Consider the following 55,873-nt stretch of genomic DNA (forward strand, 5'->3'; position numbering starts at 1 on the left):
TCGACAGCGGCTTGTTCTTGATGAACGTGATCGCGATGATCGCGATCACCGCGAGCGGGATGGCGATGATGAAGGCGTCCGCGATGCCGTGACCGTAGGCACCCTCGACGATCGCGCGGATCGTGTCGGGCAGCTGGCCGACCTTCGGCACGTCACCCGAGGCGAGGTGCTGCAGGGCGTCGATCTCGTCCTGCGTCGACGGCACGAAATCCTTCAGCGAGTCGGTCATGTAGCCGGCGACGCTCGTCGAGAGCAGCGAGCCCATGACGGTGACGCCGATGGTGCCGGCGATCGTGCGGAAGAAGTTCACGTTCGACGAGGCCGCACCCAGCTGCTGCGGGGCGGTGTCGTTCTGCACGATGAGGGTGAGGTTCTGCATGACCATGCCGAGACCGGCGCCGAGCACGAACATGTAGGCGGCGACGAGCGGGAACGGGGTGTCGTAACGCAGCGTCGACATCAGGCTCACGCCGATCGTGGTCAGCACCGAACCCGTGAGCATCCAGCCCTTCCACTTGCCGAAGCGGCTGACGAGCTGGCCGATGATGATCGACGCGCCCATCTGGCCGATGATCATCGGGATCGTCATGAGACCCGACTCGGTCGGCGTGGCGCCACGGGCCAGCTGGAAGTACTGGGCGAGGAACACTGAGGTCGCGAACATCGAGACGCCGATCGCGATCGACGCGATGACCGACAGCGTGAAGGTGCGGTTGCGGAACAGCGACATCGGAACGATCGGTTCCTTGACGAAGAACTCGACGGTGATGAACGCGGCGATCGCGACGCCGGCGATGACGGCGAGCATGATGCTGGTCGACGAGTCCCACTCGAACTGGCTGCCGCCCATCGAGACCCAGATGAGGAGGGTCGAGACGCCGACCGCGAGCAGCACGATGCCGAAGTAGTCGATCGAGACCTTGGTGTCGCGCTGCGGCTTGGGCAGGTGCAGGGTGAACTGCAGCAGCACGAGCGCGAGGAGCGCGAAGGGAACGCCGACGAAGAAGTTCGAGCGCCAGCCCCACACGTCGGTGAGGAATCCGCCGAGCAGCGGGCCGCCGATGGTGCCGAGGGCCATGATGCCGCCGACGACGCCCATGTACTTGCCGCGCTCACGCGGCGAGATGATGAGCGCGACCGCGATCATCACGAGCGACATGAGGCCGCCGACGCCGATGCCCTGCACGACGCGGACGGCTATGAGCATGTTCGTGTCGGTCGAGAAGCCGGCGATCACGGTGCCGACAGTGAAGAGGATGAGCGAGATCTGCACGAGGATCTTGCGGTCGACGAGGTCGGCGAGCTTGCCCCAGATCGGGGTGGAGACGGCGGTGGCGAGCAGGCTCGCGGTGATGACCCAGGTGTACTGGGACTGCGTGCCGCCGAGGTCGGCGATGATGACCGGCATCGAGGTCGACACCACGGTGCCCGAGAGCACGGCGACGAACATGCCGACGACGAGTCCGGAGATCGCGGTGAAGACCTCGCGCGGCGAGCGCACGGTGTCGTGCGCGGGTGAAGTGATGGTTGTCACAGGGGAACGCTCCAGCGTAGAAAGTTGATAAGTGTCAACCATACGCCAGTAGTTGCCAAAATGCAACTGTTGATGCGATGCAACCACCTTCGTTCGCGCTACCCCATCGCAACGCCGGAGGCCAGGGCATTCACGTCGCGCTTCGCGGCTCGTAGCGTGAGCTCATGGGAACCCTGGAGTACAACAGCTCGCGTCCGCCGATCGAGATCGATGACGCGCTCCTCGCACACCTGAAGGTCATCATCTCGACCAAGCTCCGACGCCAGGAGAGCTTCATGATGACGTGGGCCTCCGCCGACGACGACCATCGCCTGACGGCCTGGGTGCATCCGAGCATCCCGCTCGTCCTGGAGTTCGCCGGCACGAAGATCCCCAAGATCGACCCCACCCGCATCGAGCGGATGATGTCGCACCTCAACTCCCGCGGCGAGCTGGTGATCGACGAGAACTCCTGAGAGCGCCTCAGCCTGCCGCGACCCCGAGGATTCGCCGCAGTGTGTCGGCGGTCACCCGCCGCCGTACCGGCCCGTGCTCGTCGGCGAGTTCCGCGATCGTGGTTCTCCCGCACCCGGTCGCCGCCGCGATTCGGCGCAACGACCAACCGCGCGAACGCAGGTCGCGGATGCGCGCCGCTGCGGCCCCCGAGTCGAGGGTCTCGGCGCGCGGGGCGACCCCGGCGGCCCGCGCGAGGTCGCGTCGGTGCTGCGCCCGCGCCTCGGCGCACGAGAGTCCGTCCGCGCCGCGTGGGCACAGGCGCCGGTCGCGGCATCCCATGAAGTATCCGTTGGGGGTGCCGTGGTCGATCGGCGCCCCCTCTCCCGCCGCCCTGCGCGAGACGTAGTCGTGCACGTAGCGCCGACGCGACTCGGCGCAGGTCACGGCCCCGAGGCGCCGGTTCGGGCACGACTGAGGATCACGGCATCCGCGGGCGTATCCCCAGGGCGTGCCGTGCACCTCGCGCACTCCGCCGCCGGGGGCGGTCGCGACGTCCTCGACGTCGCCCGAGCGCGGCACCGGCTGGTCGAGCGGCATCCGCGCCAGGCGGTAGTCGCCGCGCCGCCGCAGCGCCGCCTCGGCGCACGTGAGAATGTCGGAGTCGGGCCCCATCGGACACATCGCCCGGGTGCGGCATCCCGCCTCGAAGCCGGCGACGCTGCCGTGCGGCGCCGACACCCAGACCGCGCGAGCGTTCATGACCGCATGGCGACCGGCTCGGCCCGAAGCACCCGCTCCGCCGCACCGATGATCTCGTCGACGCTGCGCCGCGCGTCGATCGTGAACCCGTTCTCATCGCCCGCGAGCGGCTCGAGGGTGTCGAGCTGCGAGTCGAGGAGCGCGAGCGGCATGAAGTGCTCGGAGCGCACCAGCATCCGCTGGGCGAGCACCTGCTTCGTGGTCTCGAGGTGCAGGAAGAACACCTCGGGGGCATGCGCGCGCAGCGCGTCGCGGTAGGCGACCTTGAGCGCCGAGCACGCGATCACAAAACCCGGCACCCGGTGCCGGGCGATCTCCCCGCCGACGGCGGCGAGCCACGGGGCGCGGTCGTCGTCGGTCAGCGGGATGCCCCGCGACATCTTCGCGACGTTGGCCGGCGGATGCAGGTCGTCGGCGTCTCCGAACGGCAGCCGCAACCGGTCGGCCAGGGCGGCACCGACCGTCGACTTGCCGGAGCCCGCGACGCCCATCACCACCACGAGCGGACGTGAGGCGGTGAGCACGGTCATCGCGCCTTCCCGAACTGCAGCAGCACCTTGCTCGACACCGTCGGATCGGCGGCGGTCGCGAAGGCGTCGGCGGCCGAGCGCCAGCGCTTGACGTGGCTGATCACGGGCGCGATGCGCAGCGTGCCGTCGGCGAGGGCCGCGATCACCTCGTCGATCTCTTCGTTGAAGCGGAACGAGCCGAGCAGATCGAGCTCCCGTGCGATCGCGAGCGACACCTGTACGGGCTGCGGGCCACTGGGCAGGAGCCCGACCATCGCGACCACACCGCCACGGGCGGCTGCGCGGATCGCGGTGTCGAGTCCCTGCGGGCTGCCGGAGGATTCGATCACGACGTCGGCGTCGATCGCCGCGACATCGGCGGCATCCGGCTGCTGCAGCACGGCGTCCGCTCCGAGCTCCTGAGCGATGCGCAGCGGACGCTCGTGCAGATCGACGGCGGTGATGTGCCGCGCGCCGCGCGCCCTGAGCACCGCCACGGCCAGCAACCCGATCGGGCCGCATCCGACCACCAGCGCCGACAGGTCGGAGACGTCGCCGATACGGTTGACGGCGTGCCAGGCGACGCTGGCGGGCTCGATGAGCGCCGCCTCCTGCAGGTCGATCCCCTCGGGCAGGGCGCGCAGCATCCGCGTGGGCATCGCGACCCGGTGCGCGAACGCACCGTCGCGGTGCGGGAAGCGCGCGGCCGAACCCAGGTACCCGCCGCCCGCGATGTTCGGGCGGTCGATCGGATGCCGGACGTGCTCCTGCGGCGGGGTGGCGGGATGCACGGCGACCCGTGCGCCCTCCCAGGGCCCGCTGCCGTCGGCCGCCGCCCGCCGGACCACGCCGACGACCTCGTGCCCGAGCACCATCGGCGCGCGGAGGATCGACTCCCCCGCGGCACCGTGCTTCCAATAGTGCAGATCGGACCCGCAGATGCCGCCGTAGACGATGTCGATCACGGCCTCGTCGGGGGCGGGTACGGGCTCGGCGATCGGGTCGATGCGCAGGTCGCCGGCCTCGTGGATCACCACGGCGTGGAGGGCGGGGGTGCTCATGGATGCTCCGTTCGGATCAGGAGAACTCGATCAGTAGAACTCGACGGTGTCGACGACGTTGCGCAGCGGGGCACCGTCGAGGAACCGCGTGGCGTTGTCGGCGAACAGCTCGGCGATGCGGGCGTCCTCCCGGGCGTCGAGCGCCGCGGTGTGCGGGCTCACCAGCACGTCGGGGTGCGACCACAGCGGGCTGTCGGCGGGCAGCGGCTCGACCTCGAACACGTCGAGCGCCGCGAAGCCCACGGTGCCCGCGTCGAGCGCGTCGAGCAGCGCAGCCTCGTCGACGACGGTGCCGCGGCCGACGTTCACGAGGGTCGCGCCCGGACGGAGCGCGGCGAAGACCTCGCTCCCGACGAGATGATGCGTGGCGTCGGTGCCGGGCAGGGTCGCGACGACCGCGTCGACCTCGGGCAGCACGCCTGCGATGTCGTCGGGGTGGATGACGCGCGAGACGCCGGGAACGGATGCCCCGCTGCGCGAGGTGCCGATGACCGTCGTGCCGAGCGCCGAGAGCTGGCGCGCGACGGCCTGCCCGATGCCGCCGAGACCGAGCACGAGCACGGTCTGGTCGGCGACCTGCGACATGACCCAGCGCCCGCTCCACTCGCGCTCGCGCTGCTGGCGCTGCAACCTGGGCAGGTGCTTGGCGCCGGCGAAGACCCCGAACACCGCGAACTCGGCGAGCGCATCGCCGTGCACCCCGGCGGAGGTCGTGAAGGTCACGCGCTGCAGTTCGTCGTCGGTGAGCTGCGCTGCGCGCACCTGCCCCCCACCACCCGCCGCCATCGTGTGCACCCAGCGCAGCGCCGGGTTGGCGCGCACGGTGCGGGCGAGGGCTGCGGGGTCGACATCGGGGATGCCGTACAGCGCCTCGGCGGAGTCGATCAGGGCCTCGTAGGCGGCCTGCTGCTCGGGCGTGCGTCGGAACGACGGGTCACCCGTGAAGTCGGCGGGATGCCGCATCGGGGGCAGCAGGGTCTGGTCGACGACGAGGTCGATCCGCGGCTCGCGGGCGACCAGCAGGTCGCATAGCTCGGGGGCGAGGGGCGCGGCGACGACGACGCGCAGGCGGTCGCTCGCTGTCGTGCTCGTCATCGCAGTGCCGCCACGGCTTCGGCGATCTTCTCGATCGCGGCGGTGATGGTGTCGAGGTCGGTCGCGAACGAGATACGGAAGAAGGGCGAGCTGCCGTAGGCCGAGCCCTGGATCACCGCGACGCCCGCCTGGTCGAGCAGATAGAAGGTCACGTCCTGGTCGTCGGCGAGCACCTTCCCGTCCGGCGTCGTGCGCCCGATGAGACCTGCGCAGTCGACGTAGAGGTAGAACGCGCCGTCGGGCACAAGCGGGGTCAGTCCGTCGATCGCGCGGAGGCCGGCCACGGCGACGTCGCGCCGCTCGCGGTACACCGGCACCGACGCGGCGATGAAGTCCTGCGGGCCATCCAGCGCGGCGGCGGCAGCGGCCTGGCTGATCGACGAGGGGCACGACGAGGTCTGCGACTGCAGCGTGTTGATCGCGCCGATGAGCGCGGGGTCGCCCGCCGCGTAACCGAGGCGCCAGCCGGTCATCGCATACGACTTCGAGACGCCCGAGACCACGAGCACGCGGTGGCGCAGGTCGGGGGCGACCGCGGCGAGGCTCGGCGCGGGGGTGCCGGTGAAAGAGATCTCGCTGTAGATCTCGTCGGAGAGCACCGAGACCGCGGGGTGACGGCGCAGCACCTCGGCGAGTGCCGACAGCTCCTCCTCGGTGTGGATCGCGCCACTCGGGTTGCCCGGACTGTTGAGGATCAGCCAGGTCGTGCGGTCGGTGATCGCGGCTTCGAGCTGCGCGGCCGTGACCTTGTACCCGTTGTCGGCCGAGGTCGGCACGATCACCGGGGTACCCTCGTTCGCGCGCACCATGTCGGGGTACGACACCCAGTACGGCGCCGGGATCAGCACCTCGTCACCGGCATCCACCGTCGCCATCAACGCGAGGAAGATGACCTGCTTGCCTCCACCGCCCACGGTGATCTCGGCATCCGCGTACTCGATGCCGTGCGTGCGCTGCAGAGCGCCGCGGATGGCCTGGCGCAGCCGGGGCGTGCCGTTCACCGGCGTGTACTTGGTCTCGCCGGCCTCGATCGCCGCGATCGCGGCCTGCTTGATGTGATCCGGGGTGTCGAAGTCGGGCTCGCCGACCGTGAGGTCGAGGATGCTGCGCCCCTGACCCTTCAGCTCGCGCACACGAGCCGCGGCCGCCGTGCTCGGCGAGGGTTTGATGCGACCGATCCGCTCGGCGGCGCGGAACGACGACGCCGGCCGCGCGGAGGTCTGCGCGGAGGTCTGGGCGGTCACGAGGCGTCCTCGATGTCGGAGGTGAGGCCCTTGGCCTTCAACACCTCGGTGAGGTTGCAGAGCTCGATGGTCGTGCCGCCGGCCCAGTACTTCGTGATCAACTCGGCCTCGTGGGCGTCGCGGGCCGCCGACAGGTCGGCCGCCTCGCGCACCTCTTCGCGGCGCACGACGACGATACCGTCGGCGTCGCCCTTGACGATGTCGCCGGGGCGGATCAGCTCGCCCGCGAACACGACCGGCTGGTTGAGGGCGCCGAGGGTCTCCTTGACCGTGCCCTTGATCGAGACGCTGCCGGAGAACACCGGCAGACCGAGCGCGCGCAGCTCCTGCGTGTCGCGCACACCGGCATCGGTGACGAGCGCCGCGATGCCCTTGGCCTTGCAGGCGTTGCCGAGCACGTCGCCGAACATGCCGGCCTCGGCGAACTCGCCCGCCGAGACGATGAGCACGTCGCCGGGCTGCGCGTAATGGATGGCGACCTGCAGCATGAGGTTGTCGCGCGGGGCGCAGACGACCGTGAACGCCGAGCCGACGAACGACATGTCGCGGTCGATGGGCTTGATGTTCGAGTTGAGCGCGCCGCGGCGGCCCTGCGCCTCGTGGATGGTCGCGGCGGTGAACTCGCCCAGGCGTGCGATGTCGGATGCCTCGGCGCGCTCGATCTTGGTGGTGACGTGGACCATGGTGTCGTTCCTCTTTACTCTGCGTGTGCGGCGGCCAGCTCGGCCTCGCGACGGTCGAAGGTGAGCCCGCCGGGCACCTGGAAGGTGGGCATGAGCTCGATGAGCCCGATGTTGACGTGCGAGGGGGCGTCGACCGCGTAGTCGATGGCCGCGACGACGTCGTCGACCGTGAGCGACTCGAAGCCCTCGTAATAGGTGGCCCAGGCCTCGGCATCCGTCTCGGGGGTGCCGCCGAGGTTGCGCGAGAAGATCTCGGTCTCGATGCGTCCGGGGCTCAGCTCGGTCACGCGCACGCGCTTGCCGAGGGCGTCGTTGCGCAGCTGGCGCGACAGCTGGTGCACGGCGGCCTTGGTCGCGTGGTAGGCGGTGTGGCCGAAGAAGTTGTAGTGCCCCGCGATCGACGAGATGTTGAGCACGTGGCCGCGGTCGCGCTCGACCATGCCCGGGTAGAGCAGGCGCAGGATCTGCATGACCGCCGTGAGGTTCACCTCGACGAGGTCGTCGAGGTCGTCCGCCGAGGCGTCGAGGATGTTGCCCGCACGGCTGACCCCGGCGCTGTTGAGCACGATGTCGGCCTCCACCCCGTCGAGAGCGCGCGTCAGGGCGGCGGTATCGCGCACGTCGAGCGCGTGGGTGATCACGCCCTTCCCGGCGAGGGCCGCCAGCCTCTGCTCGTCACGGGCGATCGCGTGAACGGTGAGACCCTTCGCGAGGAAGAGGTCGATCGCACCGCGGCCCACGCCGCTCGTCGCGCCGGTGACGACGGCCGTGCGGTAGTCGGAGAAAGTCATAGGAGGGTCCTTCCGGTGGTGGCTGTAGAGAGCGCGTCCAGCGCCTCGAAGACGGAGCGGACGCGGAGACGGAGCGCCTCGAGCTCGACGAGCTCGGCGCGGGCGCGGGCGGCGGCATCGGATGCCGAGAGCCGACGGAAACGGAGATGCTGCCCCGGGCGCACCTGGGCGAGCACGTCGAGCGACCCGGAGGTGACGACCGCGAGCACCGGGTATCCGGCGGTCACGCCGCGCCCGCGGTGCAGCACGAGCAGTTCGTCGCCCGGGGGCACCTCGACGGCTCCGACCGGGACGCCGCGCGAGAGCACCTCGCCCTGCGTGCGCCGCTCGGGCAGCGGCCCCGTCATGCGCAGACCGATGTGGTTGCTCTTCGGGGTGACGAGGTAGGGCTGGGCGAACAGGCGGTCGTAGGTGTCGGCGAAGTCGTCGAGGTCGGGGCCGTCGGTGACGCCGACGACGAACCCCGCGGGTAGCCGCGGCACGTCGAGGTCGTAGAGCTCGGCCGCGAAATGCGCGTTGAAGACCGGGGCCGTCGCGGAGCGCAGCGCGATCCGCTCGCCCGCCACGAGGCGCCCGCCGAAACCGAGCACCGAGTCGGGCGCGCAACTGCCGAGCAGCTGCGGCACGTCGAAGGATCCGCGCACGGCGAGGTAGCAGCGCAGGCCGCCCTGGATCTGACGCAGCGCGATCGCCTCGCCCGCGCGTACCGAGACCGGCTGGTTCATGGGCCGGCCGACGCCGTCGACGGTCAGGTGCCCGTCGGCGCCCGAGACGGCGATGAGGATGTCGATGTCGGCGACGAACTCGATATCGAGGGCGGTGATCTCGAGCACCGGGGCGGTCTCGGGATTGCCGACGAGGATGTTCGCGATCCGAGCCGAGCGCTGGTCGAGGGCGCCGTTGACCGGCACTCCGAAGCGCGGGCCGCGCCGCCGTCCGAGGTCGGTGACCTGGGTCGATCCGGCCTCGACGACCGTCAGCGCGCCGGCGTTCACGGCATCCGCATTCACAGTGCCACCATCCGGGTGCCGAGGAGCGCGTCGTACTCCGCCCGGTCGATCGCGCGGAAGCGGATCTGGTCGCCGGGCTCGTAGGGCACGAACGGTTCCGCCGCGAGATCGAGCACGACGAACGGCGTGCGTCCGATGAGCGGCCACCCGCCCGGAGCCGCGGCCGGGGTGATCGTCGCCTGGCGGCCGGCGACCGACACCACGCCCTGTGGAACGTGCGCCCGCGGGCTCGCGAGACGCGGAACAGGCAGGGGGAACGGCGGACCGTCGAGCATGGGCGAGCCGCCGGGAGCACCGAGGCATCGCACGACATAGGTCGGCTCGGAGTGCAGGCGGATGACATCCGCGACGCTCAGGCCCTGGGCATCGGCGACCGTCTGCAGGTCGAGCTCGCCCTCGGTGTCGTAGAGCACCGGCACGTCGAAGGCGCGGGGGCTGTCGGTCAGCGGACGCTCGTGATCGAGGCCGTCGACCACGTGGGCGAGGTACTCGCCGAGGCGCGCGAGCGAGACCTCGGCGGGGTCGATCTCGATCAGCGCCGCGTCGTAGGTGGGGATGACGCACTCGACGCCGGGCACGTGCGCCGCGTCGACGAAGCGGGCGAGATGGTGCACGAGGCGCCAGCCCGCTTCGCGGTCGGCGAGGGTGCTGGCGACGCGCAGCGCGGTGTTGCCGCTGGGCGAGATGACGACGGATGCCGAAGACATGGCGTCGCTCACTCCAGCCAGTCCGCGAGCGGGGCGATCTCGACACCGGCCGCTTCCAGGCCCGCGCGGATCTGGCGGGCGAGCTCGACCGCGCCGTCGGTGTCGCCGTGCACGAGCACGGTGTCGCAGGCGACGGGGATGAGCACGCCGTTGCGGCTCTCGATCACCCCGTCGACGACCATCCGCACGGTGCGGCGGCGGATCTCGTCGGCGTCGTGGATCACGGCGCCGGGCTCGGTGCGTCGCACCAGCGTGCCGTCGTCCTCGTACGCGCGGTCGGCGATGCCGACGATGCCGACCCGCAGGTCCGCGGCCCGGGCGGCGTCGGCGAGCTTCCCGTCCTGGGCGAGCACGATGAGCTCGGGGTTCAGCCGCGCGGCGGCGGTGGCGACGGCATCCGCGTAGTCCTCGCGCACCGCGACGAGGTTGCCGAGCCGGCCGTGCGGGGCGAGGTGGGTGACCCGCGTGCCGTGGAAGGCGGCGATCGCCTGCAGCGCGCCGAACTGGTAGAGCACGTCGGTTCGCACCTCGTCGGCGGTGAGCCCCATGTCGCGGCGGCCGAAGCCCTGCAGATCGGGGAACGAGGGGTGGGCACCGATGCCGACGCCGCGCTGCGCGCAGGCCCGGACGGTCTCGTCCATGATCTGCGAGTCGCCGGCGTGGAAGCCGCACGCGACGTTCGCCGAGGTGAGCACGTCGAGGAGGGCGGCGTCATCACCCATCCGCCACGGGCCGAAGCCCTCACCCAGGTCTGCGACCAGGTCGATCCTGCGGGTCATCGCCAGCTCCTCTCGTCGTCGATTCCGCTGTCGGGAAAAGGCTAGGACGAACGGCATCATAGAGTGCAGGATCGTGCCGCTTCCGTGCCGGATAGCGCGCTTGCCTCCCGGTAATCCAGAGGTTCAGCGCGGGCGAGTTGGCAAATTCTGTGCCACAGACGACTTCCGATCCGAGACCCTCCCCGCTACCATCGAGCCATGGCCGTTCCCGCCCGCCGCGTCCAGCGCCGCGTCACCCTCACCGAGATCGCCGAGGCGCTCGGCGTCGCCCCCTCGACCGTCTCGCGCGCCCTGTCGAACCCCAACCGCGTGAGCCCGGCGATGTACGAGCGCATCACCAGCAAGGCGCAGGAGATGGGCTACACCTCGGCGCTTTTGCCCGCCACCGAGAACCGTCTCGCGCGCGGCACGATCGCGCTCGTGCTGCCGAACCTCACCAACCCTTTCAACCTCGACGTGACGCGGGGCGCCCAGGCGCAGATCCGGGCGGCGAGCTACCTGCACCTGCTCGTCAGCACCGAGGAGTCGCTGCCGATGGAGGAGCAGTGGCTGCGCGAGCTCGCCCGCACGGTCGACGGCATCGTCGTCTCGTCGCCGCGCATCGACGACGAGGCCCTGCGCGCGGTCGCACAGATCGCCCCGACCGTGGTGATCAACCGCCAGTCCCCCGGCCTCTCCGGCGTCGTGATCGACACCCCCGCCGGCCTCGCGCAGGCGGTGCACTACCTGCACTCCCTCGGGCACACCCGCATCGCCTACGTGCGCGGGCCGCACGGCTCGTGGACCGACGGCACGCGCTTCGACGCGATCACGGCCGCCGCCGAGGAGGACGGCGTCGACCTCGTCGCCGTCGGCCGCTACCACGTCACGCTCGCGAACGGGGCGGCGGCCGCGGATGCCGTGGTACTCACCCGTGCGACCGCCTGCATCTTCTTCAATGACGTGCTCGCGATCGGGGCGCTCGACCGCTTCCGCCAGCTCGGCGTCTCGATCCCCGACGACCTCAGCGTGGTCGGCTGCGACGACATCTTCGGCTCGTCGTTCTCGCACCCGCCGCTGACCACCGTCACCTCGCCGGGCGAGAGCGCCGGTCGCGCCGCGGTCGACATGCTCATCGGCCGCTTCGCCACCCGCGACCGCTCCGACCGCATCGACCACATCTCGGCGCACCTCACGGTGCGGGCATCCACCGGCCCCCGCAAAGCCTGACGAGCGCTTCTCGGGCAGACGAAGGGCCCGGATGCCGAAGCATCCGGGCCCTTCGTCTACGGCATCCGTCCTCAGGGGACGAGGATCGACGCGGTCACCGCGTCCTTCTCCTTCTGGGTCTGCTGCACCTCGTCAACCTCGTCGAGCGAGTAGCGACGGGTCTCCTTCGCGGTGAGGGCCGCGATCACGGCGATCGCCATGAGGCCGAGGCCGAGCAGGGCCGGGCCGAACCAGTTCTGCAGGTCGTCACCCGCGAGCGCCGTCGAGGCGACCGGGCCGATGGCACCGGCGATCGCGAAGCCGATCTGCGTGCCGACCGCGAGACCCGAGACGCGGACGCGGTTGGGGAACATCTCGGCGAAGAACGCGGGCCACGCGGCATTGGCCGTCGAGTAGAAGAAGCCGTTGCAGAGGATGCCGAGCGTGAAGATCAGCGGCCAGTTGCCCTCGGTGATCGCCCACAGGTACGGCATGGTCGTGACACCCGCACCGACGGCCCCGATGATGAAGACCGTCTTGCGACCAACGAGGTCGGAGATGTACCCGGCGAACGGCGTGTAGAGGAGCGCGAGCAGGCTGGCGAGCACGGGAACCCAGAGCATCGTCGACTTGTCGAGGCCGTATCCGGTGGTCGCGAAGGCGACCGAGAACGTGGCGAACAGGTAGCTGACACCGGCGATCATGGCGCAGGCGGCGACGCGGATGATCGTGCGCCAGTGGAAGCGCAGCACCTGCTTGATCGGGGGCAGCTGGGCCTTGATGGCCTGCGTCTCGACGAACGACGGCGGCTCCTCGAGGTTGCGGCGGATGAGGTACGCGACGACCACGACGACGGCCGAGAGCCAGAACGGGATGCGCCAGGCCCAGCCGAGGAGGTCTTCGGTCGGCAGCGCCGCGAAGGGGATGAAGACCGCGGTCGCGAGCAGACCGCCCGAGGCGGAACCGCTCGTCACGAAGCTCGTCGTGAAGCCGCGACGGTTGTCGGCGGCGTGCTCGAGGCTCATCGAGATCGCGCTCGCCTGCTCACCCGAGACCGACAGGCCCTGGATGATGCGGATGACGACCAGGAGGATCGGGGCGAGGATGCCGATCTGCTCGAAGGTCGGCAGGCAGCCGATGATGAAGGTGCAGATGCCGATGCCGAACAGGGTCAGCATCATGACGAACTTGCGACCGAAGCGGTCGCCGAGCGGTCCGAGGATGAAGGCGCCGAGCGGACGCACCACGTAGCCGACCGCGAGCGTCATCATGCTGAGCAGCACACGGATGCCTTCGGGAAGCTCGGGCGGGAAGAACAGCTGATTGAGCACGAGCGCCGCGGCCGTGCCGTAGACGGCGAAGTCGTAGTACTCCAGGGTCGTGCCGACCCAGGAGGCGATGGCCGCCTTCGCGGGCGTCTTCTTGGGAAGTGCAGTATTCGTCATTTCGCCTCCATTGGCGGACTCTCAACAGGTACCACGATCGAGCGTCAGGCGCCGTGGTCGGGGGTGCGCGGGTCCGCTAGCTGATTCATGGGCGGCGCGTTCGCTCGCTTGAGAGGACTGTATGGATGGCGTCTCGCGCAAGACAAGCGATGTGCCACAGATGTGCCACCGGATCGCTGTCATACAGCGCTTTTTCGAGAGGCGCGTCATGAGATCGTCATTATCTTGCCATGTGATTTGCCACCGCGTGCCCCTCGCCGACCCGGTCGGTCGACGCCGGTCGGAGCGCATCGGCGCTACGCTCGAACCGCTATGGCCGACGGGGAGGGACGCTTCATGAGTGCAGCACCGGGATGGTACGACGCGGGCACGCCGGGGCGCGTGCGCTGGTGGGACGGCGCGCAGTGGACCACGCACGAGGCGGATGCTCCGGCGCCGGTCGCGGAATCCGCACCGCTCGCGGCACCCGCACCGCTCGCGGCATCCGCACCGCACGCGGCATCCGCACCGACGGCCGCGACCGGTCCCGTCCCCGGCTGGTACGTCACCCCCGCGGGCCCGGCCCGCTGGTGGGACGGCCGCAAGTGGACCGCACTGCGCACGAAGAAGGACGGGACCCCGGGAACCGACTGGGCCGCGACCGAGCAGGTCGGCCTCGCCTGGGCGATCGCCGGCATCTTCGCCGCACTCGGCGCCCTGCAACTGTCACTCGGCATCATGTCGTCCACCGTGTCGTTCGCGGGTTTCCCGACGCTGCTGCTCGCGGCGCTCTGGTTCGGGATCGCGATCCAGACGGCAGCGGTGCTGCGCATCCCTGCGCCGACCGCCGCCCCGCTCACCCTGGATATCTTCCGCCCCTTGCCCGGCGAGCAGGATGCCGCTGCGCCCGGCAGCCCCGCACCCGGCTGGTACCCGGTCTCCGCGGCGGCGAGCCGCTGGTGGACGGGCGCGCGGTGGGCGCAGTACACGAACACGAAGTTCGGCATCCGCCCCACCTTCCACGCCGGGCAGTCGCTGCGCACGCTGCGCGGCGTGGCGATCGGCGTGTTCGCGTTCTCGGCGCTCACGGTGATCGTCGGGATCGTCTTCATCGCCATCGGGGCGAACAACCCCGCCGACTACGTGTCGACGATCATGGGATGGGTGGTGGCCGTGAGTGGTGTCGTGTTCGCGGGCCTCGGAGTCGCCTTCCTCGCGATCGTGCGATACCAGAGCCGCCAGCTCCTGCTTCCGAGCGAGCCGCCCCGCATCTGACGCGCTCTCAGCCGCGGCTCACGTCGCGGGATTCGACAGCTTTATCGTGCGGCCGCCGTCGACCACGATCGTCTCCCCGGTGAGGAACCCCGCGTGGTCGCCGGCGAGGAACACCGCGACGTCGCCGATGTCTTCCGCACGCCCGATGCGGCCGATCGGGTGCAGCGCCCGTAGACGCGCCTCGACGACCTCGGCGTCGCCGAGGGACGCAAGGTACTCGTCGCTGAGATCCGACGAGATCCATCCGGGCGCGATGGTGTTCGCACGGATGCCGTCGGCGCCGAGGTCCACGGCCATCGCTCGCGTCAACCCGTGGATGGCGCCCTTCGACGCGGAGTAGGCCACGTGTCCGGGATTGGCGCCGAGCCCCTCGGTAGACCCGATGTTGATGACGGCGGCACGGCGACTGCGGCGCAGGTACGGCAGCGCCGCCTTCACCAGGAAGACGGGCGCCGTGACGTTGAGGGTCATCAGCTGTGACCACTCCTCCATCGAGAGCTCGTCGAGCGAGTGCTCGAACATCATCCCGGCGTTGTTGACCACGACGTCGATGCCTCCGAAGCGTTCGACGGCACGATCGACGACCGTCGAGAGGGACTCGACATCGGTCAGATCGATCTGGAGGGCGAGCACATCGTCGCGACCCGAGAGTTCCTCGTCGACAGCCGATCGCTGCGCGATGACCACCTGGGCACCCTCGGCCAGGAACCGTTCGACGATGCCGCGCCCGATCCCCTTCCCTCCGCCTGTGACGATGGCGATCTTCCCGTCGAGCTGCACGATTGACCCTGCTTCCTCTAGCGAACCGTTCCTTGAGGGCAACCCGCGGGCGCACGCCGTATTCCCTGCGCGGCCACCGTGGGAGCCACGCGCGACGTCACGGAGTCGGGGAGAGTTCGCTCCGCAGCAGTGCCGCGCCGGCGCTCAGCGCACTGAGCTTCGCGAGGGCGACGCCGCGGGGCAGGGGGGCCATGCCGCAGTTCGTGCTGGGCACGAGCTTGTCGGCATCCACGAAGGCGAGTGCGTCGCGCAGGGTGTCGGCGACCTGTTCCGGCGTCTCGACGGTCGTGCTCGACACGTCGATCGCGCCGAGCATGACCTTCTTGCCACGGATGAGCTCGATGAGGTCGAGCGGCACGTGCGAGTTCGCACGCTCGAGCGACACGGTGTCGATGATCGACTGCTGCAGCAGCGGGAACGACTCCTCGTACTGCCGCCACTCCGACCCGAGCGTCGCCTTCCAGTCGTTGTTCGCCTTGATGCCGTAGCCGTAGCAGATATGCACCACGGTCTCGGCGCGCAGCCCCTCGGCGGCGCGCTCGAGCGTCGCGACGCCCCAGTCCTTGAGCTCGTCGAAGAAGACGTTGAACGCGGGCTCGTCGAACTGGATGACGTCGACGCCGGCGGCCTCGAGTTCCCGCGCCTCCTGGTTGAGGATCGTCGCGAACTCCCAGGCCAGCTTCTCGCGGCTGCGGTAGTGCTGGTCCGACAGCGTGTCGATCATCGTCATCGGGCCGGGCAGGGCCCACTTGATCGGCCGGTCGGTCTGCTGGCGCAGGAACCGGGCGTCATCGACGAACACCGACTTCTCGCGGCTCACGGCACCGACCACGGTCGGCACGCTCGCGTCGTAGCGATCGCGGATGCGGACCGTCTCGCGACGGTCGAAGTCCACTCCGCTGAGGTGCTCGATGAAGGTCGTGACGAAGTGCTGACGGGTCTGCTCGCCGTCGCTGATGATGTCGATGCCACGGCGGCTCTGCTCGACGACGGCGCTGCGCAGGGCATCCTGCTTGCCCTCGGCGAGGGCGTCGCCCTCGAGCTTCCAGGGCGACCAGAGGGTCTCGGGCTGTGCGAGCCAGGAGGGCTTGGGGAGGCTGCCGACGATCGAGGTGGGGAGAATAGTGCTCATGTTCGGGGAGGCTCCGGGGTTCACGCGGCGGCGACCGGGTCACCGGCGGCCCACTGCGCCAGCTGCTCGCCGTGCGGCTTCATGAAGTGCTCCTCCGTGTGCTTGCCCTGGGCGAGCGCGAGCCGACTGCGCTCCTCGCGGTCGTACGCGACCTGCGTCGACGAGTAGTCGTTCGCACCGAGGCTCGGGCGGTAGACGCTCGCCGCCGCGGAGTTCGCGTTGTAGATCTCCGGACGGTAGATCTTCTGGAACGTCTCCATGGTGGCGATGGTGCCGCTCAGCTGCAGGTTGGTGTAGTCGTTCAGCAGGTCGCCCTCGAAGTAGAACGCCAGCGGTGCCACGCTTCCGGGAGGCATGAAGTACCGCACCTGCAGCCCCATCCGCCCGAAGTACTCGTCGGTCAGCGAGTGGTCCGGCTGCAGGTACTCGACGCCGAGCACCGGATGGTGGTTCGCGGAGCGGACGTACTCCTTGCTCGTCGAGATGCTGATGCAGATCACCGGCGAGGTCGGGAAGCGCTCGCGGTACGCCTCGGACGCGAGGAAGCGCCGGAACAGCTTGCCGTGCAGGCCGCCGAAGTCCTCGGGCAGCGTGAAGGTCCCGGCCGCCTCGGTTGTGGCCGGCAGCAGCACGCTGAAGTCGTAGTCGCGCACGTAGGACGAGAAGTTGTTGCCCACGATCCCGTGGTGGCGGCGCCCGGTCAGACGGTCGACGATCTGCACGTCGAGCACCTCGAGCAGCGGGAACCGCTTGTCCTCGCCGTCGGCGTCGAACTCCAGCCCGGCCGAGATGATGTCGAGCTCGAGCGTGTACCGGTCGCGCGTGGGATTGTCCCAGTGCGCGAGGTCGTTGAACCGGCGGTCGATCATCGTGAGCGCGTTGCGCAGGTTCTGCTGCCGGTGCTCGCCGCGCGCGAGGTTGGCGAAGTTCGTGGTGATGCGGGAGTCCTCCGAGGGCGTGTAGTCCTCGTCGAAACGCGTGGTGGTGATGTGGAACGTGAAGTCGTTCGCCATGAGCGGCCCATCTGCTGGATGATCGGGGTGCATCCATCGTGCCGCCAGACCCGAGTTATCAGGTAACTCGTCAAGCCTATGCATCCATATAGGCTCTCCCTATGGCTCACGCATCCAGTGGCATCACGCTGCAACAACTCCACTACTTCGTCGAGGTCGCCGCGGAGGGCTCGATCAGCGCGGCCGCCGACCTGCTCTACGTCTCGCAGCCGACCATGTCGGCCGCGATGAAGGATCTCGAGACGCGGGCCGGGCGAACCCTGCTCCTGCGCTCCGCACGCGGCGTCACGCTCACCGCCGACGGCGCCGAGTTCCTCGGATACGCCAGGCAGGTCACCGAGCAGGTGGAGCTGCTCGAGCAGCGCTACCTCGGTCGCCCGCCGTCGCGGCGCCTGCTCGGCGTCTCGGCGCAGCACTACTCGTTCGTGATCGACGCGTTCGTGCGCATGGTGAAGTCCAGCGGCGCCGCCGAGTACGAGTTCTCGCTGCGCGAGACGCGCACCTGGGACATCATCGAAGACGTTCGCACGCTCCGCAGCGAGATCGGCATCCTGTATCGCAACGACTTCAACCGCAGCGTCATCGACAAGCTGCTGCGCGATTCGGGTCTCGCGTTCCGCCCGCTCTTCCTCGCCGACCCGCACATCTTCATCTCGCGCACCAACCCCCTCGCCGCGCGCGCCCGCGTGACCCTCGACGACCTCGCGGGGTACCCGCGGCTCACCTTCGACCAGGGTGCGAACAACTCCTTCTACTTCGCCGAGGAGATCCTCTCGACCCTCTCGACCCCGCGGGAGATCCGCGTCTCGGATCGTGCGACGATCTTCAACCTCATGATCGGCCTCGACGGCTACACGATCTCGACGGGAATCATCAGCGACGATCTCGACCCCGAGATCGCCGCGATCCCCCTCGACGTCGACGAGCGCATCGAGATCGGCTGGATCGGCCAGTCCGCCATCCCGCTCACCGAGCAGGCCCAGCGGTACCTGGAGGAGCTGCGCGCGGTGGTCTCGGACTTCGGGGTGGAGTTGATCGACTGACCGGACACGACGATGGCCAGGACCCCGACCGAGATTCTGGCCACCGTCGCGGGGGGCGATTCGATCAGCCGACGCCGTCCATCGCCGAGGTCTCGGTGTTGCCGATGCGGGCGATCACCTCGGGGCGGCGAGCCTTCAGGAACCAGTAGCGGCTGAGCGCGGCGAGCACGCACACGATGAACACGTACGGGATCACGTTGAACGGGAACGCGGGCACGGGGAACACGTTCGCGAAGAAGACGTAGGCCATGGTGACCACCGCGATCGTCGCGCACACCCACACGAGGCCGTTGCGCATGCCGGCGCGCTGCGTGTAGACGACGCAGGCGATCGCGACGAGCGCGTAGGCGACCATGTAGCCGTAGGTGCCCCACGTGTTCACCCATACGAGGATCTCCATGGGGTCGGCTCCGGCGATCAGGAACACGATGTCGACGACGACGGCCAGCGCCCCGGCAGCGAGCAGCACGCGGTGCGGGGTGAGGTGACGGTCGTGGGTGCGACCGAAGCGCTCGTGCACCACGCCCTCCTTGCCCATCACGTAGACGATGCGACCGATCACGTTGAGCGGCGCGACGACGACGGCGAAGAACGACGCGGCGACGCCGAACGTCAGCACCGGAGCGAACCACATCGGCATGCCGATGAGCTCCGACATGCTCTCGAGCGGGCTGGCTGCGGTGGCCAAATCGTCGCCGAGGACGGCGATCTGCGTGTAGGCCGCGAACACGTAGAGGATGCCGACTGTCAGAGCGCTCCACATGATGGCGCGCGGGATCGCCTTGTACGGGTTCTTCGCCTCACGACCGAGCGCATCGGCCGACGAGAACCCGACGAATCCGAGGATGCCGAGCACCATGCCGGCCGCGATGCCCTGGAACGACGAGTTCTCGGCGATCAGCTGGGCCGGGTTCCAGGCAGCGGGCCCCGCCCAGACGAGGGCGGAGATCAGCAACACGAGGATGATCGCGACCGACAGCAGCTCGAGCACAAGCGAGACCCGGGCAGAGAGTCGGATGCCGCGGATCGTGAACAGCGTCGCGAGGCCGCCGAGCACGATGGCGAGCGCGATGCTCCATCCCGGGCCGCCGGCGGGGATGCCGAGCAGCGTCAGGAACTGGCTCATGTACGAGACGGACCCCATCAAGGAGGCGGTGGCGATGCCGAAGCATCCGATCAGGAGGGTCGCGCCCGCCAGATAGGCGCCCGCCGGGCCGAGGCCCTTCGAGACGTAGGTGTAGAGCGAGCCTGCCGATGCGTGCTTGCGCGCGAAGACCACGACGCAGTAGCCCACGCAGAGGATCACGATCGTGGCGAGCGCGAAGGCGTAGATGGTGCCGTTGCCTGCGCCGAGGAAGATCGCTGCGGCCGTGAAGGCGATCACCGCGCTCGGCGCGATGTTGGCGATGGCCTGAGCGGCGAGTTCGGGGCCGCTCATGACGCCGCGGCGCAGGCCGGCGTCGACCGGCGCGCCGGCGGCGCTGCCGGGCGGGCTCTGGGGTGTGGTGGTGGTCACGGGTTCTCCTGGTGTCGGGTTGAGAGGGAGGGGCGGATCAGGGGATGAGGAGGGTACGAAGCGCCTGGCCGGACTCGAGTTCTTCGAAGGCCTCGGATGCTTCGGCGAGCGGGCGCCGCGAGGAGATGAGCGGGTCGAGGATCAGTTGGCCGTCCATGTACCGGTCGACGAGCGCGGGGATGTCGATGGCCGGGCGCACCGAGCCGTAGTTGGAGCCGAGGATGCGCTGGTCGGCCTCCGCGAGCACGAGCGGCTCGAACGAGGCGCGCGCACCGGTCGGGGGAAGCCCCACGATCACCGCGGCTCCGCCGAGGCCGAGCATCTCGATGGACTGCTCGGTCGTGACGGTGCGACCGATCGCATCGAAGGCGTAGTCCACACCGTCGGGCAGCAGGGCGCGCAGCTGTGCCACGGCATCGCCGTCGGGCGCGACGATCTGATCCGTGGCACCGAACTGCGCGGCGAGGCGCGTCTTGTCCTCGCGCACGTCGATCGCGACGATGCGCTCGGCCCCGGCGAGCCGCGCGCCCTGGATGACGTTCAGGCCGACGCCGCCGCATCCGATCACCGCGACGAGCGCGCCGGGCTCGACGCCTGCCGTGTTCATCACCGCGCCGACGCCGGTCGCGACCGCGCATCCGACGACGGCGATGACGTCGAGCGGTGCGTCGTCGCGCACCTTGATCGCGCCGGATGCCGGCACGACGACCTCCTCGGCGAAGGACGAGACGCCCAGGTAGTGGTGCACGGTCTCGCCATCCTTGCGGAGGCGGGAGGTGCCGTCGAACAGCACGCCGAGCGGCGCGACGACCGTGGCGACCTTCTGGCACCTCGCCTCGTGACCGGACCGGCAGTAGCGGCATTCGCCGCACGGCGGCACCCAGCTGAGCACGACATGGTCACCGACGGCGAGCGAGGTGACGCCCTCGCCGAGCTCGGTGACGATGCCCGAGCCCTCATGACCCATCACCATCGGTGCCGGCGCAGCCCACTCGCCCCGCTTCACGTGCAGGTCGGAGTGGCACACCCCCGCGGCGGCGATCTTCACGCGCACCTCTCCGGCGGACGGAGCAGCGAGCTGTACCTCGGTGTGCTCGATCGGGCTGTCGCTGTCGCGGAAGACGATGGCCTGCATGGGGCCCCTTTCGTTCGTGTGGTCGCGCCTCATCGTAGGAACAGCGAAGGAGCGGTGTCATTCACAAAGATGATGAGCATCACTCATTCGTATCGACATTCCTTATACTTCGGACATGGCACGCGACCTGGCATCGATCGCTCGACTCCTCGGCGCGACGCTCGTCGCGGGCGGCCCGCTCGGCCCGAAGGCCACGGTCGCGAGCGCGGTGCCCCTGATCGACTTCGCGGTCGTCCCGCATCCGCAGTTCGCGACGCTCGTCGTCGGCGGCCATGAAGAGATCGTTCACGCGCTCGCCGACCCCGAGCGCGGCGACCGGCTGCGGCTCGCCGTCGTCGTGGTGACCGGTCCGCTCGAGGCGCTGCCCGACGGGGTGACGGCGCTGATCGAACCGGCGATCGACCCGGCCGTCGTGCTGCCCACCCTGCAGTCGGTGCTCGCGACGGATGCCGCGGCCGAGGATCGCGCGGTACTCGCCGCGACGAAGGTGCTCGCTCTCGCCGCCCGCCGCAGCGGCGTCGCCGGCGTCGTCGCCGAGCTCGCCCGGCGGCTGGACGGCTGGGCGGTGCTGCTCGATCGCGATGCGCAACCGATCGCATCGGCCGGTGCCGGCGCTCTGCACATCGGGGATGCCGTCGCCGTGGCGTTCAACCGTCCGGTCCGCGTGCGCAGCCGGGCGCTGCAGGTGCATCCGGTGGGCACGGATGAAGACATGTCCGCGTTCCTCGTGGTGACGGCCCGCAGCGGCTCGACCAGTCGCGCTCGCGACCTGAGTTCGCAGGCGGCTGCGCTGCTCGATCTGCTCCTGCGCACGCACGACGGCAGCCGGACCGAACGCCTCGGACGCGCCACGATGATGCGCGTGTTGGAGGACGGCGGGCCGAACGCCGCCTCGCTCGCCCGGGAGTGGGGCGTGCGCGATCGGACGCTCGCCGCTTTCGCCCTCTCGGCTCGCTCATCGAGCGTCGACGCCGAGCGCGCCGTCATCCACTGGCTCGAAGACCTCGGCGCCCCGCACCTGCTCACCGCCGCGCAGGGAGTGGTGACGGGCTTCGTCCGCGCCGAGCACGTCGACGAGATCGCCGATCGCGTGACGGCGTTCTCCGTGCCCCTGCACCTGGGCCTGGGCTCTCCTTCCGCGCTGGATGTGCTCGCGCGATCCGTCGAAGAGGCGCGACGCGCCCACCGGGTCGCCGCGACCGAGGGGCGATCCGTCGTGCACTATCGCACGATGCCGACGGTCGATCTCGTGCTCGACAGACTCGCGCCCGGCGATGCGCGCACACTGGCCGCACTGATCGACCCTCTCGACGGCGATCTCGTCGAGACCCTGCACACGTTCCTCGCCGAGAACGGAGCCTGGGGTGCCGCCGCTGCACGACTGGGAGTCCACCGCCAGACCCTGGCGGCGCGGATTCGGCGCATCGAACACCTCACCGGACTGTCGATGGCGAGCGCCGACGACCGCACCGCAGCATGGTTGGCGCTGCGCGCGAGGAACTAGGCTCGCCGCGCAGCATTGCTACGGTCGAGGCATGACGCAGCCGCCGGTGCTCCTTCGCTCGCTCCTTCTCGCGATCGCCGCGTTCACCCTTCTCGGCGCCGTCGTCGGAGCGATCGGCCTCACGGTCGGCGGCGGCATGGGCCTGCCGCAGGAGTGGCTCGACGGCACGATCTTCGACTCGTACCTGTGGCCGGCCGTCGCCCTCGCCGTCATCGTGGGCGGAACCCAGACCCTCGCCCTCGTCCTCCAGCTCCGCGGTTACGCGCTCGCGTGGGGACTGCAGGCGGCGGCCGGTCTCACGCTCATGACTTGGATCGTCGTGCAGGTCGCGATCCTGATGCAGTGGTCGCCGCTGCACGGGATCTTCTTCGCCACCGGTCTTCTGCAGACGACGGTCGCCGTGCTCGCCCTGGGGGCATGGCCGCAGCCGTTCCTTCGACGCACGCGCACGCGCTGACCGGGGCGCCGCTCGACACCGCTCCCCCGCGATCGCGTCAGCCTTCCGGCAGCACCTGCGGCTGCCAGGCCGTGATGCTCACGGTCGAACCGGCGATGATGTCGAGCGGGAGGTCCCACGACAGCCGCCGCTCGCCGGGCGCCACGGCGATCCAGAGGCTGCGGGCCGCGAGCTGACCGTGCTCGGAGTTCGCATCCCAGCCGATCACGGCCGAGGCCGACTCCCCCGGTTGCAGCGTGATCGGCGCAGGCCCCGGGTCCTCGGCCATGAAGGAGCGGCCGTGCTCGACCGTCACGTCGAGGAGGTGATCGTTCTGATCGCCGTAGGCGACATCCGGATACCCGTCGACCACGCACGCCTCCTCCGAGACGTTGATGAGCTGCAGGGATTGGCCGCGGTGCCCCGTCGCTCCATCGGGAGCCGGAGCGGCGATCGTCGTGTTGTCCGTCGTGCATGCATCGGCGGGAAGCGGGCCCTCGGCACGCGCCGACGTCGGCACCGGCTCGCCGGGTGCCGACGCATCCGGAGCCGCTGCTCCCGAGGGGTCGGCATCCGCCTGCGCCTGCATCTGCTCCTCGCGCAGTTGCGCCTGGGTCGCGTCATGTCCGGCCTGGGCCGCGAACGGCAGGACGAGCAGGGCGATGCCGGCGATCGCCGGGATGATCGCGGCTCGGGCGCTCAGCCGACGACGGGGCCGCGGCGGCGCAGCATCCGATCGCTCACTCCGCCCTACGCGTGCGAAGACCAGCGCCGGGACCCAGCCGACCAGCACCGCCCAGTACGCCGTCAGTGCGGCCGCCCCCATCGTTCCGATGGCTCCGCGGATGCCGAAAGCTCCGACCCACGAGACGAAGCTGCCGAGGTCGATCACGGCGCCGACCGCGAAGGCGAGCAGGATCGTGGTGAGCCATCCCGGCACGAAGGATGCCCGGCCCGTCGCGAGACGCGGGGCGAGCGCCGCGAAGCCGGCGACGAGCACGATGACCATGAGCACCTGCACGATCACCGCCCAGGCGACCGGGCTGCCGAACACGCCGCGCTGCATCGGCGACGGGATGAGCTGCGACATCGTGGCGAGGCTCCCGCCGGCCGCATACAGCGCGTACGGCAACCAGCCGCAGAGCACCCAGAGTGCGGCGAGCACGCCGCCGGCGATCAGAGCACGTCGTGACATCGCATTCCCCCCGGAGATCTCCGCCCGATCGCGGATGCTTCCGACCCTATCGGGGAGATGCGGAACGCCGGGAGGTGACTCTCCCGGGCGTTCAGGTGCGAGCGTGCGCGACGTCAGGGAACGATGACCGCGCGACCCCGGATGCTGTTCGACGCGAGGTCCTCGTAGGCCCTCGGGCCGTCGTCGAGCGAGTAGGACTCGGTCTGGACGTGGATCTTGCCGGCACGGGCGAGGTCCAGCACCTCGATCAGCTCGGAGCGCGAGCCCCAGTACGGCACGCGCACGGCGGCGTCATAGGCGATCGAGCCGAAGCCGAGGGTCATGTTCCCGCCGCCGATGCCGACGATGGTGATGTCGGCCTCGAGGGCGGCGACGCTCTGCGCCAGGGCGATCGTCGGGTTCGCTCCGACGAAGTCGAACACGGCGTTCGCGCCGAGCCCGCCGGTGATCTCGCGGATCTTGTCGGCGGCGGAGGCGTCGCTGATCAGCACGTGATCCGCACCCACCTCGGTGGCGAGGCGCAGCTTCTCGTCGTTCACGTCGAGCGCGATGACGGTGGCGCCCGAGATCGACTTGAGGATCTGGATGCCGACGTGCCCGAGCCCGCCCGTGCCGATCACGACGGCGAAGGTGCCGGCGCCGAGCTTCGGGAGCGAGTTCTTGATCGCGTGATACGGGGTGAGGCCGGCATCCGTCAGCGAGACGTTCTGGATCGGGTCGAGGTCACCCAGCGGCACGAGGTGGCGGGCGTCATCGACGATCATGTACTCGGCCATCGACCCCTGGCTGCCGAGACCGGGAGGGCGGATGCCTTCGGCCGCAGCATTCGTGCAGTAGTTCTCCTTGCCCATCGAGCAGTTGTGGCAGCGTCCGCAGCCCCACGGACCGTAGACGGCCACGGCATCCCCGACCTTGAGCGTCGAGTCGACGCCCTCACCGATCTCGTGCACGACGCCGGCACCCTCGTGACCGAGAGTCAACGGCAGCGGATACCCCTGCTCGAGGTAGTCCTTCTCGGGCAGACCCATGACGTAGTCGTCGGAGTGGCAGACGCCGCCCGCAGTGATCTTGAGCAGCACCTGGCCGGGGCCGGGCTTCGGAATCGGAATGTCGACGACCACCGGGGGCTTGCCGATCTCGACGTAGCGGAGAGCTTTCATGAACATCTTCTTTCTGACATCCGAGAGGTCTGCCGCGCGGTGCGGAGGCGGGGGCTCTCGAAAGCGTCCCTTCTATTGTCCGCCCGGCGAGTGGCGACACGGGCGCGCTCTCTCCGGCTCATGCCGGGCGGTCGCGTCGGCGGATACGGGGAAAAGCGCGGGTGGCATTCCGCACTCGCATACGAGGGTGGGCCTGCGTTGCGAAGAAGATCACGGATCGGTGCAGTGGCTCTGTTGTTCATCGGAGCCGTGGGGATCGCGGGAGCACTGCCGGCGATGGCCGCCGACCCCGCCGCCGGGCTGTCGCTGTTCAAGGCGATCGAGAGCCTCGCACGGGAGCTAGTCTCGGAGGCCGCACGCTGTGGACGATGCACGCCGTGAACGTTGCCACCGGCGAGACCTTCACGGGCGACGGACTCAACGGCGTGCAGTCGCGGCTGATCCCGCTGGCACCTACCGCATCTACGAGAGCGGTGGCGTGGACGGCTACGCGTTCTTCTCGTGGAACTGCGACGGCGACGTGACCACGTACCAGATCACGAACGGCGGCGATCTGCCGCACCCGACGCTTGTCAAGGAGGTCGTCGATCCGACCCGAGCCGGGTGTCCACTGGCCTCGGCATCCGATTTCACGCTGAGCGCGAGCGGACCCGTCAGCATCTCGGGTGGATCCGGCTCGCCGGCGGTCGACCACGAAGACACCGACCTGATCCTGCAACGCCGGATCGAGGAACATCTCGAACACGGTTCGACGCTCAGTAGAAGGGTGAGCGTCTCGATGTGAGTCGCTCACCCTTCTACGTTGGCACCTAGACCTGCGCCTCAGAGTTGCGTCGGCCGCGCACGGTGAGCAGAACCCCTCCGGCGATGAGCAGCGCGAGTGCCGCGAGGATCGTTGTCGTTGCGACCACGCCTCCCGTCATGGCGAGCGGTCCTTCCGGATCCTCAGCGGGCGCTGGCGGAGCGATCTGTTCGACCGTTGCCGTCGACGGCGGCGAGGTGATGGTCCCGCCACCAGGCGTTGTTCCCGTTCCCGTTGCAGTGTTCGACAGCCGACCGCCTGCGGCAAGATCAGCAGCGACCACTTCGTACGTCGCAGAGCAGGTGAAACTCTCACCCGGGGCGAGCGGTTCCTCGCTCGGGCAGACAACCTCCGAGAGTGTGCCGTTACCGGTGAACTCTCCTTCGTCTACGGCCACATCCGAGATGGTCACATTGCCGACGTTTGTCACGACGAAGGAGTACGTAACGATCTGACCCACGCTCGTGACCTGTTCGACATCTGCGGTCTTCACGACCGACAAAGCCGGCAGCGGGTCCGTGGTCACCGTCTCGGTCGACGGCTCAGACGGGTCAGTCGGCTCGCCCCCGGGAGTTGTGCCGGTGACCGTCGCCGTATTGGACAGCTCGCCCGAGTCGATATCCGCCTGAGTGACCACATACGTGGCGGTACAGGTGATGTCCGCGCTAGGGGCGAGAGTCGTCTCCGCCGGGCACACGATCTCGGACAGCTCACCAGTTCCAGAGAATTCGACCTCGTTGACCGTGGGGTCGGTGATCGTCACGTTCCCCACGTTGCTGACGAGGAACGAGTACGTGACCGTCTGGCCAACTTCCGCGGCCACGACATCGGCGGTCTTCTGCACCGTCAAGGCCGGAGCCTGGATGACAGGAACATCGGACGTGGACGGGTCGGACGTCGTCGGGTCTCCTCCGGGCGTCGTCCCGCCAGCCGTTGCCGTGTTGCTCAGCTCGCCTCCGGCGTCAACGTCCTCCTGCGTGGCCGTGTACGTGGCCGTGCAGATGATGAACTGTCCGGGCACCAGCGACTCGGAAGGACAAACCACGTCTCCGAGCTCGCCCGTTCCGCTGAACTCCGTCTCGTTGACCGTCAGGTCAGCGAGCGTGACATTGCCTGTGTTCTCAAGGCGGAAGGAGTAGGTGATTTCCTGCCCCGCGGTGATCAGGCTTTCGGTGCTTGCGGTCTTCTCGACCGTCAGGCCGGGCGCGGCGATGCTCGGGATCGTCACGGTGGACGGGTCGGACGTCATCGGGGTGTCATCTCCCGGCGGCGTGCCCCCGGCGACAGCCGAGTTCGTCACAGATCCGGCATCCACGTCGTCCTGGGTGAGGGTGTACGTAGCCGTGCAGACCGTCTGCTCCCCAGTCGGAAGAGTGGCCACCGGGCAGTCGACGGGCGACAGGGTGCCGGTGCCGGTGAAGTCGGTGTCTTCAACCTCGATGTCATTCAACGGAACATTTCCGGTGTTCGTGACGACGAAGCTGTAGACGATCTCCTGACCCGCCTCGAACTCTGCGGCTTCCGAAGGGTTCGCAGACTTCACTACGGTGAGGCTCGGAGCCGGCGCGGTGGTCGGCGTCGACGTCGATGACGGGGTGGAGGTGAAGCTCTCTCCATCCGGTGTCGTCGCCGTCGCAGTCGCGGTGTTGTCCACCGAACCGGCGGTCACATCGTCAGCGGTGATCACGTAGGTGTTCGCCGCCTCACACGTCTGAGAAGCCCCGGGCGCGAGCGTCGAGACGGGACAAAGAACGTCCCCTACCTTCGGATCGGACACAGCGATACCCGTCAGCTCAACCTGGCCGGTGTTCTCCACCACGAAAGTGAATCGAATGGTATCGCCGGCGTCGACAAGGCCGTTGCCGTTCACGTCAACCGGCTCGCCCGCATTCTTCTCGATCGACAGACCCGCAGGAGCCGACGAGGACGTCGACGTGTTGTTCTCAGGAGTCGGGTCGTTCTCGTTGGGAATCACCGAGGCAGTGTTCTCAACGACTGCATCGATATCTGCGGGAATGGACGCCGTCACTGTGAAGCTCACGGAATCGCCGTTCAGAAGCGGACCCCCCACGCAGTTCACCGTGTTACCAGTCGCCGTACATGCCTCGTCGACAGCGACCACATTGGTCAACGGCGCGGGAACCACGTCACGCACCGAGAACCCACTCGAGTTCCCGGGTCCGTTGTTGGTCACCGTCAACGTGTACGTCGCGGTACCACCCGGAACGAGCGCGATCGGCCCGTCCTTGACAATGGCGAGATCGGTCGGCAGACCAGGTGACGCAGCGCCATCATTCGAACCGCTGGGCGGGCCAGGGTTGCGAGAGATCAGCGTGAACGTCGGGTTCGCGGCGCCCGGATTCGGGATGGCAACTTGATAGACGTTGCCCGTCTCGTTGAACGAGAAGCCCAGATTCCCGTTCCCGAAGGTCCATGCCGCACCCGCAGTAGCAGTCGCAGCGCCCTCTCCCGAAGAGAACGTATTCGCGAAGTTCGTCACAACACCGGTTGCCGGATCGATGCGGCTGATCGTCGAGGCGTTCGCCGACCAGAGGTACCCGCCCAAGAAGGCGAAGTCGTTGCCGACGGTCGCAGCACCTCGAAGCGGGGTGTTCCGCACGATGGCCCCGGTCGCCACGTTGATCGCCTGCAGGCTGACGGTTCCGCCCACTGTCGTGTACGTGTAGAGGTAGCCATCAGTCGGGCTGAATTCGCCGAGCACAGATGACCCATAGGTGGCGGTGCCGACCCTTGTCACGAGACCTTCGCTGTCGACTCGTATCAGGGATTGCGCCGGGAACCCTGGAGCTACGCCATTCGAGATCCCGTAAATGAAATTGTCTGCGGTGTTGTATCCGATGGCGTTGTACTGCACACCGCTCGCGCCGCCGACCGGCGTGAATGTCGTGGCGCCCGTTCCGTTCGATTCGGCTTTGTACAGGATCGTCGGCACGCCCTGAGCGACGAACACCAACGGAGTGGAGGGATCGAACGGATCCCCCGGTGCGGCATGAGCGGGCGACGCGACCAGCACGCCACCTGCAGCAATTGCGAGAGCACCGACTGCGGCAGTCAGACGGCGTCTGAACCCTCCGCGGCGCGCGACTGCCCCGCCTAGATTTTGCGGTCTTCTCTTCAGTTTCATATGTATCCCCTTAGTTACAAACGCGTAGGCAAGCTTCTCGTTGCTTGCCTACCCGGCCCATTCTGGCGGAACTCATAGCAAAATGCCAGGAAAGAGCTGCTTTGCGGGGGAGACCACGGGCGCCGGTGGCCCTCCCGAAGTGCGAGGGGACGCACTTCGGCGGCAGGGCCACCGACTCGGCTCCCCCGAACTGAAGCCTGCCGAGAAACAGGCAGCGGGAGCAACCGTAAGAGGACAATAGACAGTACATGCCGGGTTGCATTCGGGGTTGATTACCGTCCGGGAGTATGCATGCAGGCCGTGAAGGCCGGCCAATTGCTCGGGAACCGCCGGCACCACGGAAGCCGTCGACCGCAGATGGTCACACGCTGGCACGTATCTGCCAAGAGACAACGAGGATGCCCAGGCAGTGGAAGCCAGTAAGGGATATCAACGAGCTGGTACCGACGAGGACGCCGCGCCTTCGCGGTGTTTGGCTGGGAGCTCATCGTGATGCTGCTGTGGGACCCGCCGTGGGGCAGTTCACCAGGAGGTGCGCTGAAATACAGGGCGGTGACTGCTGCGGGATGGCTTATCGGCGTCGTTGTGATCTTGCGGTTGATCCGCGACCCCGCACGCGCAATCGACGCGGCTCCTAACGCCTCCACCTACGTGCCGGATTGAATGGCGAGGCGCACCGGGCACTGATTATGCCCGTCGGGTATTCAGACGCGATCGATCCTCCCTGGAAGGCATGCGATGACCACGGCATCCTCTTCCCTATCAGCAGGATGCCGCTTACGAGGCTTCGAGCGCGTGATCGATTACATCGGTCTGGCGCGACGGTCGGATGCCCGTGGAGTGGAGGGTCTCGGCCGCATCGAGAGGGCTGTGGCCGGCGTCTTGACCGACACAGATTCGGCCCTCCACATCTGGGGTGTGGGGGCCGAATCGTCCCGCGCGCCGGGGTTTGACAATTCAGCCGCCTCCTTCGGGTGCATCACTGGGGATGATGCAGGAAGAGGCGCGTCTCAGGGAGCGCGCGTTGACGCCACACTACTCGTGCTCGTTTATGAGTCAACAAGGAACATCGCGTCGAGAAGCGAGCGGTCAGACACCGTGATGCAGGTCGAAGTCTTCGGCGTCGTCGACCTCGGGTTCATTCGCGTTGTTATCAGGCTGTTTCGGATACAGCCGGTGTGCGCGGAGGTTGGCCGCTTCCTCTGAGAAGTCGGGGTCGTCCCCGTGCGAGGTTTGTGGTCCGACGAGGATGTCGTTTCCGACGCCGGCGATGAGGTCCGCGCAGTCCTTTTCGCCGTCGCTGAGGATCGGGATCTGCAGCGCCGCAGACTCCCCGTCTGCCGCAATCGCCGCAGCGAGAGTCACGAGCGCATCTGCGACGTCGTCGGTGGTGATGAGCTGTTGGCCGGCGTAGGAGACGAGTTTCATCCCCACATCATCCGCTGACGCGACCAGTCTCGATCCGGGGTTGCTTTCCCGCTTCTCCTTCGATAGCGGGAATGACGGTGGTCTGTGAGAAGATCTTGCGCCACCCAGCGTCTGGTTTGTGACGCGCCTCATGACGCGGGTTCCTGTGGCCGCTGAAAGGAACGCTGATGGGCCGCTTCGTCTACGAGAACGGGCAGAAGGTCGAGATCGAGGACCGCGCTCTGCGGCACCTGCAGATGGTCATGACGAGCAAGCTGCGGCGCGGGGAGCCCTTCGCATTCAGCTGGAAAGATGACCACAGCATCGGTGGCGGTCGCACGACTGTGTGGGTGCACACCGGTAGCAACCTCGTGTTCCGGTACCACGGCAGCCGCCAAGCAGAGCTCAACCGGGCGTGGGTGGATGCGCTCGCGCAGACCGCGAACAGTCCGGGCGGCCTGTATCTGGTGCCCGAGCCAGCCGCGTCGACGACCGCATCTGCACCGCGAGCCTAAGCTGCGACCGGTCAGGCGCTGAGTTCGGCGCCTGACTCACGCACCCGGAACCACATCGTCAGCTCCATCAAGGCCCGGCCGACCATATCGTGGTCGCCCATGCGGAGGTCCTCGAACGTGTCCCGGTACCCGTGCACTTCTCCGGGGGCTGGGACGATCATCGGCTGGTAGCCCATCGTCCAATCCGCGAAGCGACGAGCATGGATCGGTTCCTCCAACAGGATCCGGATGTCGTTGTGCCTCGGGTCTGCGGAGATCCGCTTCATCGCTTCCTCGACGTCGTACCGATCCCCCTCGAGAATCTGTACGAACTCACCCTCTCGGAACAGCAGGAGCCCGGTGACGTCATGGGCGTTGTTACTCCGTCGGCTCGTCGCGAGCAAGTCGGCAAGCTCACCGTCACTGAATGTCTGAGTAGCGGAGCTGCAGTAGACGAGCGAGATGAGCGGGTGGTCTTCGGTCACGCGGAGCCTTCCTGACGTGGTGCTGCACCTGAGACAGCGGTCATGGCAACATGCTGGTCCTCGAAGTCGCCGAGAACGGTCGACGTCGCATTGAACGCGCGCCACAAACCATTGGCCTGCCGGTCGACGTACCCGAGGAAGGAACCGTCTCGGCTACCGACGTAGAACCCTGACGCCACACACGCCCATAGGGCGTTCGCAGACGGGAGAAGATTCATGCGGTCAGCGTACATGTGGAACTACCGATCTCGATATGCAGGGATCTTGAAACAGCGGCCTGTCTACCTCGAGGGTGGTGAAGAGGAGACCGGCCGCCAGCCTTGCAGGGCCGAGGCGGGAGTCCTCGCAAACCGCTCTGCCACGCGAAGATATCGCGTCCCAATCTTTCACTCATGGCCCTTGACGAAACAGGAGGGCGGGTCAACGTCCCCAGAACGCGACCCGCCCCACGCAGCCAGTCCGCCCTCCCCTCCGGGCGGCCACGCGATCGGCAACGTCACCAGGGAGGAGCGCGACGCCGTCACCTGCAGAGAATTCGAAATCCGCGTTTCATCACGCGAATCGATCAAGGAGGTGTTTTCGTACGCGTGCGACCTCTTTGCGCTTCAGGAAACTGGGGGGCCACAGCAGAGCTCACGTGTGGTGGGAGAGACAGATCACACACCCGGGAACGCGCTCGGTGCGCCCGGTCTCTCCGTTCGGGCCGGAGGGGCCACGTACCGCCCCAACTCGAAGATCAGTTGGCGGCCCGCCTCACCCTGAGGGGGTGAAAGAGGAGGCCGACCGCCAGCGATGCAGAGAGCCACGTTGCGGGACGCACAACCCCGATCGAGACTCAGTACGCGACCCCCACGACCGACGAGGCGCGGATCCGGCTGAACTACACTGCAGCCGAGGCGCGCGTCGTCCTCGCCGGGAAAGGAACCGTGACCTTCACCGTCGACGGCGGCGCAACACAGACACTTGACGTCGATGGCACCCCGAATTCCCATCAGTTGCTGAAGGAAGCCGTGACGTCGGGCACCGTCGATCTCACGGTCAGCCCCGGAGTCGAGGTTTATTCCTTCACGTTCGGGTAGTCATTGCCCAGGGGAAATGTGCACAGCGGGCCGAAATGTCCAGATACAACCACCCGCGACCTCGACGAACTTTGTTCGTGTAGGGATCGACTCACGAGACGCCGATCCTCGACAGAATCACCCTTCGACTGAGCGTTGATTTCCGAGACGGTTGGGCAGCCGGGCGAAGCCCGAGTGCTCGCTGAGGCCCCTCAAGTTCCAGGGCTGCGTGATGACAGTCGCTCGGCCGGCTGCTTCCAGGGCTTCAGGTGCGTCGATAACCCACGGGATCCCGTCGATGGGGCGGAGGGAAATCTTCATACCGGCTGCAGTCCCGTCCGCCAGCGCGTCCCGAGCCGCGTCTGCTTCATCTACAAGCGCGTGGTGGCTGTAGTAGGCGACGCGGTCAATTTCTAGCGTCTCTCCGAAGATCTGCAGTCTGAAGGAACTCTCCTGGATCACGGCTGCCTAACCGTCGGTTAGGAGCATGTCCAGGCCTGGGTCACGGGTCCCGTCCAGAGTCGCGCCATACGTACGGGCATAAGGGTGTGCCGTTGCATAGCCTTCAAGCAAAAGCCTCATGATCCGAGCCCCTAGAAGATCGGATTCATCGGTCGTCGCGGGTAGATGGAGCGAGAGTTCGAAGTGGTCCTCGAGGAAAGCACAGGTCGTCAATAAACGCGACAAAGCGAGGATCATGAGGCGACTCTTGGGGCGGGTCGCCAGCCTTGCAGGGCCGAGGTGGGAGTCCTCGCAAATCTGCTCTGCTGAGCAAATGTATCCCGGCCAACTTCTATCCAAATGCCCCTTGACGAATGTGGGAAACGGGCCGTTCGACTAGTGCAGGGTGAGCTTGCCCTCAGGGACATCGACCGTCTCTTCGACGAGGGTGATGCCGCCGCTGCTGTTGGCGGAGTTCATCATGTCCTGCAACCACCGGTTGTTGATCGCCGGCGCCTGGGTATCGACAAAGATGAACCGCATGGGGATCGAGGGGTGCACCCAGATCGTCTCCCGGCCAGCACGCCCTGGAAGTACCCAGGACAACGTGAAGGACTCGTTGCGTCGGAGCTTCGTGGCGATCACGATCTTCAAGTGAGCGAGCGCGCGGTCTTCGATCTCGATCGGTTCGTCTTCGTTCGCGTAGTAGAGAGAGCCCACAGCCCCACCTCACATTCCGATTGTTCATCGAACGCCAGCTCGGCACGCGAATAGTGCTCACTCTAAGCCACCACAGCCACCGTCTCTGACCTGAACGATAGGGGGAGGGATCATCCCCCACGAATGATCCCTCCCCCGCCCCGCAACTTGAGGGAGTCGCAGACACCGTGCCTCACACGGACTGGGTGCGCCTGGCTCCTTCGTTCGGATCGGAGGAGCCAGGTACCCAAGAGGTGGTAAGGGGCTGGCGGCCTGCCTCACCCTGAGGGGGGGTATAAGAGGAGGCCGACCGCCAGCGATGCAGGGCGCCACGTTGAGGGACGCACAACCGCCCTGCGTCGTAAACCTATGCCGTCTGTTTCTCTCGGTAACTCCCCTTGACGTATCGGTGGCCGTGGTCGACGATGTTGGGCAGTTCTCTCCTTTGTTATCGAACATCACCGACGTACCATGCTTCGAGCGCGCAATCGATTTCATCGGTGTCGCGTGAGGGCGGGGACTCTCGAGCGCGGAGGGGCTCAGCTGTGGTCGGGAGGGCTGCGGCGACGATCCGTCCGAGATGGATTCGGCCCTCCACGTCTGGGGTGTGGAGGGCCGAATCGTCCCGCATGCCGGGGTTTTGACATCGCGGCCAACTCCCATGGGGAAGCATCACTGGGGATGATGCCGGGAGCGGTCTGAAGTTCTCAGGGCGCACGCGTTAAGAAAGACATTACTAGACCGGCTAGCTAAGTCAATGGCGAGGGATCTGCGACGGTCGATCGATCCGGCTTGCCGTGTGCCGGGCAAACTGCAGCCGCTCTTCATCGCTGCTTGGGGAGGAACTGGACTGACTCATGGAACCATCATGAGCGCAGCTGCGTTACCGCACACCTCCCCTCAAACATGTCGAAGGCCCCGCATCCCAGTGATATCAACGGGAGGCAGGGCCTTCGTGGTGGCGGTGACGGTGGGATTTGAACCCACGGTAGGGGGTTACCCTACACAACTTTTCGAGAGTTGCACCTTCGGCCGCTCGGACACGTCACCGCGGACAAGCTTACGACACCGCGGGCTTCGGCGCGAATCGGCGCCTCCGCACGCGAGCGCCGGGCGCGCCGCTCACCAGGCCGCGGCGACCTCGGCATGCGTGCGCAAGATGCCCTCGGTCGATCCGGCGGGCGCCCGGCCGATGCCGCACTCGGTCGCGACGCCGAACACCGGGGCGAACTTCCGGGCGGCGGCGATGCGGCGCTCGGCACCCTCGACACCGTCTTCGCGGTGCACGAGACCGAGGTACAGCTCGTTCACGGGCAGCAGGTCGGCGAGCGGAGCGAAGTACGCGTCGTCGTCGTGGTCGATCGGCACCGGCAGGTGCAGCCAGGTGAACGCGCGATCGGATGCCTCGGCCACCGCGTTCGCGTAGGCGACGAGGTGCGCGGCATCCGCTGGCTCGAAGAAGTGTCGTTCACCGGCATCGCCGTAACAGAGGTGCACCCCCACCTCGACGTCGGCCGGGACCGCGTCGACCAGGGTCGCCAGCCGCGCGACGAGACCGGTGAACACATCGCCGTCCCACCAGGCATCCATCACCGCGCCGTAGCCGGAGGCACCCTCGATGATGCCCATCTCGCTCGCCACGTCCCACTGGATCGCGAGGTCGTCGTGCGGGATCGCAGCGGCGATCTCCTCGAGCTCGCGCACCATCGCGGCCGTGTAGTACACCTCGAACGCCTCGCGGTCCGCACCCTGGAAGAACGACGAGATCACGGCGAGCGGCGTCGGCAGCGACACCTGGAAGCGCGTGCCCTGGGCGATCACGCCCTCCGCGCGCAGGCGCCGGAAGATCTCATACGACGAGGTCGCGGCCGCGGCGTAGCCGAGTGCGGGGATGGCGATCTCGCCCGGGTCGACGCCCTCGGCGAGACGCAGACCGCGCGCATCGAGACCCGCGCCGAACGGGATCGGCTCATCCCCCACCCGCTCGATGCCCTCGGCCTCGCCGAGCACGTCGGGCTGGAACATGATCCAGTGGAACCGCTTGCCGACCTCGCCGTCGGGGATGCGTCGAAGTCGATCTCCGAGCAGTTCGGATGCCGTGCGCATCGTCGTCTCGGCATCGTCGAAGTTCACACTGCCCACGAGAAGGGCGCCCTGTGGCTGCGTCATGTCCTCAGGGTAGACCCCCAAGTTAGGATGGCCTCAGGGAAACCGAAGGAAGGATGCACCATGGCATTCATCACCTCCGATGCTCTGGCCGAGACCGGATACGTCGTGCTCGACGACCACGATCAGACAGCCGACCCCGCCGAATGGCTCGACCTCGAGTACATCCCCTGGCGCTCCTCCGGCATCACCCGCTTCGCCCCGCTGGCGAGCTACGCCGGCGACCTCGAGTGCAACGGATTCTGGAACCACACTCCCCCGCGCACCGACCGCGACGGCGTGTGGGTCGAGTCGCAGGTCGCCGTCGCCCCGACCCTGCGGGCCCGTGCCCTCGCCCCCGGCGCCGCGGTGGGCCGCTGCCGCGTGATCGAGCTGCAGCCCAACGAGTACGCCGACGCGATCTACAACCTGCACCAGGACGACAACAACCGCCTCAACGACGAGGGCACCGGGTGGGTGGTGCGCGGGTACTACAACCTCACCGACGACTCCGACTCGATGCTCATCCTGCGCAGCGACCGCTTCGATCCGGCGACCGAGATCCGCCTGCCGCTGCGCGAGGGCTCGCGCATCATCGTCGACACCCAGCGCTTCTGGCACGCGGTCTGGCACCGGGGCACGGCGCCCCGCTACGCCCTCATCACGTCGTGGACCTCCGGCCCCGAGCTCGACGCCTACATCGCCGAGAACCACGGCGACCCGCACCCCGCGACCGTCGACCTCGACCCCGCCTTCGTGGATGCCGCGCAGATCGAACTGCACCGCCGCATCGAGGAGCGCCGCCGCGCCTTCGAGGCCCAGGGCATAGTCATGGAACCCCCGACACCCCTCTACAGCTGAGGTCTGCGCACTTCGTCTCGGGCTGGCGCCCTTCGTCTCGGGCTGGCGCCCTTCGTCTCGTCGCTGCGCTCCTCGCTCAGGGACCGGACTTTGGTTCCTGAGCGAGCGCAGCGAGACGAAGGGCCCGCTCATCCGCACGGTTGAATCACACCCGCACGGCCGGATGCCGCTTCCACCCGTGCAGACGTGATCGCTCCGTGCGGGTGTGCACGCAGCATCCGATCATCCCCACGCCGGGCGCAGGAATCGCCGTCACCTGCAGGGAGGAATGACCGGTGCAGGGAGCATCCCGACGATCCTCCCTGCACGTGTCCGAGATCCCTGCAGGTGACGGCTACACCGGCGAAGAACGGATGCCGCAGGCCACGGTTCCTGAGCGAGCGCAGCGAGACGAAGGGCCGCCGCTTACCGACTCAGACCGCGCGCCCGCCCTCGAGTCGCACGACGCGGTCGACCGAGCCAGCGGGCGGCGCGACGTGCGAGATCAGCAGCACTGACTGCTCGCCCGCGGCGCCGAGCAGGTCGCGCAGCAGAGCGTCGGAGGCATCCGGGTCGACGCCGGCGGTGGGCTCGTCGAGCACGAGCACCGGGAAACCTCGCAGCAGCGCGCGCGCCAGCGCCAACCGCTGCGCCTGTCCGCCCGACACGAGCGCGCCGCGGTCGCCGACGCGGGCGTCGAGTCCTCCGCGGTCCTCGACCCAAGGGCCCAACCCGACCCGTGCGAGCACGTCGAGCAGCTCGTCGTCGGTCGCCGTGTCGCGGGCGAAGAGCAGGTTCTGGCGGATGTCCTCGTCGAACAGCTGCGGACTCTGCTCGCACAGCCCGACCACGCGCCGCAGCGCCGGACCGGCCAGCGTCGAGGCGTCGACGTCGCCGACGAGGTACATGCCCTCCGCCCGCAGGAACCCCACGAGCACGGCCGCGAGCGAGCTCTTGCCCGCGCCGCTGGGGCCCGAGACGAGCACGCGTTCCCCAGGCTCGAGGTCGAGCGAGACCCCCTGCAGGGCCGGAGCGCCGCCGGGCCAGGATGCCGTGACATCGCGCAACCTCAGCGCGGGAACGCCCTCCGGCGCGGTCTCGGCTCCGTCATCGGTGCGCAGTTCGTCCGGCATCCGCTCGGGCAGCACGTCGACGATGCGCGCCGCGCTCGACCGCACGCTCCGCCAGGATGCCGCGGCGATCGGCACCGCGCCGAACACCTCGAACACGACCATCGGCACGAGTACGACCACGGCCAGCCAGGGCCCGTCGATCGCGCCGGTCGCCAAGCCCGGCGAGGCGGCGGCGACGGCCCAGACGGATGCCGCGCCCGCGACCGCCGAGACCACTCCCGCGGCGACCGCCTGCGCGAGCGAAGCGCGGGTCACGACCCGGCGGAGCGCGGCATCCGCCACCGTCACGCGCTCGCGCGCCTGCGGTTCGGCGCCGTACGCGAGGAGCACGTCGAGGCTGCCGAAGTAGTCGACGAGGGCGGCCGAGAGGTCGGCGCGACGATCCGAGACGAGCGCCTCGGCCCGCGAGCCGAACAGCCACCCCATCCCGATCGCGGCGGCACCCGCGAGGATCAGGCAGACGAGCAGCGTGAGCGCGGCGATCGGCGACACGAACGCGATGAACACGACAGCGCCGAGGGCCACGAGGCCCGAGATGCCGAGGGGCTGCACGACACGCAGCGGCAGGTTCTGCAGGTTCTCGACGTCGTCGACGAGCGCCGAGAGCACCTTGCCGCGATCGGTGCGGCCGAGGCCGGCGGGCGACAGCGGGATGAGGCGGCGCACCATGTCGGCGCGGGTCGTCGCGAGCTGGCGGAGGGCAGCATCGTGCCCGCTGAGCCGCTCGAGGTACCGGGTCACGGCGCGCGACACCGCGAAGAAGCGCACCCCGACGACCGCGATCGACAGTGGCACGAGCGAGTCGACGATCGACGCACTGACGATCAGCCACCCGCTCACGGCGAGCAGGCTCACGGCGGCGGTGGCCGACAGCATGCCCCAGATCAGTCCGGGGGTGAAGCGTCTCAGCGGCGGCTGGGCGAGGCGCAGGACCTCGCGGATGCGCGCGGTGCGGGTGGGATCGCTGCGAACGGGAGCACTCATGCGTGCACCCCCAGCGCGACGACGCGGTCGGCGATCTCGCGGGCCGTGCGGCGGTGCGAGACCAGAAGGATCGTGGCCCCGGCATCCGCCCGCTCGCGCAGCGACGACCACAACCGCTGCTCGGTGTCGGCGTCGAGGGCGCTGGAGGGCTCGTCGAGCATCAGCACCCGGCGCGGGTCTCCGGCTTGCCGGTAGAGCGCGCGGGCGACGGCGACGCGCTGCGCCTGCCCGCCCGAGAGGCCATTGCCCTGCACTCCCAGTTCGAGCGCGGGGTCGAGGTCGGCGCAGGCCGCATCGAGCGCAGCCCGCACGCGGTCGTCGTCGGGTGCGTCGTCGCCGAGCGCGACGTTCGACGCGATCGTGCCCTTCAGCAGACCGGGCGCCTGTCCGGCCCACGCGGTCCAGTCCGCCGGCGACAGCCGACCCACATCGACCCCACCGACCTCCGCCGCCCCGTCGAACGACACCGCTCCGCGCAGCGCTGCGAGCAGACTGGTCTTCCCCGCCCCGCTCGGCCCCTCGATCAGGGTGATCGTGCCGGGCTCGGCGGCGAACGAGACGGGCGGCAGATCGCGCACGCGCAGGTCCTCGACGGTGAGGTGCGGCGGGGCATCCGTTCGCAACTCCGGAGAAACACCTCGCTCTCGGCGGGAATCCCCGGAACCCGGCCCGGTCGCGGGCGTGGTTCCGGAGTTATGAACCGCGCGCGCCCCGGCCTCGTCGAGCACCCCGAAGATGTCCTCGGTCGCCGCCACCCCCTCGGCCGCGGCATGGAACTGCACCCCGACCTGGCGGATCGGCAGGAACGCCTCGGGCGCCAGCAGCAGCACGAACAGGCCGATCTCGAGCGAGAGGTCACCCGACAGCAGCCGGAACCCGACCGCCACCGCGATCAGCGCGACCGCGAGCGAGGCCAGCAGCTCCATCGAGAACCCCGACAGGAACGAGAACCGCAGCACCTTCATGGTCTCGCGGCGGTAGTCGTCGGCCGTGGACTCGATGCGGTCGGCGGCGCGGCGCTCGCGCCCGAACAGGCGCAGCGTCGAGAGCCCCTGCACGGTGTCGGCGAAGCGCACGGCGAGCTGCTGCAGCGTGTTCCACTGCTTCTGCTGCACGGCACGGGTCGCGATGCCGATGAGGATGAGGAACAGCGGGATCAGCGGCAGGGTGACCGTGGCGATGAGGCCGCTCTCCCAGTCGAACCACCACATGATCGCGAGCAGCACCGGCGTCGCAATCGCCGTCATCACGAGCTGCGGGATGTACCGCGCGAAGTACGAGTCGAGGGCCTCGAGGCCGTGCCCCGCCGTGACCGCGAGACCCGCCTGATTCCGCTGCGCGAGCCACGAGGGCCCGAGTCTCCCGACCGCGGCGATCAGCGCCGCGCGCAGCTGCATCCCGGTCTTCGCGGCCGCCCTCGTGCCCGCGGCATCCGAGGCGGCGATCAGCAGCCCGCGCAGCAGGGCGACGCCCAGCAGCGCCCACAGGGATGCCGTGACATCACGCCCCGCGATGGCCCCGGTGACGGCATCCGTCAGCAGCCAGGCGAAGGCGACCACGACCGCCGTCTGGACGACGCCGATCAGGGCGGATGCCGCGAGGAATCCCCTCGCGGCACCCGCGTAACGCAGCAGTCTCGGGTCGACGGGTTTCACGCGTGCGCCGGAGCCCCCTCGATGGACGAGCGCGTGACGCGCTTGCGGAAGACCCAGTACGTCCAGGCCTGATAGGCGATGACGAGCGGGGTGGCGATCAGCGCCGTCCAGCTCATGATCTCCAGCGTATATTGCGTGCTCGACGCGTTCGCGATCGTCAGGCTGTAGGCCGGGTCGATCGTCGAGGGCATCACGTATGGGAACAGCGCGGAGAACAGCATGACCACCGCGAACAGCACCGTGAGCATGCCGCCGATGAACGCCCAGCCGTCGCGCCGCACCATCGAGAGTCCGACGGCGGCGATCAGGCTCACGGCGGCGAGCGCGCCCGCCCCGATCACGAGCCACAGCAACGGGGCCTCGCGGTTCATCGCGATCAGCACGGTCCAGACGACGGTCGCCGCAGCGGCGAGGATCGTGGGCCCGGCGGCGAGCTTCGCCAGTCGGTGGGCGTCCTCGTGCACGGGTCCGTCGGTCTTGAGCCCCACGAAGAGCACGCCGTGCAGGAAGAACAGCAGCAGTGTGGTCACGCCGACCATGAGCGCGTACGGGTTCAACAGCGAGAAGAAGCCGCCCACGAAGAGGTGGTTCTCGTCGAGCGCGACGCCCTGCACGATGTTGCCGAAGGCCACACCCCACAGCAGCGCGGGCACGGCCGAGCCGATCACGATCATGCGGTCGAAGCCACGCTTCCACTTCGCGCTCTCGCGCTGGTGGCGGTACTCGAACGAGACCCCGCGCAGGATGAGCGCGAGCAGGATGAGCAGCAGCGGCAGGTAGAACCCGCTGAACAGCGTCGCGTACCACTCGGGGAACGACGCGAACAGCACGGCTCCGGCGACGATGACCCAGGTCTCGTTGAGATCCCATACCGGGCCGATGGTGTTGATGACCTGGCGGCGCGAGACGTCGTTCTTGCCGAGGAACGGCAGCGACATCCCGACGCCGAAGTCGAAGCCGTCGAGCACGAAGTAGCCGACGAAGAAGAAGGCGACGATGAAGAACCAGAGCGTTGCGAGATCCATGGTGTTCCTTCCTCTCAGTACACGACCGACGGCAGCTGGGCCGTCTCCTCGTGCGGTTCCTCGGTGGTGTCGGGCCCCTTCTGGGCGGCCCGGATGATGAGCCGGATCTCGACGACCGCCAGCGCGGCGTAGATCGCGGTGAAGGCGATGAGCGAGATCAGCACCTCGAGTCCGCTCACACCCGGTGAGACGCCGTCCTGCGTGGTCATGAGCCCGAACACGATCCAGGGTTGGCGCCCCATCTCGGTGAACACCCAGCCCATGATGTTGGCGGCGAGCGCGAGCGGGAACGACCAGATCGCGATCTTCCACATCCACGGCGCGGGCTCGCGCTTGGCGTTCTTGCGGGTGATCCAGAGGCCGACGACGGCAACGAGGGCGGCGGCGATGCCAAGGCCGATCATCCAGCGGAACGCCCAGTAGGTGACCCAGAGGATCGGGGCGAAGTCGGTGATGCCGGTGTCGGCGTACGTCGTCATGTACTCGGCATTCAGATCGTTGATGCCGTGCACGCAGGCGTCGAAGGAGTGGGTCGACAACAGCGACAGCAGGTACGGCACGCGGATCGAGAACAGTTCGGAGCTGCCGTCGGGTGTGCCGAGGGTGAAGATGCTGAACGAGGCGTCGTAGCCGCAGACGGTGTTGAACGTCGCCTCCGCCGCGGCCATCTTCATGGGTTGCGCCGCATACATCGCGAGACCCAGCTGGTCACCGGTGAGCACGACGCCGGCGGTCGAGACGATCATCGCCCACAGGCCGAACTTCAGCGAGATGCGCATGGTCTCGAAGTGCTGCCGCCTGGCGAGGTGCCAGGCCGAGACCGAGATGACGACACCGGCGGCGAACATCAGCGCGCCGAAGATCGTGTGCGGGAAGGCCGCGAGCGCGACGGGGTTGGTCAGCAACGCGACGAAGTCGGTGAGCTCGGCGCGGTTCGTCTCGGGGTTGTACGTGTAGCCGACCGGGTTCTGCATGAACGCGTTGGCGGCGATGATGAAGTACGCCGAGAGGATGCTGCCGATCGAGACGCACCAGATGGTGGCGAGGTGCAGCTTCTGCGGGAGCTTGTCCCACCCGAAGATCCAGAGGCCGATGAACGTCGCTTCGAAGAAGAAGGCGAGCAGCCCCTCGAAGGCGAGCGGGGCGCCGAAGACGTCGCCGACGAAGCGGGAGTAGTCCGACCAGTTCATGCCGAACTGGAACTCCTGCACGATGCCGGTCACGACGCCCATGGCGAAGTTGATGAGGAAGATCTTGCCGAAGAAGCGCGTGAGGTGCAGGTACTGCACCTTGCCGGTGCGCACCCACGCGGTCTGGAAGATCGCCGCCACCAACGCCATGCCGATCGTCAACGGCACGAACAGGTAGTGGTAGACGGTCGTCAATCCGAACTGCCATCGTGACAGGACCAGGGGGTCGAGCCATTCCATGGAGCACTCCTCTTTCTCAGCCTGCTGCCACGCTAACGACGGGCCTGCCGCCCTCGTGGGGCTGCGGGCCGTGAATAAAACGGTTGCTCGCCTAGGCGGCGGACATCTCCGTCAGACGCAGCTGCACGGTGCAGTCCGCCGGGAGGGCGGACATGCGCACGGCATCCGCAGAGATCGGCCCACCGGCTTCGGTGAGCACCCCCTGCATGAGGCCGAGGTGCACGCTGCAGAGCATCGGACGGTCTTCCGCGCGGCCCGCGGCATGCGGGCACGGGCTGAGATCGACGGTGAGCTGCACGTCGTCGACGACGGGCTCGAAGCCGCTCTCTTCCAGGTGTTCGATGAGTGCATCGAGTTGGTAGGTCGCGTCGCGACCGAGATCGGATGCCGCGGCGGGGAGCACCCGTCGCAGGAGGTCTCCGCGACGGGCCGCGGCGGTGACCTTGTCGCGCGCGATCGGGCTGGAGGCATCCGCCATCCCGGTCGCGGCGCTGTAGAGGGTCCGGGGGCGGCCGCGGGTGGTGCGGTGCTCGGTGGCGGCGATCACGTAGCCGCCCTCGATGAGGCGCTGCAGGTGCTCGCGCACCGTGTTGGCGTGGAGGCCCGTGGCCTCGCACAGCTCTCCGATCGTGCGCTGCGCACGGGTCTGCACGAGGTGCAGGAGCTGCACTCGCGAGTACGTGGAGATCGGCCCGCAGACGGGCCCGGCGCTGGCCATGACTCCAGTATGGCCGGGGTGTCGGACGTGTGGTGACCGTTCTCGATAGGGATGTCGGATGCCCGCGATAGCCTGGCTGAATGGCCACCCGTCGACCCGCTCCGCCCGCGTACGTCTGCACCGAGTGCGGGTGGACGACCGCCAAGTGGGTGGGCCGCTGCGGCGAGTGCCAGCAGTGGGGCACGGTGCAGGAGCAGGCCGTGAAGACCGGCATCGTGCAGCGCGTGAGCGCGCAGTCCCCGCTGGCCGAGAAGGCTGCCCGGCCGATCACGCAGATCACGACGACGGATGCCCCCCGCCGCACGAGCGGAGTGGGCGAGTTCGACCGGGTGCTCGGCGGCGGCATCGTGCCGGGGGCGGCGATCCTGCTCAGCGGTGAGCCCGGCGTGGGCAAGTCCACGCTGCTGCTCGAGGTCGCGGCGAAGGCCGCGCACGCCGGGCGGCGGGTGCTCTACGCGAGTGCCGAGGAGTCCCCGGCGCAGGTGCGTCTGCGCGCCGAGCGCACGGGGGCGCTGCACGACGAGCTGTATCTCGCGAGCGAGACCGATCTCGCCACGATCCTCGGCCATATCGACGAGGTGCAGCCGCAGCTCGTGATCGTCGACTCGGTGCAGACCGTCTCCTCGGCGATGATCGACGGCGCCGCCGGCCAGCCCAGCCAGGTGCGCGAGGTGGCATCGACGCTCATCCGCGTGGCGAAGGACCGCGACCTGCCGATCATCATCGTCGGGCACGTCACGAAAGACGGTCAGGTCGCCGGGCCCCGCGTGCTCGAGCACCTGGTCGACGTCGTGTGCCACTTCGAGGGCGACCGGCAGACGGCACTGCGCTTCATCCGCGCGCTCAAGAACCGTTTCGGCCCCACCGACGAGGTCGGATGCTTCGAGATGACGGGCGACGGCATCGCCGAGGTCCCCGACCCCTCCGGGCTGTTCCTCTCGCAGGGCGCGACCGAGCCCGGTACGTGCGTGGCGATCTCGCTCGAGGGCCGCCGCGCCCTCCCCGTCGAGGTGCAGGCGCTCACCGTGCCCACCCAGGCCCCGAACCCGCGCAGGGTCGTTCAGGGCGTCGATGCGGCCCGGGTCGCGATGGTGCTCGCGATCCTCGAGCGCCGGGCCGGGGTCCCCACGAGCAACCTCGACGTCTACGTCTCGACCGTGGGCGGCGTGCGATTCACCGAGCCCGCCGCCGACCTCGCGATCGCCATCGCGGTGGCGGGGTCGATCCGCCAGATCTCGGTGCCGCGCACGATCGCGGCCGCGGGCGAGCTCAGCCTGGCGGGCGAGATCCGCCCCGTGACGCAGGCGGCGCAGCGGCGCTCCGAAGCCTCGCGGCTGGGCTACGAGCAGGTGGTCGACGACCGGTCCAAGACGCTGCGCGCCGCTCTCCAGGACGTGAGGGCGCGAAGCGGGGGTCGCGCGCAGCGCGAAGCCCGCGACATCCCCCCGTTCTGAGAACAGTCGGCCGCGGCAGGCTCGTCAGACCGCGGACGCCTCAGGCTTCGAGTGCCTTCAGCAGTTCCTGCGGGGAGGCCTGCATCGGGTGGGGGCCGGCGATGTCGAGGAAAACCGTCGTGATGGGGTGCGAGCCGAGGAACTTGCGCAACCACTCGGCCGTGTAGATGCCGACCCCGGGAGGCAGGTTGTCGGGCTTGTTCTTCGCGTCGCTGAACAGCAGCAGGGCGAGGTCGCCGGTGCTCGGGTCGCGGTAGGTCCACACCTCACCGGTGTCGAGAGGGTTGTCGCGCGCCCCGGGCTTCACCAGCGGAACGACGGTCGTGCCGTTGCGGAGCGCGAGGGCGACCGCCGCGACATCCTGCTTCTCGAGAGCGAGCGCCAAGGCATCCGATCGGAAATCCTCGGGAGCGGGCTTCTGCTTCGCGTTCTTCGCCTTCTTCGCTGCCATGCCTCCAGCCTAGGCGCGCGAGCGCGCAACCGTCTCGACGCGGGCGGGGCCCGCGGAGACGATTGGGGCCCTCTCGAGTCCCACATTGGGGACTGGGGTACTCGAGAGGGCCCTCGGATTCTCGAGCGGCGATGTCGAAGCGCTGGGGACGCTGTAAGTCGACGCCACTGGGGATGGCATGGTGCCGCATGAATCGGAGAATCGCTTCAATGGTATCCCAAAGAACCACCCCTGTCAGCCGCTACCGATGCATCAGAGCTTTTCGGAACAAAAAACCGGGGCTGATACGTTTTTCGAAGCCATCCGGGCGGATGACGGTCGATATCGACTCAGTAGAGCAGGATCTGCTGCGTGGATACGCTGGTGAATCCACCGATCGAGACCGCGACGTGATACGACGCTCCCCCACCCGGAGCACGCTGGCGGTTCTCCTGCTCGCAGGTCTCGACGCTCGAGCGCGTGCGATCCCAGGTGACCGGGTCCTTGCTCGTCACGGTGGTGCCCGCGGTGAGCGTCGCGATCATGCTGCTCGGGTTCTGCTGGCAGTCGGTCGAGCGCCACCAGACGTCGGATCCGCTCGAGATCGTGAACGACTGCATCGTCGAGCCCACGTCGAGCGTGCAGTCGCTCGCGCCCTTGTTCGTCAGCGAGATCGACAGCTTCGGCAGCACACCGTCGGCATAGGACTCGGCGTCCGCCACGGCCTTCACCTCGATGTCCTTCGCCTGGCACGCCACGATCGCCGGTGTCTGCGACGCCTCCGGCACGTCTTCCGTCGCCTCGTCCGGCGGGAGCTGCGGATTGGATGCCTCGGCATCCGGGCTCGCGACCGTACCGGGAGTCGGAGAGGACGACGACGAAGCCGACGGTGTGGGCTTCGGGGTGCTCTCGGTCGCGGCCGAGGCCCATGGCTGGGCGACGAGCAGCCACACGCCGATGCCGATCGCGGCGAGCACGAGGATCAGTCCGCCGAGCAACACGATGCGCCGACGGCGATAGACGGCTGCGGACTGTCGGGGCATGGGTTCCAGGCTAGTTCAGGTGCTTCAGCATCCGCGTGTTGCCGAGCGTGTTGGGCTTGACGTGCGCGAGATCCAGGAACTCCTCGACACCTGCGTCACCGCTGCGCAACAGCTGCGAGTACACATCCGGGTCGACGACCTGTTCGCCGATCGTCGTGAACCCGCGGCGCGTGAAGAACTCCACCTCGAACGTCAGGCAGAACAGCCGCGAGAGTCCGAGCGTGACCGCGTTCTCCTCGAGGCGATCGACGATCGCGCGCCCCACCCCGTGGCGCAGCCAGGCGTCGCTGACGAGCAGCGTGCGCACCTCGCCCAGGTCCTCCCAGAACACGTGGAGCGCACCGCATCCGATCAGCTCACCGTCGGCCTCGGCGACGACGAACTCCTGCACTGCGCCATAGAGGACCGCGAGATCCTTGCCCAGCAGGATGCGCTGCTCGACCATCGGCTGCAGCAGATTGCGGATGCCGACGATGTCGGCGCTCCGCGCCGGACGGACGATGTAGTCGCTCACCCCTCCAGCCTAGAACCGCTTCCGGCCCGCGGCCTTGAGGCGGACACAGGAAAGGGGCGGATGCCGAAGCATCCGCCCCTCCTTCGTCTCGCTCCGCTCGCTCAGGAACCGAGGAGTGGGGTCACTCCCCGCTGGCGATGGCCAGGTCGGGGGTGCCGGAGATGTCGCCGCCGGTGTTCACGCCGACCGAGACCGGACCACCCTCGCGGGGGCCGTGCTCGAACAGGAACTCGCCGTCCTTCGCGTCGACCTTCACGTGGTCGCCGGAGTCGAGCTCGCCGTGCAGGATCTTCTCCGACAGGCGGTCCTCGACCTCGTGCTGCATCGCGCGACGCAGCGGGCGGGCGCCGAGGGCCGGGTCGAACCCGATCTCGATGAGACGCTCCTTGGCGGCCTGCGACAGCTCGATCGTCATGTCGCGGTCGAGCAGCCGCTCGCTGAGACGCTTGGTGAACAGATCGACGATCTGCACCAGCTCCTCCTTGTTGAGCTGCGGGAACACGATGATGTCGTCGACACGGTTGAGGAACTCGGGCTTGAAGTGCCGCTTGAGCTCTTCGTTCACCTTGCCCTTCATCCGCTCGTAGCTGGTCGCGTTGCTGCCCTCGATCTGGAACCCGACCGGGCCGCCCGCGATGTCGCGCGCACCCAGGTTGGTGGTCATGATGATGACCGTGTTCTTGAAGTCCACGATCCGACCCTGACCATCGGTGAGGCGACCCTCTTCGAGGATCTGCAGCAGCGAGTTGAAGATGTCGGGGTGGGCCTTCTCGATCTCGTCGAAGAGAACCACGCTGAACGGCTTGCGGCGCACCTTCTCGGTGAGCTGGCCACCCTCTTCGAATCCGACGAACCCGGGAGGGGCACCGAACAGACGCGAGACGGTGTGCTTCTCCCCGAACTCGCTCATGTCGAGCGAGATGAGGGCCGCTTCGTCGTCGAACAGGAACTCGGCGAGCGCCTTGGCGAGCTCGGTCTTTCCGACACCCGTGGGGCCGGCGAAGATGAACGAGCCCGACGGACGCTTCGGGTCCTTGAGGCCGGCGCGCTGACGACGGATCGTCTTCGACAGGGCGGCGATGGCCTCTTCCTGACCGATGACGCGCTGGTGCAGGGCCTTCTCCATGAAGACGAGACGCGAGGACTCCTCTTCGGTGAGCTTGAAGACGGGGATGCCGGTGGCCTGTGCGAGCACCTCGGCGATCAGACCCTCGTCGACGACCGCGCTGGTGGCGACGTCGCCCGCACGCCACTGCTTCTCGAGGCGCAGGCGCTCGGCGAGGAGGCTCTTCTCCTCGTCGCGCAGGGCGGCGGCCTTCTCGAAGTCCTGCTCTTCGCTGGCGACTTCCTTCTGCTCGCGCACCTTGGCGATCTTCTCGTCGAACTCGCGCAGCTCGGGCGGGCTCGACAGGATCGACAGACGCAGGCGTGCGCCGGCCTCGTCGATCAGGTCGATGGCCTTGTCGGGCAGGAAGCGGTCGGAGACGTAACGGTCGGCGAGGTTCGCCGCCGCGACGATCGCGCCGTCCGTGATCTGCACCTTGTGGTGCGCCTCGTAGCGGTCGCGCAGACCCTTGAGGATGTTGATCGCGTGCGGCAGGCTCGGCTCGTTGACCTGCACCGGCTGGAAGCGGCGCTCGAGCGCGGCATCCTTCTCGAAGTGCTTGCGGTACTCGTCGAGCGTGGTGGCACCGATGGTCTGGAGCTCACCGCGGGCGAGGAGCGGCTTGAGGATGCTGGCCGCATCGATCGCACCCTCGGCGGCACCCGCACCCACAAGCGTGTGGATCTCGTCGATGAAGACGATGATGTCGCCGCGCGTGCGGATCTCCTTGGTGACCTTCTTCAGACGCTCCTCGAAGTCACCGCGGTAGCGGGAACCGGCGATGAGCGAGCCGAGGTCGAGCGAGTACAGCTGCTTGTCCTTCAGCGTCTCGGGCACATCGCCCTTGACGATGGCCTGCGCGAGGCCCTCGACGACGGCGGTCTTGCCGACGCCGGGCTCGCCGATCAGCACCGGGTTGTTCTTCGAGCGGCGCGAGAGGATCTGCATGACCCGCTCGGCTTCCTTCTCGCGACCGATGACCGGGTCGAGCTTGTTGTCGCGGGCGGCCTGCGTGAGGTTGCGTCCGAACTGGTCGAGCACCTGCGAGCCGCCCTGGGCGCTCGGAGTGTCGTTGCTCTGCGCGCCGACGGCAGCCGGCTCGCGGCCCGGGGCACCCGAGAGCAGCTGGATGACCTGCTGGCGCACCTTGTTGAGGTCGGCGCCGAGCTTGACGAGCACCTGCGCGGCGACGCCCTCGCCCTCGCGGATGAGGCCGAGCAGGATGTGCTCGGTGCCGATGTAGTTGTGGCCGAGCTGCAGGGCCTCGCGGAGGCTGAGCTCGAGCACCTTCTTTGCGCGGGGGGTGAAGGGGATGTGGCCGGTCGGCTGCTGCTGGCCCTGGCCGATGATGTCCTGCACCTGCTCGCGCACGGCGTCGAGGGAGATGCCGAGGGACTCCAGCGCCTTGGCGGCGACGCCCTCGCCTTCGTGGATGAGGCCGAGCAGGATGTGCTCGGTACCGATGTAGTTGTGGTTGAGCATCTTCGCCTCTTCTTGGGCGAGGACGACCACACGACGGGCTCGGTCGGTGAATCTCTCGAACATTGTCAACTCCTTGGATCGCACGATCAGTGTGGGTGCGAGCGCTTGTATACCGAGAGTAACGACCGCGGATGCCGTGTATGCCCGTGTTCGCCGTCGGCATAGTGCGGTGACCCCGGGTGACGGGGTCGGATGCGTGGAAGGGTTGACTGTCTTATCGAGAGTCGATATGTTAACGGGAATCGATAACAACGATCATCGATAAGGAGTGGACATGAGCACCTCGGAGAACGCGCCGACGCGCGGCGACCGATGGTCGATCGCCGCCTTCTCGATCGCGGGTTTCGCGATCGCCGCTTGGATCGGTGTCAGCGCCGTGATGCGCATCATCGTGCTCGCAGGCGGCACGAGCGTGCCTGTGAGCCTCGAGTTCGTCGACGGGGTGTCCGACGTCGCACTCACCGACGGCTCGGCGACCGTGCCCGTCGAGCTCGACAGCGGCGTGCTGGTCGCGCCGCAGCTCACGGCGATCGCGATCGTGCCCGGCATCCTGGGCCAGCTCGCATTGATCGTCACGGTCGTGACGGTCGTCGGATGCTTGCTACTGCTGTCTCGAAGCATCCTGGGCGGACAGGTGTTCAGCCGACGCAACACCGCGCTCGTCACGGTCGCCGGCCTCACCGGTCTCATCGGCTTCGCGGCCGTGCGGTTCTTCGACAACATGCTCGCGAACGCCACCGTCTCGCTGATGACCGACAATCGGCTCGCGACCGCGGTTCTCACCGTCGAGCCGTTCACCTGGGTGCTCGCCGCGTTCGTCGTCGCTGTCATCGCGACCGCCTTCAGCGTCGGCGACCGCCTGCAACGCGAGAAGGCGGCGCTCGAGAAGGAGACGGAGGGCCTCGTCTGATGTTCGCTTTCGCCGCTTCCGAACTCGGAACCTCTCTGCTCTGGTTGAGCGTCGGCCTTCTCACCATCGCCGCGGTCAGCGCAGTCGTCGTCCTCGTCGGTCGCCGCCGGGGCAGCAGGACCCTCGCGCTCGACGTCGCGCTGACGCTCAGTTCCTGGTGGACGATCCTCTCGGCGATCGGACTCGTCTTCGTGCTGATCAAGGCCTTCACGGCCGATTTCGCGGAGGTCGCGGGTGCCCCGATGAACGTCGCGTGGTCGGAGAATCTCCCCTGCCGCACGGGCGAACTCACTTCCGGCGACGCGGGACCGCTGCTCTGGTGTGCGAGCGCCTCGGCATCCGACATCACGATCTCGCAGCCGAGCGTCGACGTCCGGGCACTGTCCGCCGCAGCTCAGGCCGTCGCCGTGCTCTACTCCACGATCCCCGCTGTGCTCATTGCGGTGATCTGCTTCCAGACGCTCCGCGGCCGCCCGTTCACTCGCACGATCACTCGCACCCTCATCGGCGGAGCCATCGTGGCCGTGGTGCTGGGGATCGCGAACGACGTGCTTCCCGGTATCGCCGCCACCGTCGCGCTGCGATCGGTTCTCCCCATCGACCACGATCTGTACCCCCACACCTTCCAGATCACGGTGACGCCCTTCCCGGTCGTCGCGGCGCTCGCGCTCATCGCCCTCGCCGCGGTGTTCCGACAGGGCATGCGCCTGCAGCGCGAGAACGCCGCCCTGCAGAAGGAAACCGAGGGCCTCGTATGACTCCGGCCGAGAGCGACGACGAGCTCACCGGCATCCACTGCCGTCTCGACGAGTTGCTCGCCGACCGTGGCATGACGCTCACCGAGCTCAGCGCGCGCGTGGGCGTCAGCATCGTCAACCTGTCGGTGCTCAAGAACGACCGCGCCCGCGCCATCCGCTATTCGACGCTCCGCGCGATCTGCGACGCCCTCGACTGCGAGGTCGGCGAGCTGCTGGTGCTGGCCGAGCGATCCTGACCTCGCTCAGAACTGGGGCGTCTGGGGCGGCTGGGGCGGCTGGGGCGGGGCGGGCTGCGGCGGAGTGAGGGGCTCGACGACGACCGCGGTGCCGTAGGCGCAGATCTCGGTGAAGTTCTGGATGGACCCGGCGTCGAAACGCATCGCGACGATCGCGTTGCCGCCGCGCTGCTGCGCCTCGGCCCACATGCGACCCATCACGACCTGCCGCGCCTCGTACATGACCTGGGTGTACTCGGGGATCTCGCCGCCGCCCAGCGAGCGGAAGCCCGCGGCGAACCCCTGCCCGAAATCGGTCGAGCGCACGGTCAGTCCCATGACCTCTCCGAGCACCTGGGTGATCCGGTAACCCGGAATATCGTTGGTCGTCACCATGAACATGTAGACATCGTCGCACCCGTACCAGAAATCATGATGGGGAGATATCCCCATCATGATGTTCCTATCAATGGGCTGAGAGCCGATAACCTGACGTCATGATGAACTTCGACCGGAAACTGCGTACCCGCTCCCGCCTGCTGCTGGCCCTGCCCGCCGCGGCGCTCGCCCTCTCGCTCGCCGCTTGCGGTGGCGCGAGCCGTCCCTCGGAGGCTCAGGTCGCCGACGGACTCACCAAGTACTTCGAAGACGCCGGACAGTCCGAGATCTTCAACGCCGACGCGGCCTCCTGCTTCGCCGGTTACCTCGTGGACTCGGAGCTCAGCAACGAGACGCTCAACTTCCTCGCCAACGGCGAGGACAAGCAGGCGAACGAGGCCGACAAGGCCCTGACCACCCAGATCCTGCAGGACAACATGAGCGAGTGCATGGGAATGGAAGAGGAGTAATCCTCCGCCCCGGCTCCGGTCGGAACGACATCGAAGGATGGCGGATGCTGCGGCATCCGTCATCCTTCGTCATTTCCCCCAGGGAATTCCCAGGCGGGCCTAGCGTTGAACGTTCTGGCTTGTATATCGGCACGCCGCAATCTGTTCTGGAGTTCCCCCGCAATGAGTACCACCGCTCGCGCGCCGAAGGCGCCTGACACCCGCGGACCGATCCGGAAGCTGCTGACCTCGTTCGGCTTCCAGATCCTCGCCGCCCTCGTCCTCGGCATCGCCGCCGGCCTCATCGGCCGTCAGCTCGGCGCCACCGCCGAGAACCCGAACGGCCTCTCGGCCACCCTCGACACGATCGGCAGCTCGTACGTCACGCTGCTGCGCGCCGCCGTCGTGCCCCTCATCTTCACCGCCATCGTGGCGAGCATCTCGAACCTGCGTCGCGTGCAGAACGCCGCCCGCCTCGCCGGTCAGACGCTGCTGTGGTTCGCGATCACCGCGTTCATCGCCGTCGTCATCGGCATCGTGCTCGGCCTCGTCATCCAGCCCGGCGCCCGCGCGGGCGAGGGCCTCGAGCCCGGCGAGCCCTACACGGTCGGCACGTGGTGGAACTTCCTGCTGGGCCTCATCCCGCAGAACTTCCTCGGCATCGGCGTGAGCAGCTCGTTCGACGCCGAAGCCGGCGCCGTCTCGTCGAGCGTCAGCTTCAACATCCTGCAGGTCATCGTCGTCGCCGCCGTCGTCGGCATCGCCGCCCTCAAGGCCGGCAAGAAGGCCGAGCCGTTCCTCGTCTTCACCGAGTCGCTGCTCAAGGTCATCCAGCGCGTGCTGTGGTGGATCATCCGCATCGCCCCGATCGGCACGTTCGGGCTCATCGGCGCCGCGGTCATCAAGTACGGCTGGGAGAAGCTCGCCTCGCTGGGCTGGTTCGCGATCGCGATCTACATCGGCCTCGCGCTCGTGCTCTTCGTCGTCTACCCCGTGCTCGTGAAGACGCACGGCCTGTCGATCAAGCAGTACTTCTCGGGCGTCTGGCCCGCCGTGCAGCTGGCGTTCGTCAGCCGCTCGTCGATCGGCACGCTGCCCCTCACCGAGCGCGTCACCGAGCGCAACCTCGGCGTGCCCCGCTCGTACGCCTCGTTCGCGGTGCCCTTCGGTGCGACGACCAAGATGGACGGTTGCGCCGCGATCTACCCGGCCATCGCCGCGATCTTCGTCGCGCAGTTCTTCGGCATCGAGCTGAACTTCGTGCAGTACCTGCTCATCGTGATCGTCTCGGTCGTCGGCTCGGCGGCCACCGCCGGCACCACCGGCGCGGTCGTCATGCTGACGCTCACGCTGTCGACGCTCGGCCTGCCGCTCGAGGGCGTCGGACTGCTGCTCGCGATCGACCCCATCCTCGACATGGGTCGCACCGCGGTCAACGTCGCGGGCCAGGCGCTCATCCCGACGATCGTCGCCAAGCGCGAAGGCATCCTGAACGAGGATCTGTACAACGCGCCGCGCGCGGGCCTGCCCTTCGCCGAGGACGATGACGACGACGCCCCCGAGGCGGATGCCGCCCCGGAGCCCGCAGCCACGCGCTGACCCGCTCGCCTCGTGCAAGAGCGCCTCGCCCCTCCCAGGGCGGGGCGCTCTTCTCGTTACCGGTGCGTGCGTCGCAGCATCCATCCGCGAGCCGAGGTCGCGAATGCCTGCGAGCGGATGCCTGGGCGCGGATGCCGCTACGCGCGCTCGCCCGGACGGGTCGCCCCGCGGGTGTCCATGGCGAGCTCCTCGGCATCCATCGCCGCGATCAACTCGCGCATGACCTCCTCGTCGAGGTTGCCCCGGTCGCGCTCCTCGAGCAGGATCTCTCGGCGCACCTGCAACCACCCCTTCGACAGGGCGACAAGGTCGTCGTACGAGGGCTTGGCGACCGAGTCCTCGACCTCCTGCGCTTCGTCGGTGTCCTTCTCGACGCGGGTCATGCGCTTCGCGAAGGCGTCGAAGATCGACAGGTCGACCTCGCCGTACTTCTGCTCCCACTCGACGCGCTTCTCGGCGAGGAACGCCTTTCCGGCCGTACGGCTCTTCTCCTTCACCGCGGCGAGCGCCTTCTCGTCCTCGGCATGATCGACGTCGCTGGCGATGCCGAGGCGGCGGATCAGCATCGGCAGCGTGAGCCCCTGCAGCAGCAGCGTGCCGACGGTCACGACGAACGCGACCACGACGATCGCGTGCGAGGCCTGGGAATCGAGGGTCGCGAGATCCGCCGCGGCGAGCGCGGTCGCGAGCGTCACCACGCCGCGCATGCCCGCCCACGAGATCACGGCGTTGTCCTTCCAGCTCAGCTGGAGTCCGGCCATCCGGTCGCGGACGATCTGGCTGCGCAGCTCGTCGGGGGTGTACTGGCTCCATCGCCGGGACTGCTTCTGCCGCTTCTGGAACTCGCCGGACTCGACCCCGCGGTCCCAGCGCTCCAGGCGCTTGCGGTCCTGGAAGTTCGCCCACGCGCTCACCGGATAGATGTAGAGGGGGCGCACGACGAGCACCACCACGAGCACGACGCCCGACAGCAGCAGGATCTCGCCGATCGACTCGGCCCCCAGGTCGCTGACCACGCGCGGCAATTGCAGCCCGATGTACGCGAACACGAAGCTCTCGAGCAGGAAGTCGGCGGAGAGCCAGATCGGCTTCTCCTGCTGGCGGGTCGTGTAATCGGTGCGCGGGGCGTTGAAGCCGACGTAGAGGCCCATCGCGACGACGGCGAGCACACCCGAGCCGTTCAGGTGCTCCGCGATCGCGTAGGCGCCGAAGGGCGCGAGCAGACCGAAGGTACCGATCACGACAGGGTCGGTGATACGCATGCGCAGCTGATGTAGCGCGACGCCGAAGACGAGACCGATACCCACGCCGACCACGACGGCCACGACGAACTGCCAGATGCCGCCCCACACGGTCACCGTGGCGCCCGCGAGGATCGCGGCGAACACGCGGTACAGCGTCAGCGAGGTCGCGTCGTTGATGAGGCTCTCACCCGAGAGCACGGTCATGATGCGGCGCGGCAGGCCGAGCTTGCGGCCGATCGCGGCGGCCGACACCGCGTCGGGCGGAGACACGATCGCCCCGAGCAGCAAGGCGCCGGCCAGGCCGAGGTCGGGGAAGATCCACCACGCGACGAGACCGACGGCGAGCGCCGTGATGAGCACCAGCCAGATGCCGAGGCGGCGGATCTGCGGCAGGCTGCGTTTGAACCCGACGAACGACACGTC

53 protein-coding genes and 1 tRNA gene (2 of these 54 only partly in view) are annotated in these 55,873 nt (G+C 68.3%); 17 read left to right on the plus strand and 37 right to left on the minus strand.

Annotated features, from left to right (window positions below; translation table 11 throughout):
* Positions 1-1,576: the 5' portion of an MDR family MFS transporter gene (locus ACFY9N_RS16895; protein ID WP_391480084.1), read on the minus strand. Its footprint begins 191 nt before the window's first position; only the first 1,576 of its 1,767 coding nucleotides appear in the window; its start codon is at positions 1,574-1,576; its stop codon lies off the left edge, out of view.
* Between the two features lie 122 nt (positions 1,577-1,698).
* Here ACFY9N_RS16895 and ACFY9N_RS16900 point away from each other — a divergent pair, with 122 nt between their 5' ends.
* Positions 1,699-1,989, plus strand: coding sequence for a hypothetical protein (locus ACFY9N_RS16900; RefSeq protein WP_391480085.1), 291 nt, complete (start codon positions 1,699-1,701; stop codon positions 1,987-1,989).
* A 7-nt stretch (positions 1,990-1,996) separates the two neighbouring features.
* Here the strand turns inward: ACFY9N_RS16900 and ACFY9N_RS16905 are convergent, their stop codons facing one another.
* From ACFY9N_RS16905 to ACFY9N_RS16950, 10 genes are read right to left on the minus strand one after another with little or no spacing between them, the layout of a single operon-like run.
* Entirely contained in the window at positions 1,997-2,728 is a 732-nt protein-coding gene (locus ACFY9N_RS16905; protein ID WP_391480086.1) for a helix-turn-helix domain-containing protein, read from the minus strand.
* Positions 2,725-3,258 carry a gluconokinase gene (locus tag ACFY9N_RS16910; protein WP_391480087.1) on the minus strand — a complete coding sequence of 178 codons (534 nt, stop codon included), beginning with the start codon at positions 3,256-3,258 and terminating at the stop codon, positions 2,725-2,727. The genes ACFY9N_RS16905 and ACFY9N_RS16910 overlap by 4 nt, the downstream gene beginning before the upstream one ends.
* Positions 3,255-4,298, minus strand: a complete 1,044-nt coding sequence (locus tag ACFY9N_RS16915; protein ID WP_391480089.1) for a zinc-binding dehydrogenase — start codon at positions 4,296-4,298, stop codon at positions 3,255-3,257. Before ACFY9N_RS16915 ends, ACFY9N_RS16910 begins: the two co-directional genes overlap by 4 nt.
* Before the next feature lie 30 nt (positions 4,299-4,328).
* Positions 4,329-5,393 (minus strand): D-2-hydroxyacid dehydrogenase, encoded by a 1,065-nt coding sequence (locus tag ACFY9N_RS16920; protein WP_391480091.1) that lies wholly within the window; start codon positions 5,391-5,393, stop codon positions 4,329-4,331.
* On the minus strand, positions 5,390-6,637 hold the full coding sequence (locus ACFY9N_RS16925; RefSeq protein ID WP_391480092.1) for an aspartate transaminase: 1,248 nt from the start codon (positions 6,635-6,637) through the stop codon (positions 5,390-5,392). The genes ACFY9N_RS16920 and ACFY9N_RS16925 overlap by 4 nt, the downstream gene beginning before the upstream one ends.
* Positions 6,634-7,320 carry a 4-carboxy-4-hydroxy-2-oxoadipate aldolase/oxaloacetate decarboxylase gene (locus tag ACFY9N_RS16930; protein ID WP_391480093.1) on the minus strand — a complete coding sequence of 229 codons (687 nt, stop codon included), beginning with the start codon at positions 7,318-7,320 and terminating at the stop codon, positions 6,634-6,636. The genes ACFY9N_RS16925 and ACFY9N_RS16930 overlap by 4 nt, the downstream gene beginning before the upstream one ends.
* Before the next feature lie 14 nt (positions 7,321-7,334).
* Positions 7,335-8,111, minus strand: a complete 777-nt coding sequence (locus tag ACFY9N_RS16935; protein ID WP_391480095.1) for an SDR family oxidoreductase — start codon at positions 8,109-8,111, stop codon at positions 7,335-7,337.
* Positions 8,108-9,121, minus strand: coding sequence for a biotin-dependent carboxyltransferase family protein (locus ACFY9N_RS16940; protein ID WP_391480096.1), 1,014 nt, complete (start codon positions 9,119-9,121; stop codon positions 8,108-8,110). Before ACFY9N_RS16940 ends, ACFY9N_RS16935 begins: the two co-directional genes overlap by 4 nt.
* The gene (locus tag ACFY9N_RS16945) at positions 9,118-9,840 is read right to left on the minus strand and encodes an allophanate hydrolase subunit 1 (RefSeq protein WP_391480097.1); all 723 of its coding nucleotides are present in this window, start codon (positions 9,838-9,840) and stop codon (positions 9,118-9,120) included. The genes ACFY9N_RS16940 and ACFY9N_RS16945 overlap by 4 nt, the downstream gene beginning before the upstream one ends.
* Positions 9,837-10,607 carry a LamB/YcsF family protein gene (locus tag ACFY9N_RS16950; protein ID WP_391480099.1) on the minus strand — a complete coding sequence of 257 codons (771 nt, stop codon included), beginning with the start codon at positions 10,605-10,607 and terminating at the stop codon, positions 9,837-9,839. The genes ACFY9N_RS16945 and ACFY9N_RS16950 overlap by 4 nt, the downstream gene beginning before the upstream one ends.
* A 198-nt stretch (positions 10,608-10,805) precedes the next feature.
* Between ACFY9N_RS16950 and ACFY9N_RS16955 the strand changes: the two genes are divergently transcribed.
* Complete coding sequence (locus ACFY9N_RS16955) at positions 10,806-11,816, plus strand: LacI family DNA-binding transcriptional regulator (protein WP_247624584.1); 1,011 nt, start codon at positions 10,806-10,808, stop codon at positions 11,814-11,816.
* A 71-nt stretch (positions 11,817-11,887) separates the two neighbouring features.
* On the opposite strand, the gene ACFY9N_RS16960 is transcribed toward ACFY9N_RS16955, so the two are convergent.
* Positions 11,888-13,240 carry an MFS transporter gene (locus ACFY9N_RS16960; protein ID WP_391480100.1) on the minus strand — a complete coding sequence of 451 codons (1,353 nt, stop codon included), beginning with the start codon at positions 13,238-13,240 and terminating at the stop codon, positions 11,888-11,890.
* Positions 13,241-13,576: 336 nt separating this feature from the next.
* Here ACFY9N_RS16960 and ACFY9N_RS16965 point away from each other — a divergent pair, with 336 nt between their 5' ends.
* Positions 13,577-14,494: a DUF2510 domain-containing protein gene (locus ACFY9N_RS16965; RefSeq protein WP_391480101.1), complete on the plus strand. Its 918-nt coding sequence runs from the start codon at positions 13,577-13,579 to the stop codon at positions 14,492-14,494.
* Positions 14,495-14,512: 18 nt separating this feature from the next.
* Here ACFY9N_RS16965 and ACFY9N_RS16970 read toward each other — a convergent pair whose 3' ends face one another.
* The 3 genes from ACFY9N_RS16970 to ACFY9N_RS16980 all read right to left on the minus strand — a co-directional run bounded on the left by ACFY9N_RS16970 (position 14,513) and on the right by ACFY9N_RS16980 (position 17,419).
* A complete protein-coding gene (locus tag ACFY9N_RS16970; protein ID WP_391480102.1) occupies positions 14,513-15,274 on the minus strand; it encodes an SDR family NAD(P)-dependent oxidoreductase in 762 nt (253 codons plus the stop codon).
* A 97-nt stretch (positions 15,275-15,371) separates the two neighbouring features.
* Positions 15,372-16,406, minus strand: coding sequence for a methionine synthase (locus ACFY9N_RS16975; RefSeq protein WP_391480104.1), 1,035 nt, complete (start codon positions 16,404-16,406; stop codon positions 15,372-15,374).
* 20 nt (positions 16,407-16,426) lie between these two features.
* Entirely contained in the window at positions 16,427-17,419 is a 993-nt protein-coding gene (locus ACFY9N_RS16980) for a putative oxygenase MesX (protein WP_391480106.1), read from the minus strand.
* A 101-nt stretch (positions 17,420-17,520) separates the two neighbouring features.
* Between ACFY9N_RS16980 and ACFY9N_RS16985 the strand changes: the two genes are divergently transcribed.
* Positions 17,521-18,462 (plus strand): LysR family transcriptional regulator, encoded by a 942-nt coding sequence (locus tag ACFY9N_RS16985; protein ID WP_391480107.1) that lies wholly within the window; start codon positions 17,521-17,523, stop codon positions 18,460-18,462.
* 64 nt (positions 18,463-18,526) lie between these two features.
* On the opposite strand, the gene ACFY9N_RS16990 is transcribed toward ACFY9N_RS16985, so the two are convergent.
* The gene (locus ACFY9N_RS16990) at positions 18,527-19,900 is read right to left on the minus strand and encodes an APC family permease (protein WP_391480167.1); all 1,374 of its coding nucleotides are present in this window, start codon (positions 19,898-19,900) and stop codon (positions 18,527-18,529) included.
* 115 nt (positions 19,901-20,015) lie between these two features.
* Positions 20,016-21,113 carry an alcohol dehydrogenase catalytic domain-containing protein gene (locus ACFY9N_RS16995; protein WP_391480109.1) on the minus strand — a complete coding sequence of 366 codons (1,098 nt, stop codon included), beginning with the start codon at positions 21,111-21,113 and terminating at the stop codon, positions 20,016-20,018.
* 115 nt (positions 21,114-21,228) lie between these two features.
* Here ACFY9N_RS16995 and ACFY9N_RS17000 point away from each other — a divergent pair, with 115 nt between their 5' ends.
* Positions 21,229-22,617 (plus strand): PucR family transcriptional regulator, encoded by a 1,389-nt coding sequence (locus ACFY9N_RS17000; RefSeq protein ID WP_391480111.1) that lies wholly within the window; start codon positions 21,229-21,231, stop codon positions 22,615-22,617.
* 31 nt (positions 22,618-22,648) lie between these two features.
* Positions 22,649-23,074 (plus strand): hypothetical protein, encoded by a 426-nt coding sequence (locus ACFY9N_RS17005; protein ID WP_391480112.1) that lies wholly within the window; start codon positions 22,649-22,651, stop codon positions 23,072-23,074.
* 37 nt (positions 23,075-23,111) lie between these two features.
* On the opposite strand, the gene ACFY9N_RS17010 is transcribed toward ACFY9N_RS17005, so the two are convergent.
* Together ACFY9N_RS17010 and ACFY9N_RS17015 are read right to left on the minus strand one after the other, a co-directional pair.
* Positions 23,112-24,248, minus strand: a complete 1,137-nt coding sequence (locus tag ACFY9N_RS17010; RefSeq protein WP_391480114.1) for a DUF4232 domain-containing protein — start codon at positions 24,246-24,248, stop codon at positions 23,112-23,114.
* 113 nt (positions 24,249-24,361) lie between these two features.
* A complete protein-coding gene (locus ACFY9N_RS17015; protein WP_391480115.1) occupies positions 24,362-25,408 on the minus strand; it encodes an NAD(P)-dependent alcohol dehydrogenase in 1,047 nt (348 codons plus the stop codon).
* Positions 25,409-25,633: 225 nt separating this feature from the next.
* Between ACFY9N_RS17015 and ACFY9N_RS17020 the strand changes: the two genes are divergently transcribed.
* On the plus strand, positions 25,634-25,789 hold the full coding sequence (locus ACFY9N_RS17020) for a hypothetical protein (RefSeq protein ID WP_391480116.1): 156 nt from the start codon (positions 25,634-25,636) through the stop codon (positions 25,787-25,789).
* The gene (locus ACFY9N_RS17025; RefSeq protein WP_391480118.1) at positions 25,770-26,192 is read left to right on the plus strand and encodes a hypothetical protein; all 423 of its coding nucleotides are present in this window, start codon (positions 25,770-25,772) and stop codon (positions 26,190-26,192) included. Before ACFY9N_RS17020 ends, ACFY9N_RS17025 begins: the two co-directional genes overlap by 20 nt.
* Before the next feature lie 25 nt (positions 26,193-26,217).
* Here the strand turns inward: ACFY9N_RS17025 and ACFY9N_RS17030 are convergent, their stop codons facing one another.
* Both ACFY9N_RS17030 and ACFY9N_RS17035 read right to left on the minus strand, forming a co-directional pair.
* Positions 26,218-29,181 carry a DUF6923 family protein gene (locus ACFY9N_RS17030; protein ID WP_391480119.1) on the minus strand — a complete coding sequence of 988 codons (2,964 nt, stop codon included), beginning with the start codon at positions 29,179-29,181 and terminating at the stop codon, positions 26,218-26,220.
* A gap of 1,263 nt (positions 29,182-30,444) precedes the next feature.
* Positions 30,445-30,915 carry a hypothetical protein gene (locus tag ACFY9N_RS17035; protein ID WP_391480121.1) on the minus strand — a complete coding sequence of 157 codons (471 nt, stop codon included), beginning with the start codon at positions 30,913-30,915 and terminating at the stop codon, positions 30,445-30,447.
* A 35-nt stretch (positions 30,916-30,950) separates the two neighbouring features.
* On the opposite strand from ACFY9N_RS17035, the gene ACFY9N_RS17040 reads away from it, so the two are divergent.
* Complete coding sequence (locus tag ACFY9N_RS17040; RefSeq protein WP_391480122.1) at positions 30,951-31,277, plus strand: ATP-dependent DNA ligase; 327 nt, start codon at positions 30,951-30,953, stop codon at positions 31,275-31,277.
* Between the two features lie 11 nt (positions 31,278-31,288).
* Here ACFY9N_RS17040 and ACFY9N_RS17045 read toward each other — a convergent pair whose 3' ends face one another.
* Positions 31,289-31,741, minus strand: coding sequence for a BLUF domain-containing protein (locus ACFY9N_RS17045; protein WP_391480124.1), 453 nt, complete (start codon positions 31,739-31,741; stop codon positions 31,289-31,291).
* An 827-nt stretch (positions 31,742-32,568) separates the two neighbouring features.
* Here ACFY9N_RS17045 and ACFY9N_RS17050 point away from each other — a divergent pair.
* Entirely contained in the window at positions 32,569-32,820 is a 252-nt protein-coding gene (locus tag ACFY9N_RS17050; protein WP_391480168.1) for a hypothetical protein, read from the plus strand.
* Between the two features lie 117 nt (positions 32,821-32,937).
* Here the strand turns inward: ACFY9N_RS17050 and ACFY9N_RS17055 are convergent, their stop codons facing one another.
* The 4 genes from ACFY9N_RS17055 to ACFY9N_RS17070 all read right to left on the minus strand — a co-directional run bounded on the left by ACFY9N_RS17055 (position 32,938) and on the right by ACFY9N_RS17070 (position 36,108).
* Positions 32,938-33,261, minus strand: a complete 324-nt coding sequence (locus ACFY9N_RS17055) for a hypothetical protein (RefSeq protein ID WP_391480125.1) — start codon at positions 33,259-33,261, stop codon at positions 32,938-32,940.
* 375 nt (positions 33,262-33,636) lie between these two features.
* Positions 33,637-33,960 carry a hypothetical protein gene (locus ACFY9N_RS17060; protein ID WP_391480126.1) on the minus strand — a complete coding sequence of 108 codons (324 nt, stop codon included), beginning with the start codon at positions 33,958-33,960 and terminating at the stop codon, positions 33,637-33,639.
* A 938-nt stretch (positions 33,961-34,898) separates the two neighbouring features.
* A tRNA-Ser gene (locus ACFY9N_RS17065) sits at positions 34,899-34,989 on the minus strand.
* Positions 34,990-35,061: 72 nt separating this feature from the next.
* The gene (locus ACFY9N_RS17070) at positions 35,062-36,108 is read right to left on the minus strand and encodes a hypothetical protein (RefSeq protein WP_391480127.1); all 1,047 of its coding nucleotides are present in this window, start codon (positions 36,106-36,108) and stop codon (positions 35,062-35,064) included.
* A 60-nt stretch (positions 36,109-36,168) separates the two neighbouring features.
* Between ACFY9N_RS17070 and ACFY9N_RS17075 the strand changes: the two genes are divergently transcribed.
* Positions 36,169-36,945 (plus strand): hypothetical protein, encoded by a 777-nt coding sequence (locus ACFY9N_RS17075; RefSeq protein WP_391480128.1) that lies wholly within the window; start codon positions 36,169-36,171, stop codon positions 36,943-36,945.
* Positions 36,946-37,358: 413 nt separating this feature from the next.
* Here ACFY9N_RS17075 and cydC read toward each other — a convergent pair whose 3' ends face one another.
* The 5 genes from cydC to ACFY9N_RS17100 all read right to left on the minus strand — a co-directional run bounded on the left by cydC (position 37,359) and on the right by ACFY9N_RS17100 (position 43,869).
* Complete coding sequence (gene cydC / locus ACFY9N_RS17080) at positions 37,359-39,041, minus strand: thiol reductant ABC exporter subunit CydC (protein ID WP_391480129.1); 1,683 nt, start codon at positions 39,039-39,041, stop codon at positions 37,359-37,361.
* Positions 39,038-40,696 carry a thiol reductant ABC exporter subunit CydD gene (cydD, locus tag ACFY9N_RS17085; RefSeq protein WP_391480131.1) on the minus strand — a complete coding sequence of 553 codons (1,659 nt, stop codon included), beginning with the start codon at positions 40,694-40,696 and terminating at the stop codon, positions 39,038-39,040. Before cydD ends, cydC begins: the two co-directional genes overlap by 4 nt.
* Positions 40,693-41,721, minus strand: a complete 1,029-nt coding sequence (gene cydB, locus ACFY9N_RS17090; RefSeq protein ID WP_391480132.1) for a cytochrome d ubiquinol oxidase subunit II — start codon at positions 41,719-41,721, stop codon at positions 40,693-40,695. The genes cydD and cydB overlap by 4 nt, the downstream gene beginning before the upstream one ends.
* 14 nt (positions 41,722-41,735) lie before the next feature.
* Positions 41,736-43,151: a cytochrome ubiquinol oxidase subunit I gene (locus tag ACFY9N_RS17095; protein WP_391480133.1), complete on the minus strand. Its 1,416-nt coding sequence runs from the start codon at positions 43,149-43,151 to the stop codon at positions 41,736-41,738.
* Positions 43,152-43,242: 91 nt separating this feature from the next.
* Positions 43,243-43,869: a helix-turn-helix transcriptional regulator gene (locus ACFY9N_RS17100; RefSeq protein ID WP_391480135.1), complete on the minus strand. Its 627-nt coding sequence runs from the start codon at positions 43,867-43,869 to the stop codon at positions 43,243-43,245.
* A gap of 80 nt (positions 43,870-43,949) precedes the next feature.
* On the opposite strand from ACFY9N_RS17100, the gene radA reads away from it, so the two are divergent.
* Positions 43,950-45,323 (plus strand): DNA repair protein RadA, encoded by a 1,374-nt coding sequence (radA, locus tag ACFY9N_RS17105; protein WP_391480136.1) that lies wholly within the window; start codon positions 43,950-43,952, stop codon positions 45,321-45,323.
* 40 nt (positions 45,324-45,363) lie between these two features.
* Here the strand turns inward: radA and ACFY9N_RS17110 are convergent, their stop codons facing one another.
* From ACFY9N_RS17110 to ACFY9N_RS17125, 4 genes are all read right to left on the minus strand, one after another.
* On the minus strand, positions 45,364-45,774 hold the full coding sequence (locus tag ACFY9N_RS17110; RefSeq protein WP_391480137.1) for a dehydrogenase: 411 nt from the start codon (positions 45,772-45,774) through the stop codon (positions 45,364-45,366).
* Between the two features lie 329 nt (positions 45,775-46,103).
* Positions 46,104-46,796 carry a hypothetical protein gene (locus ACFY9N_RS17115; RefSeq protein WP_391480138.1) on the minus strand — a complete coding sequence of 231 codons (693 nt, stop codon included), beginning with the start codon at positions 46,794-46,796 and terminating at the stop codon, positions 46,104-46,106.
* 10 nt (positions 46,797-46,806) lie between these two features.
* Positions 46,807-47,310: an amino-acid N-acetyltransferase gene (locus ACFY9N_RS17120; protein WP_391480139.1), complete on the minus strand. Its 504-nt coding sequence runs from the start codon at positions 47,308-47,310 to the stop codon at positions 46,807-46,809.
* A gap of 121 nt (positions 47,311-47,431) precedes the next feature.
* Entirely contained in the window at positions 47,432-49,960 is a 2,529-nt protein-coding gene (locus ACFY9N_RS17125) for an ATP-dependent Clp protease ATP-binding subunit (RefSeq protein ID WP_391480141.1), read from the minus strand.
* A gap of 211 nt (positions 49,961-50,171) precedes the next feature.
* Here ACFY9N_RS17125 and ACFY9N_RS17130 point away from each other — a divergent pair, with 211 nt between their 5' ends.
* From ACFY9N_RS17130 to ACFY9N_RS17140, 3 genes are read left to right on the plus strand one after another with little or no spacing between them, the layout of a single operon-like run.
* The gene (locus ACFY9N_RS17130) at positions 50,172-50,807 is read left to right on the plus strand and encodes a hypothetical protein (RefSeq protein ID WP_391480142.1); all 636 of its coding nucleotides are present in this window, start codon (positions 50,172-50,174) and stop codon (positions 50,805-50,807) included.
* Positions 50,807-51,565 carry a hypothetical protein gene (locus ACFY9N_RS17135; RefSeq protein WP_391480143.1) on the plus strand — a complete coding sequence of 253 codons (759 nt, stop codon included), beginning with the start codon at positions 50,807-50,809 and terminating at the stop codon, positions 51,563-51,565. Before ACFY9N_RS17130 ends, ACFY9N_RS17135 begins: the two co-directional genes overlap by 1 nt.
* A complete protein-coding gene (locus ACFY9N_RS17140) occupies positions 51,562-51,801 on the plus strand; it encodes a helix-turn-helix domain-containing protein (RefSeq protein ID WP_391480145.1) in 240 nt (79 codons plus the stop codon). The genes ACFY9N_RS17135 and ACFY9N_RS17140 overlap by 4 nt, the downstream gene beginning before the upstream one ends.
* A gap of 6 nt (positions 51,802-51,807) precedes the next feature.
* On the opposite strand, the gene ACFY9N_RS17145 is transcribed toward ACFY9N_RS17140, so the two are convergent.
* Complete coding sequence (locus ACFY9N_RS17145) at positions 51,808-52,182, minus strand: YbjQ family protein (protein ID WP_391480146.1); 375 nt, start codon at positions 52,180-52,182, stop codon at positions 51,808-51,810.
* Between the two features lie 95 nt (positions 52,183-52,277).
* Here ACFY9N_RS17145 and ACFY9N_RS17150 point away from each other — a divergent pair, with 95 nt between their 5' ends.
* Together ACFY9N_RS17150 and ACFY9N_RS17155 are read left to right on the plus strand one after the other, a co-directional pair.
* Complete coding sequence (locus tag ACFY9N_RS17150; RefSeq protein WP_391480148.1) at positions 52,278-52,628, plus strand: hypothetical protein; 351 nt, start codon at positions 52,278-52,280, stop codon at positions 52,626-52,628.
* Between the two features lie 162 nt (positions 52,629-52,790).
* Positions 52,791-54,206 carry a dicarboxylate/amino acid:cation symporter gene (locus ACFY9N_RS17155; RefSeq protein WP_391480149.1) on the plus strand — a complete coding sequence of 472 codons (1,416 nt, stop codon included), beginning with the start codon at positions 52,791-52,793 and terminating at the stop codon, positions 54,204-54,206.
* A gap of 137 nt (positions 54,207-54,343) precedes the next feature.
* On the opposite strand, the gene ACFY9N_RS17160 is transcribed toward ACFY9N_RS17155, so the two are convergent.
* On the minus strand, positions 54,344-55,873 hold the 3' portion of the coding sequence (locus ACFY9N_RS17160; protein ID WP_391480151.1) for a cation:proton antiporter. Its footprint extends 201 nt past the window's final position; 1,530 of the gene's 1,731 nt are visible here — the last part of the coding sequence; the start codon falls outside the window, past its right edge — the gene reads right to left on this strand; its stop codon occupies positions 54,344-54,346.

It is taken from the genome of Microbacterium sp. NPDC008134 (assembly GCF_042957055.1).
Lineage (GTDB): Bacteria > Actinomycetota > Actinomycetes > Actinomycetales > Microbacteriaceae > Microbacterium.

Bases quoted from the DNA above. Each gene is read 5' to 3' on its own strand.
- ACFY9N_RS16900 (WP_391480085.1), top strand. From the start codon at position 1,699: ATGGGAACCCTGGAGTACAACAGCTCGCGTCCGCCGATCGAGATCGAT.
- ACFY9N_RS16905 (WP_391480086.1), bottom strand. From the start codon at position 2,728: ATGAACGCTCGCGCGGTCTGGGTGTCGGCGCCGCACGGCAGCGTCGCC.
- ACFY9N_RS16910 (WP_391480087.1), bottom strand. From the start codon at position 3,258: ATGACCGTGCTCACCGCCTCACGTCCGCTCGTGGTGGTGATGGGCGTC.
- ACFY9N_RS16915 (WP_391480089.1), bottom strand. From the start codon at position 4,298: ATGAGCACCCCCGCCCTCCACGCCGTGGTGATCCACGAGGCCGGCGAC.
- ACFY9N_RS16920 (WP_391480091.1), bottom strand. From the start codon at position 5,393: ATGACGAGCACGACAGCGAGCGACCGCCTGCGCGTCGTCGTCGCCGCG.
- ACFY9N_RS16930 (WP_391480093.1), bottom strand. From the start codon at position 7,320: ATGGTCCACGTCACCACCAAGATCGAGCGCGCCGAGGCATCCGACATC.
- ACFY9N_RS16935 (WP_391480095.1), bottom strand. From the start codon at position 8,111: ATGACTTTCTCCGACTACCGCACGGCCGTCGTCACCGGCGCGACGAGC.
- ACFY9N_RS16950 (WP_391480099.1), bottom strand. From the start codon at position 10,607: ATGACCCGCAGGATCGACCTGGTCGCAGACCTGGGTGAGGGCTTCGGC.
- ACFY9N_RS16955 (WP_247624584.1), top strand. From the start codon at position 10,806: ATGGCCGTTCCCGCCCGCCGCGTCCAGCGCCGCGTCACCCTCACCGAG.
- ACFY9N_RS16960 (WP_391480100.1), bottom strand. From the start codon at position 13,240: ATGACGAATACTGCACTTCCCAAGAAGACGCCCGCGAAGGCGGCCATC.
- ACFY9N_RS16965 (WP_391480101.1), top strand. From the start codon at position 13,577: ATGAGTGCAGCACCGGGATGGTACGACGCGGGCACGCCGGGGCGCGTG.
- ACFY9N_RS16975 (WP_391480104.1), bottom strand. From the start codon at position 16,406: ATGAGCACTATTCTCCCCACCTCGATCGTCGGCAGCCTCCCCAAGCCC.
- ACFY9N_RS16980 (WP_391480106.1), bottom strand. From the start codon at position 17,419: ATGGCGAACGACTTCACGTTCCACATCACCACCACGCGTTTCGACGAG.
- ACFY9N_RS16985 (WP_391480107.1), top strand. From the start codon at position 17,521: ATGGCTCACGCATCCAGTGGCATCACGCTGCAACAACTCCACTACTTC.
- ACFY9N_RS16990 (WP_391480167.1), bottom strand. From the start codon at position 19,900: ATGAGCGGCCCCGAACTCGCCGCTCAGGCCATCGCCAACATCGCGCCG.
- ACFY9N_RS16995 (WP_391480109.1), bottom strand. From the start codon at position 21,113: ATGCAGGCCATCGTCTTCCGCGACAGCGACAGCCCGATCGAGCACACC.
- ACFY9N_RS17000 (WP_391480111.1), top strand. From the start codon at position 21,229: ATGGCACGCGACCTGGCATCGATCGCTCGACTCCTCGGCGCGACGCTC.
- ACFY9N_RS17005 (WP_391480112.1), top strand. From the start codon at position 22,649: ATGACGCAGCCGCCGGTGCTCCTTCGCTCGCTCCTTCTCGCGATCGCC.
- ACFY9N_RS17010 (WP_391480114.1), bottom strand. From the start codon at position 24,248: ATGTCACGACGTGCTCTGATCGCCGGCGGCGTGCTCGCCGCACTCTGG.
- ACFY9N_RS17015 (WP_391480115.1), bottom strand. From the start codon at position 25,408: ATGAAAGCTCTCCGCTACGTCGAGATCGGCAAGCCCCCGGTGGTCGTC.
- ACFY9N_RS17035 (WP_391480121.1), bottom strand. From the start codon at position 30,915: ATGAGGCGCGTCACAAACCAGACGCTGGGTGGCGCAAGATCTTCTCAC.
- ACFY9N_RS17040 (WP_391480122.1), top strand. From the start codon at position 30,951: ATGGGCCGCTTCGTCTACGAGAACGGGCAGAAGGTCGAGATCGAGGAC.
- ACFY9N_RS17070 (WP_391480127.1), bottom strand. From the start codon at position 36,108: ATGACGCAGCCACAGGGCGCCCTTCTCGTGGGCAGTGTGAACTTCGAC.
- ACFY9N_RS17075 (WP_391480128.1), top strand. From the start codon at position 36,169: ATGGCATTCATCACCTCCGATGCTCTGGCCGAGACCGGATACGTCGTG.
- cydC (WP_391480129.1), bottom strand. From the start codon at position 39,041: ATGAGTGCTCCCGTTCGCAGCGATCCCACCCGCACCGCGCGCATCCGC.
- cydB (WP_391480132.1), bottom strand. From the start codon at position 41,721: ATGGATCTCGCAACGCTCTGGTTCTTCATCGTCGCCTTCTTCTTCGTC.
- ACFY9N_RS17095 (WP_391480133.1), bottom strand. From the start codon at position 43,151: ATGGAATGGCTCGACCCCCTGGTCCTGTCACGATGGCAGTTCGGATTG.
- ACFY9N_RS17100 (WP_391480135.1), bottom strand. From the start codon at position 43,869: ATGGCCAGCGCCGGGCCCGTCTGCGGGCCGATCTCCACGTACTCGCGA.
- radA (WP_391480136.1), top strand. From the start codon at position 43,950: ATGGCCACCCGTCGACCCGCTCCGCCCGCGTACGTCTGCACCGAGTGC.
- ACFY9N_RS17110 (WP_391480137.1), bottom strand. From the start codon at position 45,774: ATGGCAGCGAAGAAGGCGAAGAACGCGAAGCAGAAGCCCGCTCCCGAG.
- ACFY9N_RS17115 (WP_391480138.1), bottom strand. From the start codon at position 46,796: ATGCCCCGACAGTCCGCAGCCGTCTATCGCCGTCGGCGCATCGTGTTG.
- ACFY9N_RS17125 (WP_391480141.1), bottom strand. From the start codon at position 49,960: ATGTTCGAGAGATTCACCGACCGAGCCCGTCGTGTGGTCGTCCTCGCC.
- ACFY9N_RS17130 (WP_391480142.1), top strand. From the start codon at position 50,172: ATGAGCACCTCGGAGAACGCGCCGACGCGCGGCGACCGATGGTCGATC.
- ACFY9N_RS17135 (WP_391480143.1), top strand. From the start codon at position 50,807: ATGTTCGCTTTCGCCGCTTCCGAACTCGGAACCTCTCTGCTCTGGTTG.
- ACFY9N_RS17140 (WP_391480145.1), top strand. From the start codon at position 51,562: ATGACTCCGGCCGAGAGCGACGACGAGCTCACCGGCATCCACTGCCGT.
- ACFY9N_RS17145 (WP_391480146.1), bottom strand. From the start codon at position 52,182: ATGTTCATGGTGACGACCAACGATATTCCGGGTTACCGGATCACCCAG.
- ACFY9N_RS17150 (WP_391480148.1), top strand. From the start codon at position 52,278: ATGATGAACTTCGACCGGAAACTGCGTACCCGCTCCCGCCTGCTGCTG.
- ACFY9N_RS17155 (WP_391480149.1), top strand. From the start codon at position 52,791: ATGAGTACCACCGCTCGCGCGCCGAAGGCGCCTGACACCCGCGGACCG.